Source organism: Eubacterium uniforme (assembly GCF_900167115.1).
Taxonomy (GTDB): domain Bacteria; phylum Bacillota; class Clostridia; order Lachnospirales; family Lachnospiraceae; genus Eubacterium_S; species Eubacterium_S uniforme.
Map to the genome: position 1 here is coordinate 1 of NZ_FUXZ01000011.1, position 57,671 is coordinate 57,671.

A 57,671-nucleotide genomic window follows, 5' to 3' on the forward strand; every position below is an offset into this window, starting at 1 on the left:
GCTGGTTCTTTTGTTATGGGTCGTGACCCTGTTGAGCTCGCGAAGCGTGCGAAATATAAACCACCCGCTATGCGGGTGAGCGATATATGTTATACAAAAAATCACCTTCCCTTTATAATATAGATGTTCAAGCTATCTTATAAAGAAAGGAAGGTGATCAATATGGCCAATAAGGCTCATAATTTGGCTCACACAAAATGGGTATGCAAATACCACATTGTGTTCACTCCAAAGTATAGACGAAAAGTAATATATAATCAATATAAAACGAGCATAAGAGAAATATTAATAACTCTCTGTAAATTCAAGGGAGTGGAAATAATTGAAGGACATTTAATGCCGGATCATGTTCATATGCTGGTAAGCATACCGCCCAAAATAAGCGTTTCAAGTTTTATGGGATATTTAAAAGGAAAGAGTGCGTTGATGATATTTGATAAACACGCAAATCTGAAATATAAATTTGGAAATAGACATTTTTGGGCAGAAGGTTATTACGTAAGTACGGTAGGATTAAATGAGGCAACAATAAAGAAATACATTCAAGAACAAGAAAAGCATGATATTGCGTTAGATAAGTTGAGTGTAAGAGAATACGAAGACCCTTTTAAGGGTAGCCAGTAATACAAAAACCCCTTCTAAGGGGTGGCAAAAGCGGCAAAGGCAAGATGGCTTGAACGAAGTGAAAGCCAGCGTCTTTAGGCGCTGGCCGGTAACAAGGGCTTATAGCCCTAGAGCAAACCACCCTTTGGAAGGGTGGTTATGATTAGTCATTTAATGTCATTGTTATTTCTTTATCTGCTTCTTCTTTAAATTCGTTTACTTTATCCATGTCGATTTGTGGAAGGTTGTCGATTCCTTCTACGCCAAATCTTCTCATAAACTCTTCTGTTGTACCGAAGAGTAATGGACGGCCTGGTGTATCAAGTCTTCCAACTTCACCAACAAGTTCATATTCAACTAACTTGTTAACGGCATGATCGCTTTTTACGCCTCTGATTCGTTCAATTTCGCTCTTTGTAACTGGCTGTTTATAAGCGATGATTGAAAGAGTTTCCATTAAAACATCAGTCATAACCTGTCTCTTAGGCTGTTTTGCTATTTTAATTAATACGTCATACATCTCAGGCTTTGTACAAAGCTGAATACTTCCATCAAGTTCAATAAGTTTAATTCCTCTATCTTCTGCTTCATACTTTTCTTTTAATGATTTAAAAGCATCCTTGAATTGTTTATTTGTAATTTCTAAAGCATTTGTTATTTTGCTAATTTCTACTGAATCACCCATTGTGAAAAGTATAGCTTCAATAGCTGCCTCTATATTTAAATTATCCATATCTAATAATCAGACCTTTCTGTTTTTTAGTCTAAATCAAATTAGGTATATTGTTTCATACACCACATAATACTATATCAAATAATTAAATAATGTCAATTCAAATTAAAACTTAATATGCTTTGGCAAATATCCTTCAACATAGATACCATCATCCCTGTAATCTTCAGTAATAAGTGTTCCATGTTCTCTTATAATATTAACCTTACCAGCATCCTTATAATCAAGCACAGTACTAATAAACTGCTTTGATTCTTTTAAAATATGTGAAAGAATAGAATCAAGTTCATCAAGTCCAATACCCTGCTTAATTGAAGTTTTAATAATATGATTAGCTCTTAAGTCAACCATCTTAACTTCACTAGTTAATTTATCAATCTTATTAAAAATTGTAATGATTGGCTTATCCTTAACACCTAAATCATCCAATGTATCATATACAGCTTCAATATGCTTTTCAAAAACAGGATTAGCAACATCAACCACATGAATAATAATATCTGAATAAAGAGCTTCTTCAAGAGTACTCCTAAAAGCATCAATAAGATGATGTGGTAACTTTCTAATAAAACCAACTGTGTCAGTTAAAAGTAACTGCTGTCCATCAGCTAGTTTATGAACTCTTGTAGTAGGATCAAGTGTAGCAAAAAGCTTATCTTCCTCTAATACTTCAGCATCAGTAATGGTATTTAAAAGAGTTGACTTACCTGCATTTGTGTAACCTACAATTGCACCAACAACCATCCCCTGCTTTTCTCTATTCTTTCTGGTAACTTCACGATGTTCCTTAATCTCATCAACTTCCTTTTTAAGCTGACTAATTCTATCCCTGATAATACGTCTATCAATTTCAAGTTTCTTTTCACCAGGACCTCTTGAGCCTATACCAACTCCACCGCCAACACCGGCTGCAGAACCACCTTGTCTTGATAGATTTCTCATACCTACAAGTCTGGATGAACGATACTTAAGCTGAGCAAGTTCAACCTGAATCTTACCTTCCTTAGTTCTAGCTCTTCCAGCAAATATATCAAGAATAATTAAGGTTCTATCCATAACCTTACAATCAAGAGCATCCTCAAGATTCTTATATTGAGCTGGACTTAATTCATCATCTGCGATAATTCCATCAGCATCATACATAACAAGAAGCTCTTTTAACTCTTCAATCTTACCCTTGCCAATGTATGTTCCAGGATGAATTGACTCTCTAGGCTGGATAACTCGACATATAACCTCACCACCACAGGTGTTAGTTAATTCTTCAAGTTCATCTAAACTATCATCAACATCTTCCTTGCCTAAATCAACAGCAACTAATATGAACTTTTCCTTGTATTCTTCATTTTCATATAACATATAACTAGTCCTTTAATAACGTTTAAAACATATACTTAGTTCCAAAATACTACTAACTACGCATTTACAATCTTACCAGTATATAACTGATAATACTTACCCTTCTTACCGATAAGTTCATCATGTGTACCCTGTTCAATAATATGACCATTATCTAAAACCATAATCACATCACTATTACGTACTGTAGAAAGTCTATGAGCAATAACAAATGTTGTTCTGCCCTTCATAAGTGAATCCATACCCTTCTGAATAAGTTTTTCTGTTCTAGTATCAATTGAACTTGTTGCTTCATCTAAAATCAAAACAGGTGGATCAGCAATTGCTGCTCTTGCAATAGCAAGTAACTGTCTCTGTCCCTGTGATAGACTTGCCCCCTGTCCTGAAAGAACAGTATCATATCCTTGAGGAAGTCTTCTGATGAAGCCGTGAGCATTTGCTAATTTTGCAGCTGCAATAACTTCCTCATCAGTTGCATCTAACTTACCATACTTAATGTTATCTCTAACTGTACCAGTAAAAAGATGTGTATCCTGTAAAACAATACCAAGGGTGCTTCTCAAATCGTTCTTTTTAATCTTGTTAATATTAATTCCGTCGTATCTAATCTTACCATCACTAATATCATAGAATCTATTAATAAGATTTGTGATAGTTGTTTTACCTGCACCAGTTGCACCAACAAATGCAATCTTCTGACCTGGTTTAGCATCTATCTTAATATTGTGTAGAACTGTCTTTCCTTCAACATATCCAAAATCAACATCATCGAAAACAACTGCACCATTCATAGGCTTATATTCAATACTTCCATCAGCCTGATGAGTATGCTTCCAAGCCCATAAACCTGTACGTTCTTCACACTCAACTAACTTACCATCAACTTCCTTTGCATTACAGATTTCAACATAACCATTATCAACTTCAGGTTCAGTATCAAGTAAATCAAAGATACGTTCTGCACCAGCAAGACCCATGATAATCGCATTAAACTGCTGTGAAATCTGACTTACAGGATGACTAAATGACTTATTAAATGTAAGGAATGTAATAAGTTTACCTGTATCAAGTCCCCAGAAGTGATTAATAGCCATAATACCACCAAATACTGCACATAATACATAACTTAAGTTTCCAAGCTGTGCATTAATAGGCATGATGATATTAGCAAATTTATTTGCATTATTTGCACTTTCATATAACTCATCATTTAACTTAGTGAATTCTTCAATAGCCTCATCTTCATGACAGAAAACCTTAACAACCTTCTGTCCACTAATCATTTCTTCAATATAACCATTTACTTTACCAAGATTTTGCTGCTGAGCAATAAAGTTACTTCCACTTTTCATAGCTAAAAACTTAGTAACATTAAATGTTAAAAAGATAATACCAAGTGTAATTGCTGTAAGAGGCAAACTTAAATAAATCATACATCCAAGTGTAGCTACTACAGTTAAAACAGCTGATATAAGCTGTGTAAAACTTTGACTAATAAGCTGACGAAGTGTATCAATGTCGTTAGTGTACATAGACATCACATCACCATGTTCCTTACCATCAAAGTAACTTATTGGAAGTTTTTCCATATGTTCAAACATCTCTATACGAAGTCGCATTAATGTACCCTGTGTAACATAAATCATAATCTTCGACTGAGCATAAGTTGCCAAAACACCAATTCCATAGAATATGGCAATTGTTCTAATTGCAGCAATTAATCCTGAAAGGTCAGTACTATGTGCCTTTAACACTGGCTCAATATAATCATTAAAAAGAGTTTCCATAAACATGGTACCTCTTACACTTGCTGCCGTACTAACAAGCAAACATATTCCAACAATAATCATGTGGAATTTGTAATACTTCAAAACATATTTAATAATTCTAGAAAAAGTACCCTTTTTAACGGTTTTCATAGAGGCTTTTCCCATAGCTAAAGAGTTTCTATTACCTGCCATAACTATCTACCTCCCTCATCAAAATCGCCACTTCCAGCTGTCTGAGATTCAAATACATCCTTGTAAATCTCATTACCTGCTAGCAATTCATCATGTGTTCCAAAACCATTAACCTTACCTTCATCCATAATTATTATCCTATCGCAGTTCATAATACTTGAAACTCTCTGCGCAATAATAATCTTAGTTGTTCCAGGTATACTTTCAGCAAATGCTTTTCTAATCTTTTCATCAGTATTAGTATCAACAGCACTTGTTGAATCATCAAGAATTAACACCTTAGGATTTTTAAGTAAGGCTCTAGCAATACAAAGTCTCTGTCTCTGACCACCTGAAACATTACTACCACCTTGCTCTAGTAAAGTTTCATAGCCATCTTCCATCTTCTCGATAAATTCATCAGCACATGCCATTTTACATGCTTCCTTACATTCATCAAGAGTAGCATCCTTTTTACCCCATCTTAAATTATCAAGAATAGTACCCTTAAATAATACATTCTTCTGTAAAACAACAGATACTTCATTTCTTAAAACTTCTAAATCATAATTTCTAACATCAACTCCACCTAAAGAAACTGAGCCTTCTGTTACATCATATAATCTACTAATAAGGTTAACTAAACTTGTTTTAGCACTACCTGTACTACCTAAAATACCAATAACTTCACCACTATTAATCTTAAGATTAATATCTTCTAATACGTTATCAGTTGCATCTTTATTATATTTAAAACAAACATCTTTAAATTCAATAGAACCATCTTTAACTTCCATAACAGGATTCTCTGGATTAACAATATCAGGTTCTTCATTAAGTATCTCAGCAATTCTTTCAGCACTTGCAAGACTGATTGAAATCATAACAAATACCATTGAAAGAATCATAAGACTAACTAATATATTCATACAATAAGCTAAAAGATTTGCAAGATCACCTTCCGATAAATCCTTAACCACAATCATCTTTGCACCAAAGAATGAAATAAGTAAAATACAAACATATGTAGTTAACTGCATAAGCGGCATATTAAATACAACTATACTTTCTGCCTTTACAAACATCTTATAAACATTCTCTGAAGCCTTAATGAATTTTGATTTTTCATAATCTTCACGTACATATGCCTTAACAACTCTAATTGCAGTAACATTCTCCTGAACTGAATTATTAAGTTCATCATACTTCTTAAAAACCTGTTCAAAATACTTCATTGCTAACTTAGCAATAATAAATAAAATCACCGATAAGAAAATAACTGCAACTAAATAAATACTTGCAAGTTTTGGAGAGATTGTAAAAGAAAATACCATGGCAACAATTAAAACCATAGGTCCTCTCGTACACATTCTAAGAATCATCTGATATGAGTTCTGAATGTTAGTTACATCAGTGGTCATACGTGTAACAATACCTGCTGTTGAGAACTTATCAATATTAGAAAAACTAAATGTCTGAACTTTCCCATACATTGCCTTTCTAACATTTTTAGCAAGACCAGCTGATGCCTTTGCACCAAATACACCACCTAAGCTTCCTCCTGCCAAACTTATTAATGCAAGTATTACCATTAATACTCCCATCATATATATATGTGTCATGTCATCTTTTTTAATTCCATTATCAATTATTGATCCCATACATCTAGGAATAAGCATTTCGGCTATAACTTCAACAATAATTGATACCGGCGTTAATATAGATGCCATCTTATATTCTTTAATTTGTGCCCCTATTGTTTTTAGCATAATCCCTCCTTATTTTTACTATATTAACCCTTCATCTTTTACAACAAGAAATAAAACTCGGAAATTCCGAGTTTTGTTTCTTTAGCCATCAATTCGCGAAATTACATAGTTTTCAACATCCTTCTTTTCAATGTGAAGTGCTATTGCTAATTCACCATATAACTTCTCGCTTGCCATTTTAAAATACTTATCATCGCTGTTTGTAACTTTCTTACCATGTGCCTTTCGATCAAGTTTCACATTATAAAGAGTCTTAATCGTACGCACAATTTCTTTCAAATCGCAACTGTTTAAAGATTTCTTATACTTTTCCTCACAAACCTTATCACTTCGCTCGTTATAAGGCTCAATGTCCTTGATTTCATTAATCAATTCCTCAGCCTCTATGTTCGTGATAATAGGCCTAATAACAACCTTATCATTATCTATTGGTGTATAAATCTTACTACTCATATAAACTGGTGATAATGTGTAGTAGTCTACGTTATTAGGTATTCCAGGAATATCAAGCTTTCCCACAGCTTCCACCTTACATACTCCACTGTTTCCGTAAATAATATAATCTCCAATTTCGAACATACAAAACCTTCTTTCATATCATAAACAGCGATAAAGTTATTATAACATATTAAATTTTAAAATGTCATACCTAAATTTTATTTTTTTAAATAAGGTCTACTTAAAAGACTTACAAGCAATGGATAATCAGTATGAATAGGAACAACTTTTTTAGGTCTTAAACTCTTAAGCATAATTCTAAGTTCCTTTCTTGAAGCATGTCCTGAGGTATGCATAAAATAAGATTTTTTACATACCTTCATAGCTTTATTATAAAAATCAGCTATGTTGCTTTTATAATTTCCCATAAATGGAATTAGATAATCCTGTCTCTCTGAAAAAATAAATACAGGTTTAAACTTCTTAAATTTATAGATTTCATTTAAACAATTATCATTAATTGAAATTAAATAAACAAAACCTTTTCTTAAAACATCCTCAGATAACTTAATGTCATCTTCGCATATTATATCTTCGTAGTTATATCTTTCATCTATTTCCTTACCAAATGGTACATACATAGATACCGGTTCAAAAATCTTTTTATCTACAAAGAAATTCATACCGTACTTTTTAGCTGCATTATAAAAAGCTGATATTGATTCTGGATCTATCTCAGTTACATAAAAAAAAGCAAATTTATTCTTTTTAAAAATCTTTTCAGCCTTAAGTTGCATACCATGTGTTGTAATATCCGGATGTGGATAATCAATAATTCTTGTTCCTTCAGTAATAACCGTGTCAACATTCCCATCACATGCCATTAATATGTCATGTTTCAAATTCTTATATAAAGTTTTAGCCATATATCCGTGAAGTCTGAAATCTCCTGTATGAACAATATTCATATCTGGAGTCTTTACAACATACATAAAACTTCCTAAGGCTGAATGATCAGATAAAAATGGGATAACCTCAATATCCCCAATCTTTATTTTATCCCCCTGATTAATTGTAGTTATAAACTCGTCATACTTTGCTGCTCCATCTGGATTTTTATACTGAATATGACGCTTTGTAACAGGAGCCATGTACATAGGAATTCCCTTAGGTATCAAATGAAATCTTCCTACATGGTCATAATGAAAATGTGTAAAGAAAACAGCATCAATATGATTTCTCTTAAAATCATAATCAACCGAACCTATCTTACTTGAAGAAAAAGCATAACCATAATCAAACATTATACTAGTATTTTCATACGTAATAACTGTTACATTTCCACCAACCTGTTTACATTTATATCTATTAATTATAGTCTTGCTTGCCATATCATCCTCCTGATTTAAAAGGAATTATATTTTACAATATAATTCCTTTCTATAATCATAATTATATATTCTTTAAAAATGGCCACCGCCACCACCGTGGCTAGTACCTGATGACCCCATATGAATTGACGAACCACCACCGCCACCTCTAGAGTCACTATCACGTTCAATTCTCGTTCTTGTAACAGTCTTATTAATAAACTCATCGTTCTTTAAATTTAGATTCAAGCTTCCATCAACAACATATGATGCAGCATTATCAACACTTCTTACAGACTTGTTACCTGAAGCAAATACAAGTAATGTAATTGCGCCTATAATTAAACCTGTTACAAGTGAAACAAGACCAGCCATAGCAACCATACCTTTAGTTACTGGCATATGCCCTGTATCATATGGTTTACCTTTTTCAGCCTGTTTTAAGAACATGTCGCAATTATCTTTAAATTTTACAAAAGCTTTATAATAATCACCGTTCTTTAAACATGGAACAATCTGTTTTTCGCCAATATAATCAATACCAGCATCAGTAAATGCGTCGATACAAGTACCTGTAGTTGAAATCCACCAGCCTCTTGTTTCCATGTCTATTAATAAAAGTACACCATCTTTTTCATAAATATTATAATCATAGAAATCGTCTGCATACTGTGTAATTGTTTTATCATATGTTGAATTAGTAGTTACAACAACTATGTCGCAACCCCATTTATCAGATAATATACTTAAATCTTCTCTTAGAGTTGCAACTTCTTTTGAAGATAAAAGATGTGCATCATCAGTAACATATATTTTTGATTCTTTCCTATTTGCATAAATCTTATTAGTATAAGTTCCTAAAAGCATAAGCGTTAGAAAGAATAAAAATAATCTTTTCATCTTATTCATACTTTCCTCCTATGCTCCTAGCACTATATAATATGCAATTAAAAATACAATCAATGTAGTAAGAATAGAAACGATAGCAAATAACCTAATCGCCTTACCCTTATCTATCGGTAAATCACCAACAAACTTTCCAGTCTGACCATTCATGGCAAATAGAAAATCCTGTCCATTCCATGATGTGTTTAAAATCCAAACTGGAAGCATGGCATACTTAGATTCCTCACTTGCAAATGAAATATTACTACTCTCACAAGTAAGTGATGTATATCCTAAAATAGTATTTCTAAAATAATCCTCTGTACTTTGCTTAATTCTTGTATTTGCAATTGGTACACAAGTCTCTGAATCTTCATCAAATTTATTTGCTAAAAAACCAGATAAGTACGCTGTTTGGAAATCCACCGCATCCTTATAATCGTATGGCTCTATCGACTCCATAAGATCATTAGGCATTTTAGAAGAACCATCAACAGGAACCTTGTCAAATGCTAAGGAACCTGATCTATCAATTCTATAAAAACTTGTTTCTGTTATTCTATAATCACCTGATTCATAGGTGAATACTTTTGTTCCCTTAAATGAAAGATTCGCATCCACTTTAGCATTATATAACCAAAACGGAACATACAAAGCTTTAATTTCATCAATATGATTTTTTTCTTTAAATACATTAGGGAGCAAATACTTTCCCTTATAGTGATTTACAAGCCTTCTTTTAGCTTCTTCCTTATCAAGTTTAAAAGGAATAACTAAATTTGGTTTTAACTCACCTTTAAATGCATCCATGATAACTACTGGGTTTCCACAATATGGGCACTCTGAAGCACCCATTGTTTTATCACCAATAATCTCACCACCGCAGGATTTACAATAGTATACAACCATACCATCGCTCTCATCCCACTGTTCATCAGTATTTGTTTCGTTACTAAAATTGTCATCATCCGTATTAGATTCAACCTGAGTCTGTTCTTCTTTATTAGTTTCTTCCTTAGGTTTTTCATCTAATTCAGTATCATATTCTTTTAAAGCTTCAACATCAAATTCCGAGTCGCAATATGGACACTTCATCTTCTGCAACTTATTATCAAATATCAGACCACCATTACAATTGGGGCATTTATATTCAAATGTATCAGCCATTCATCCTCTCCATTACCCTATAAATTATTTATAAATTATTTATACCTTATAAACTCTGACCGCAGTTTGGACAGAACTTAGCAGGAGTTGCTGTATCAAGCTTAGTTCCACAATTTGGACAGAATGCTACAGCTGCTACCTCTGGTTTCTTACTTCCGCAATTAGTACAGAAGTTACCACTATTTGCTGTTCCACATGAACATGTCCAAGTTGCTCCACCTGCTGCTGCCTGTGGCGCTGCTGGCTGTGCAGGCTGTGCTTGCTGCTGAGCTGCACCCTGAGCGTATAATCCCTGAGCCTGGTTCATCATACCAGCTGTACCTGCTGCCATGCCCATACCCATAAATCCTGTCATAGCACCTGATTCGTTATTAGCAGCTCCAACCATAGCTTCTGCCTGTGCATCAACAAGCTTAGCTGCTGCCATAGTAGGATTCTTATACATACCAGTTCTCTGTGCTTCTCTAAGAAGTTTTTCATCCTCTTCTGATAACTGAATTGGATTAAGACTAACATTCTCTACCCAAAGACCTCTTGTCTCAAGCCATCTATCCTTAAGTTCTACATTAATGCTATCCTTTAATTCATCTAAATGTGCAAGAACTTCATTAGGTCTAATACCCATTGCTGAAAGCTTTGCAACAGCTGGCTGCAATGCATCAGAAAACTCTGTCTTACACTGATGTTCAATTTCTTCAAATTTATATTCATCAGGAACATTACCAGCTAAATTTGTGAATAAAACAATAGGGTCTTTTACTCTAAATGAATAAACACCATTAATTCTTAATTTCATGTCGATATCAAGACCTATGTTATTATCAACAACTCTAAATGAAATTGGTCCATTAGTACCAAATTTATTACCTGTAAGTTCCTTTGTATTTACAAAATAAACTCTCTGATCATTACCTGTGTCCCCACCAAAAGTAAGTCTCTTTCCGAGTTTTTTAAATGTTTCCTTTAATCCTTCACCAAGACCACCTGTAAAAATACTAGGTTCTGATGAAGCATCCCATGTAAATGCACCTGGTTCAGCACAAACTTCAACAACCTTACCCTGATCAGTAATAAGCATACACTGACCTACAGCTACCGAAATAACAGATCCATTAGTAATGATATTATCACTACCTTTTTTATTAGATGATTTAGAAGATGTTTTTTTCTCACCTTTTACTATCAATGTATCATCTGGAATAGATTCACATATGAAATACTCTTTCCATTGATCTGCTAACACTGTTGATGTTGCTGCAAGTGCAGCCTTAATTAATCCCATAATTATTTCTCCTTGTAAACTTAACTTATTATCGGTAACCAACGGTAACCCCCGACTTTATAATTTTATCATTTTACGGTTCTAATTTCAACTTTAATCTACCCTTTCCACTCTTAGATGAAAATTCTCCAATCGCACCATTAATAATTGTAAATTGAGGCCCCTTATGTCCTATGTCCGCATCATAAATTATAGGCTTACCAAGGTCTCCTAATGCATCAAGAATTGCTCTTTTAAAATCAAGCCCAGTAAAACTTTCAAAAAAACATGGTCTTCCAAATACAAATCCATTAGTATATTTAAAAAATCCCATCTGTTTATAACGTAATAAATTAATATATAAATCTTCAGCAGTTAAAGAGAACGTTTCTAAATACCATATATTTCCATCCTTTTTATACTTTTCAAGGAAATTAAGAGTATTATCATAAGGCATTCCAATTATAAAATTTAATACATCCATGCAACCACCAATTAATCTACCTGATATTTTAATTTCATCCTCACCTGTTGCATTCTTCCAACATACCTTTTCATCATTAAAATATCCTTCAAAATTTGGTTTATCATGAACTTTACTTTCAAAGTAATCATAACTTTTTTGCTCTTTAATGTTACCCTTTAATATATCAAAATCGTTATTTACAGACTTTCCCCATCCGGACATACCATAATCACTATAATTTGCTCCATACATGCTTGCAACATCACATAAAGTTGGAAGTATGTATGTAAGGAATGTATTATCAGAATATCCCTTAAACCACTTAGGTTTCTTTTTAACCTCTTCAAAGTCAACATATTCAAGCATTTCAATTAAGTAATCTCCACCTGCTGCTGAAACAATAACTGAAACCTTATCATCTTTAAGTAATTTCATAAACTCATCAGCTCTATTTTTACCAGTAGAACTCGCGCCTCTGTCATCACTTGTAAAAACATGATCAGTAAATACTGTATTAACTCCGCGCTTTTCTAAATTCTTCTGACCATTCTTAAATCTTTTTATCTTTTCTTCATCTGTTATTCCACATGATGGAGCAAATACTCCTATCGTCCCACCAGCCTGAAGAAACTTTGGATATATCATTATGCTTCCTCCTCTTATGCAAAAACTATTATCCGTTTTCATATTTTAAATTTCTATACTATCACCGAGATAAGTTGAATATATGAAACTTTCAACATTATCATTCTGTAAAATTTGCGCAACTGCACGCTTATATATCTGTAACTGAACCTCATATTTTTTCTTAAGTTCTTTCATATCTGAAACATTATCTGATTTATAATCAATGATAGTTACTTTACCATCCTTTTCATAAAAGGCATCTATAATACCCTGAATAAGTATTGGATCATCATCCTTATATTCTTTTGATATAGAACTAGCCTTAGTCGTAAATATAAACTTCTGCTCACGTCTAAGAGTTTTATTTATATGAGCCTCCCTTAATTTTTCATACATAGGACTTAATATGAATCTAGCATATACCGTCAAAGGAATCTCCTCATACTCATCGCCATTAATAAGTCCTCTATCAGCAAATGCATCAATCATGTTCTTAATCTGACTATAATCACCACTCTTAATTAATTTCTCATCAAATTCAATGTCATAATCAAACAATTCAAATATTCTATGATACATTGTACCAATTCTTGCACCACTTTTTTCTTCTTCATTTGAAATGAATTTTGGTTTTACAGGATAGACCTTTTCCGTAAAGACAACTTCATCTTCACTTTCTTTTTTAAGTTCTTCATAATACGCTCTTTTAATTTCTGAAATACTAACCTTAGTACGTCTCTTAGTCTGATAATCATATGGATAAACATATGAGAAATTATCTTTTATCTTCTTGACTTTTTCTTCAAATCCAGAAACATCTACTGAATCTAGATTATCAAACGTAACGACATCCTCTTGTAAATCCTTATCAGAACTTTCAGGAGCATCAAGTCTTTCTAGTAAACCATCAGTAGTATGTGCATTTATGGTACCATCTTCATCTGTTTCATAAATCACACAATCAAAAGAAACATCCACATCTCTACTTTGCATATATAAATCATTCGTTGTTTTAAATTCATATCCCTCTATCTTACCTAAAAGACATCTATGTCTACTTAATGCAAGTCCAATAATATCAAGATATGACTTCGCTCCTTCAATTAACGATGTAGGCATGTTTTCAAATGTATTGTCACTTCCATTAGAAAATATATTATCTATCTTTTCTTCTTTTTGCACACTACCCGTTATAATTAGTTTTTCCTCAGCTCTTGTAAGAGCAACATATAATAATCTTAACTCTTCACCCTTCATGTCTGAGTTTAATTTTTTCTTAATACGTTTTTTATTTAAAGTATCAGCCTTAATCCTTAATTCCTTATCATTAAATGTTAAACCTATACCAAGCTGTCTATCTAAAACAACATTATTATTTTCATCACGAGTATTATATTCCTTACCCGTAGCAAATAAAAATACAATAGGGAACTGTAAACCCTTACTTTTATGTATAGTCATAATTCTTACTGCATCGTCATTCTCATTAACATCAATAGAACCCGATACGTCAATCTCATAATCCTTTTGTTTATTAATGAATCTGATAAAGTTGAATAATCCCTTATATGATGATTGTTCAAAGGTTAGAGCCATCTCTTTCAACATTTCAATGTTCTTAACCCTTACTCTACCTGCAGGCATGGATTTAACCAAATACATAAAACCTGTTTTATCTAAAATCAAATCAATAAGTTCATAGATTCCCATATAATTTGTTTGTTCTCTAAAGTAATTCATTTGATTTACAAAGAATTCTGTTTTCTTTTTTAAAATATCATCATTTCCTTTATCAATGTATGCTAAAAGGTTATTATAGAAATTTCTCTTATTAGCATTTATCTTCATAAGTGATAAATCCGAATCCGTAAAATCATATAATTTAGATTTCATAACAGTTAAAAGCTTTACATCATTATATGGATTATCAATTATATCTAGTATAGAAAGCAAAAGTGTAATTTCCTCTGAAGAAAAATACCCAGTTGATTTCTGACTATAACTTTCAATACCATATTCAGATAATACATTCATAATTTTATTATCATACATACCTGTTCTACAAAGAATAGCTATATCAGATAATCTTGCATTTCTATAATCTCCCAATCCTCTATCATAAACTTTATATGGATGTTCTGGATTTATAAGATTTAAAATCCTTTGAGCAACAACAGTAGCCTCTGCAATTATTCTAGTTTCAGAATCTTCTTTATCAGAAATCATAATAATTTCTGTTGCATTTGCTCCATCAGTAAAGCTTTCTGGAAAATCTGCTCCAAAAACAAGATGATTTTTCTTATCATAAGTAACATCACCTATATCTTTAACCATAACCTGTTTAAAGACATAATTTACAAAATCAAGAATTTCTTTTCGACTTCTAAAATTCTGATCAAGAAAAATTCTTCTTTCTTTTGCATCTTTATCATCACTATAGCTTTCATATTTTTGCATAAAGATTTTAGGATTAGAATTTCTAAAGCCATAAATACTCTGCTTTACATCACCAACCATAAATCTATTAGGTTCACCTTTTCGATGAGATACAGCATTGAGTATAGTTTCTTGAACCTCATTACTATCCTGATATTCATCAATAAATGTGTACTTAAATTCATTACTAATGTCAATTGCAACATCAGTCTTTTCATATTCACCAGTTTTCTCATTAAACTTTACAAGAATGTCTAATGCTCTATGACTTATATCATCAAAGTCCGCAATATTATTACGTCTCTTATACTCAGAGTATCTCTTATCTAACTCCCTACATAAATAAATGATAACTTCAGCGTCCTTACTAGCCTTACAAATATCATCAAAATAATCAGACAATGATTGTTCAAAATAATTGCCTCTTATCATTTCAATGACATCATATGCATTATCCCTTATTGATTTAACAACATTCCAAGCTTCTTCTGTACCCTTAGGAGCTCTTTTGTTATCCTTAAATTTTAATGTTTTAATAATTTCGTAAATTTCTTCATACGAATCCGAATTAATTATGGATTCAACAGAATTTAAATAACCCTTATAAATATCTCCATATCTTTCATTAATGAGTGATTCACTTTCGATAACTTCCACTCCATTAAGCATATTATCGTATTCAATTTTAAGTAAATCTTTTGTTATCTTTATAATATCCTTAATAAGTTTTGATTTTTTAAATTCTTCGAACGAATCATACTTATAACTATTAACACATTCATCAAACCACTTATCAGGTTCAACATATGCCTTTGAATATCCTAAAAGCTTTATAACTACTTTCTCAAGTTCATCACTTTTCTTCGCAGATGTATAATAATTTAAAACATTATATAAATCATCTTCATTTATATCTCCTGGATTTTCAACAATATCCCTTATAAGTTCAGCAAATGCATCCGATAACAATAACTTTGATTCAGTCTCATCTGCAACTCTAAACATAGGATCTAAGTCTGTTAAATTATAATACCTTTTAACAACCCAAGCACAAAAACTATCTATGGTCGTAATCTTACTGTTTTGTACATAGCATATTTGTTTATAGATATATTCATCATCTGGATTTTCTTCGAGGATTTCGCCTAATTTCTTTGTAAGTCGTTCTTTCATTTCAGCAGCAGCAGCCTTGGTAAATGTAACAGCTAGTATATTATCAATATCTGTTCTTCTTTCTTTAACAAGGCGCAATACTTTTTCAACCATAACGGCTGTTTTACCTGAACCAGCTGCAGCAGCAACTAAAACATCCTGATCTATAGCTTCAAGTACTTCTTTTTGTTTTGGGGTCCAATCCATAGCATTAATCCTCCTTTCTTAATATATCTAAAACATCATTCTTATTCATTTTAATCTCGTTGTACTGATCATTCTTATTAAATGTTGGATTAAAATTACATATTGAAGTATATGCACAGTATTTACAACTTGTAGAACCACTATAGCAATATGGATGTCTTTCATTCTTACCTGATAACATATCATTCTTCATCTCATCCATACTATCTTCAATATAATCTCTTAATTTCTTAAATTCACCATCAGAAAGAACTTCACTATTAGTCGTAAGAGTACAATCTTTTTTATATGTTATATTAACAACTTTTGAAGACCTATCCTTATAGTCAAGCGAATCATCCATTAAAGCTTCATCAGTAATTAAAAAGCAGTTTTCATCATTAACCGTATTACCCGAAAGTTTATTACCTACAAGCCTTATGTTAAATGCCAAGTCATCATCATACTTACCATCCGGACAAGCTTCATTCTTAGTTAAATACTTATCCTCATCAACATGATAATAATATCCCCCAACTGGAATTATTTCCTTTTCTCTATATACATCTGAAATCTTCTTATAAGTATCATTAATATATGCAAGCAACTGAAGCTGTAACTTGTTATAAACCTTTACAATATCAAATACATTACTACCAGATTTATAATCAACAACACGAAAGTAAACTCTTCCGTCTTCCTCATACACATCTACTCTGTCAACTCTTCCTCTATTTACCTTATATTCAAAATATTTAGGCGTAAACTTCGAAACTTCTATCTGTTTTCTAATCATTCTAATGACATTAACTGTTGCATCAATAATACGAGCTAATCTAAACTTAGAATATGAATCTTCAGCAAATACCTGCATGCTTTCATTCTTCTTGCTTACAATCTCAGCTGAACTATCCACGAATTCAGTTATCTGCTCATCAGTTAACTCTTTCCAGCTAACATTCTTTTCATTCATAATTAAGCAGAACTGTTCCAGGCAATCATGATACATATTACCAATATCCATACTCGAAATCTGATATACTTCTCTTTCTCTTATTCCAAGTGCAATCTCTAAGAACTGACTATATGGACACTTAGCATATTTTTCATAACCTGTAATTCCAATCATGCTTCTAAGCGCATATAATTCTTCTGCAATTTCCTTAGTAAGAGTATTATCATGTTCATAAAATCTCTTACCATTTTCAATCATTCTAAAACTCTTTTTATCATTACTATCCTTAAGAGATAAACGAATGACATCAAATAAGATTTTAGTTTCATCATCCAAATTCTTATTTTTCATTCCACTTAATGAAGCTAAAATATCAAATGCTATTTTTTCATTAACAATATAATCTAAATCATTAATGTCTACTATCTTTTCCTTACTTAGTCGCGCAATGCTACTAACTCTTATATTTGGAAAAATCTTTCTAATATCTGCAACCACTGATGAAGGTAAAATTCCATCACCTGTTGTTGTTACATTGCTCCATGATATAGATAAATTATCCGATGGTAATGCTAATAATGTATAAAGATAGAATCTATTAATAAAGCATCTGCTTCTATCATCAGGTGCCAATGTAAAATCTTTTTCTTTTAAGAATCTTCTATCAGTTTCACTAATAATTGAATTATCACTACTTGATGCTAAAACTTTACCATCATTAAATCCGCAAACATATAAACTCTTAATATCACTAACTCTGCTTCGCTCTATATCACCAACCATAACCTGGTCATGTACATTTGGAATAAGACCAACCTTAATTGTAGATAAACCTTCACTAAAAATCTCATTAAACTTTCTAGCTCCGCATTTTTCATCTCCTAAAAGGCCAACCATACTATCAAAAAGATCCATTACAATCTTATAAACCTGCTCATATTCTTTTGATAACATGGCATCAGTTTTATCAAACTCAACTTTCTTTTTATATAATTTTCCCTGAAAATCCATATATACACAATATTTATATAAAGCCTTTGTAATATCTTTAATAGTTGAAGACTTATCAGTAACAACATCATATACTTCCATAACAGGTTTAATAAACCTTCTTCTAATATCATTTAACTTTCTAAGTTCATCATCAAAGTCGCCTTTTTTCTTATAAAATTCATTAGTCCATGCTTTCTTACCCTTAATTCCATTAGCAATGCAATAGTTTTCAAGAAGGAAAACTTCCTCAACTTTAATGTCTGTCATATTTCTCTTTAAATAATGAAAAACACTATCAAAAGAAAAACCTGTTTCAATAATATCTAAAAGGGCACTTATGGTATCAACAAAAGGATTATCTAAAATTTCTTTTTTATTATCAATGAATGCAGGTATGTCATACTTATAAAAATATTCTGTTAAATATCTGCTATAACCTTCTAAGTCTGAACAAACTACCGCAATATCCTTATATCTTAAATTATTATTTCTAACCTGCTTGACTATATCTCTTGCAATAAATTCACACTCTTCCTTAGGATTATCACATTCAAAAAGTTTAATGTCTTCTCCCTCTTTCTCATATTCCTTAGGTTTTCCTCTAAAAAATATGTTTTCTTCTAAGTATGAAATCATGCTGTTATCCTTATATCTTTTTTTATCATCAAGAATAACACTATTAATTAATTCATCCTCACTTAAACCTTCTGTATTGATTTCTCTAGCAATTTTTGAAAGCATAATAATAGTTTCCTTACTAAGCGAGAATAAATCATTAGAATTATATGAATTTACAGGATAATCATCCTCTTTTAATGTAACAGCATATGTACAACTTTTAGCCACTTTCATAATGCTTTCTATTAACTCATACTGAATTGGAGTAAAACCAGTAAATCCGTCAAAATAAAAATGTGAATTTTTAATTATTTCAGAATCTGCAATAACTTCTGATAACTTATGAATAATATCATCATTAGTTATGTACTTTCCATCTATCTCCTTTTTATAAGCATTTACAATCATTGCTATATCAGCAAGTTTCGAATTAAGCAAAGGTGTACTAGATGTTTCATTTAACATAGAATCAAATTTTTCACCATCAATATTATATTGTGAAAATTCAGAAATAATAGACTTGATTTGATTAGCAAATCCAATCATATCTGCCTTTTCTTTATAAACCATTAAATTATTCTTATTTTCATAAACAACTTTTCTAAGAACAATGCTTTTACCTGTTTCATCAAGTTTCGTTCCAATCTCTATTCCTAGTTCCATAAAAACAGAGTATGCAAGTCTATCAAAACTTAAAACATCAATATTAAAACTACCATGTCCGCCACTAAACTCACACACTTTATGCTGTGCACTAAGAGTGTACTGCTCTGGTACAATTAAAATATGATTTTCATTAAAATCCTTAGCACTCTCTATAATTTTATCGTATATATATTTTGATTTACCGCTCCCCGGTCTACCTATAACAAAAGTTAATTTCATATTTTACCTCTTCAATTCAATAAAAAAAGCGATAGTTTTCCTCAGGGATAAATCCCTGAGGCGTCACGACTAAAATTCGTTCTTTCGTGACAAAACCATCGCAATTCCGGCGCCAACAACATAAGCTATTATAAGCTTAACATCAAAGCGATCTCCTATGACTGCCTTCAAATGAGGAATCTTATGTAATTTGGCCTTGTAGAATAAATCGAAAAATTTCAAAACTTCTAAACAAATAGCCATAATACATATGATTGCAGGAAAGATATTAAGACCTTCTGGAATCAAAATTCTAAATAGCATGCATGCAAACAATACTACAATTGCAGCAAATACATACTTATTTACAAATTCATCTCTGCTGATCTTACGTGAATAGTATCCTACCCCCACTAGCACCACTGATGCAATCAAATACTTTACTCTGTCCATCCTAGATCCTTCCTCGTAAAAATATAATTTAGTTTCCGATTTGTATCTAGTTAAGATTTTATCACAAATATTTTTTTATTTAAAGTACTTTTTTCGTTATTATATTATCAATATGTTGTAGTTTAAAAACATCTCCTACAATACATTTAGTATTTAATCATCAAAATCACCATCATAATAATCAACTCCATCGAGTTTTACACCCTGTTCTAATCTTTCAAGTTCATCAAGGTGAGATTTTGCCGTATCATCAATGGCTTCTTCATGACCTGTAAGTGCCGCAAATGGAGCGAACTGCGCAGCTCTGTTTTTAATATCCATATGAGGATGTTTCTTTGAGACATGATGCTCTAAATTAATGATATCATCATATTTTTTTGTTTTCTTTAACTTCATATCCATATCTCCCTAAAAGCATGACTAACTACGCCTTATGACCACCTATCTGTTTATTTCTATCTCTTGCTGTAGCCCCCTCTCTAAAGTTCGTTCCTCTAAGTATTGCATTCTTTCCATACTTTTCTTTTATTGAAAGCATAGCTTCCTGAATTCTTTCTTCATCTTCCTTAGTTTTTACAAATCCATTATAATCATCACCATGTACATTTTTTTGTACATCATCATTCTCACTTAAAGGAAAATTTGGAACACTACTGCTAATATTTATATCTTTATTATTATCTTCACTTAATTGATCAAATAAACTTAACTGCTCATACTCACGCTTTTTAGCATCAATCTCTTTTGCCTTACTGTCGGTTACAACTCTATTTACGCAAACATTCATACGTCTAATAAATAAATTTTCATCAACTTCTCTATCGAATACTGATAATACCCCTTTTATAATATCTGACGTTACTCTAGTATAATTATCAAAATTATAAGTACCATGTGCATGCTTTGGAATTAATCTTCCATATACATCCTTCTTAACTTCACCACCATAAGCCTTACTTGTACTATAACCATTTAAATTATTAATATCATAACCAACAGTAATTGTAAGTTGATTTGATTTTAATTTTTTAGATGTTAAATCAAGAGCCATGTGTTCTGCCATCTCGCTTATTACTACACGTGCCTCTTCAAAACTATAAGGTCTGGTTAAAACCTGTCCAACAGATAAACTATTAGTTTCTGGTTTATAATCTTTTACATCTTTTATGTTTACAGGTTCCCATCCCCAAGCATGATCAATTAATAATTCTGCATTAACACCAAATGCCTTATAAAGCATGTCTTCATTATAAAAATCATTTTCACTTCCTAATGAACATCTTGCAATATCCCCCATAGTATAAAGGCCCATACTATGAAGTTTTTTTACATATCCTCTACCAACTCTCCAAAAATCAGAGAGTGGTTTGTGGTCCCATAATAGTTCCCTATATGTTCGTTCATTAAGTTCAGCAATTCTAACACCATTCTTATCAGCCTTCATGTGTTTTGCAACAATGTCCATCGCTATCTTACAAAGATACATGTTAGTTCCTATACCTGCTGTGGCAGTAATTCCTGTTTCTTTTAAAACCTCTCTTATTATCTTAATAGTTAAATCATGAGCATTCATCTTATAAGTACTAAGATAATGAGTAACATCCATAAATACTTCATCGACAGAATATATATGCATATCTTCAGGTGAAACATATCTAAGATAAATATCAAAAATTCTTGTTGAATAATCCATATATAAAGCCATTCGAGGTGGAGCAACAATGTAATCAACTGCTAACTCTTTATTAATTTCTAATTCTTCATCTTTATATGATGTTCCCTTAAATTCTTTAATATTATTTTCAGTTCTTCTTAAGGCATTAATCTGCTTAACCTTATCAACAACTTCAAATAACCTAACTCTTCCAGGAATACCATACTTTTTTAAAGAAGGAGAAACCGCTAGACAGATTGTTTTTTCAGTTCTACTTTTATCAGCCACAACTAAATTCGTCTTTAATGGATCAAGATCTCTTTCAACACATTCAACTGATGCATAAAATGACTTTAAATCAATAGCAATAAATGTTCTATTATCTTCCATAATCTCCTCCTTTCAATCATTTTTCCATATAAACATATTTTTAATAATCGCGCATAATTCGAACAACCGTTCGTATTATAATAATACCATATTTTATTTATAACTTCAATAATTAATTAAGCCTCTAAAAATACTCAGAATACCTTGAATTTTTCATATATTCTGTTATAATTCAAAGCGAAGTTTATATTTTTTGGAGGAACAATTATGTATATTACATGTTTAGATTTAGAAGGTGTATTAGTACCTGAAATTTGGATTGCATTTGCTGAAGCAACAGGTATTCCTGAGCTTAAGAAGACTACAAGAGATGAGCCAGATTACGATAAGCTTATGAACTATCGTTTAAATATTTTAAAAGAGCACGGCTTAGGACTTAAGGAAATTCAGGATGTTATCGCTACTATCGATCCACTTCCAGGTGCAAAAGAATTCTTAGATGATCTTCGTTCATTTACACAGGTAATTATCATTAGTGATACATTTACACAGTTTGCTATGCCACTTATGAAAAAGCTTGGCTATCCAACTCTTTTCTGTAATGAACTTATTGTTGCTGATAACGGTGAGGTTACAGGATTTAAGATGAGAGTTGAAAAATCAAAATATGCTACAGTTAAAGCTCTTCAGTCAGTTGGTTTTGAAACAATCGCAAGCGGTGATAGTTTCAACGACCTTGGTATGATTGAAGCTAGTAAAGCTGGTTTCTTATTTAGAAGTACTGAGGCTATCAAAAAAGATTACCCACAGTACCCAGCATTTGAAGAATATGATGATTTAAAAGCTGCAATTAAAAATGTTATTAATAACTAATATAAATACAAAAAGGGACTGAAAAGTCCCTTTTTTGTATATCTATCTATTTTTTTAGGCAATTCTTTACTTTAAAATCATCATAAACTTCTTTTTCAATTATTGACACTTGACACTCTTTTAATGTTATTATAATATAGACATACGGGTGCTACCCTAAACGGTAGGCGATTAGTTCCTTCTTTACTAAAGGATGTTCTCCCTTAGGTTATTTAGATTCAATTAGTTATTACTGATGAAAATACAATAACGAAAGGAGGAATGCGTATGATTACTATCAATGATTTAATTGGTATCTTAAGTTTTACGCTTACATGCATAAGCTTTGGTATCATCATAGCCGAAAAAAGCGCAAAAAAATAATCGCCCCCGTTCCAACAGCGCGATTATTTTTATCAAACAATAGGAACTAACCGTCTATCGGTAGCACCTCTATAAAAGTATAATATCAAATGCAACACTTAGTGTCAACCTGATATTATACAACTAGAGTAAGCAGTTTACTTGCTTACTCTAGTCGTGAAAATATCTATTCTTACATAATCATCTATTATATCCACATCTTCTACTTCATTCTAATTTTCTTCTTAACCCATTTGCTCTTAGTTTTACCACTAATAGCTCTAACTCTCACATAATAAACTTTATTACGCTTCAACTTCTTAATAGTCTTCGTAGGCTTCATAACCGTATACTTCAAAGCCTTCTTAAACTTCTTATTCGTTGCGACCTGAATCTGATATTTAGTAGCATTTGGCATTGCAGCAAATACCACCTTAATCTTTACCTTCTTCGCAACAAGTTTCATATTAGAAACCTTCTTACCAGCAACAGAAACATTTACCACATCCTTATTATCTGTATTAGTTGTTGTATTTGTTTTACTTGTAGTAGTACTATTATTACTTGACTTTGCTGGTGTAACATTAAGCTTCTGCTCTGTATATTTATCATATGCAGTCTTATCAACCTTAACATTAACAGTCATGGCCTGCATAAATGGATTCTCAAGTTCGTCATTAAGAAGTTCAAGACATTTGATGAAATCGTCTAGACGTTCTGATTTGGTTGTGTATCTATAGACATTTTCATTTATTGTATACTGGTTAATGCATTCACCTGTATTATTATATAATGTACTCCAAATATATGTTGCACTTGCCTGTTTATATAAATTAGTGTTTTGAAATCTGCGATTCAATAAAAAATTAACTTCCCAAAGCCACATATAATTATCTAATGTATTATAATTATCAGATAGTGTTTTTCCTCTTTGTATAATATCATTAAGAGAATAATTAGTTTTTCCCTGAATATATTCTTCTAAAAACATCAGTTGTGAATATAGTCTGTTATAACTATTATTTGAATAATATCTCTCTTCATAATCATCTATTTTATCATAATAGTTTAATATACTCTGACCACCTATGAATTCACCTAAATCATTACAAAATTCATACATAGATTTGCTATTAATAAATATATTCTTCTTCGCATTTTCAAGTCTCTTAGCCCACAAATACGAATCACTCAACTCTTTACCAATAACCTCATCATTAAAACTCTCATCCCCCAACTCTTCCATTTCTTGGATAAACCCATCAATAATAGCAATCGCCTTCTCATTATCGGTAGGCTCATCTTCAGCTCTAGCAAAGCTAACATTACCAAAGCACAAAATAATCACTAACAAACCACTTAATAGTTTTTTCATGATACACACCTCCATATATTATTTATAATGAATATGCTTCACTCAAGAAATCCCAAATATAATCTCCGAAATTTTCATGTGGAAAATAATAATCCTCATCATATCTTGGCATTTCATCCTCTATACATGATTGTAATATATTCATTTCAACATATATTTTGCCCCATACTTTCTTAACTCTTTTATATTTTTTCCCTTGAAGTCTTTTCATAAAAGTATTATACTTTTTCTTTTGTTTTAAAGCCTTTTTCACGTTTTTAACTGTTTTTCTAATATTCATCCTACCGCCTACTGAATTGGTTCCTGATTCAACATAATGATAAATATCACAAAATCCATCATTCCATATATCTCCACATGTCCATGAATATATATCAATAACCTTGTATGATATATCATCTTTCGACATTACTTCAACCTTACACTTATATGTCTTTTTAGCAATTAAAGCTTGAACAGTAGCTTTACCAATATTTACTGCTTGAACAGTTCCATTATCACTTACAGTTACAACCTTTGTATTACTACTACTCCATGAAGCTTTTTTATTCGTTCCTTTTACCTTTAATTTATACTTACTACCTTTAGCTAAAAGAATACTTTTATTACTTAACTTTACATTAGATGAAGCATATGATGTTACCGATATGCCCATAATAAAAACAAACAACAAACATGCTAATAATATAATTTTCTTTTTCATCTTTCTATCTCCTTACTTCCTACAACTTAACACAATTTCCTCATTAAGGATTCTTCTTTCTGCCACAACCTTACCAAGTAACATAAACAAGGCCTTAAGCTTATTCTTTCTATCATCCTCATTATAATAAAAAATATTCACCTTATTTGCCTTTTCAATAATTTGAAGCAAAACATCTCTATCACTTATATGCAAAGAATGTCCATAAAAATATACAACTGTCTCATCCGTTATCTCATCAAGCACCTGCCCAATGCGATCTGTCCCATTATTTAAACGCTGAAGGTACTTCTCAAACCCTAAATCAAGTCCAATATCATCATGCCAATCCGAGCAATACCCAAGCACAATATTTTTATCCTTAAGCCGTCCATGAACATAATATATCTCTTTTCTGTCAATCGGATAAAGTTCCTCATATGTATCCGTATAATTAAAACAAATTACCTTATCTGCACCTAGTTTTTCAAAGCAGTCCTTCTTCTCAATTGAATCACTTCTCCTTGAAGGTTCAATTTCTCTAAAGTAATAAGCCACCAGCTTCTTTAATTCATCAAGTTCCTTCTCAAATTTATTCATAACCCTCTCGATGTCAAGTACACCCCAAGGATTAATAAACTTATCCTTAATATTAAAATAACTGTACCCATCTGTCTCAAAAACAGACTTCGCCGTCCTCAAAATTACACGCTCATTCTCAGCAAATACATTCGGATTTCCAGTATAAATCTTTCCATTTCTTTCAGCATCCTGCTTTTGGTTATTAATAGCCATAACCGTATCCACAGTCTGTCTAACATAATTACTAATTTCAATCTCCATATCAGTCCAATTCTTCTTAATCTTATTATTTGTATTATAAAACTTCAAATAATTAATAAGCGAAGATTCCTTGTAGCTAATACGCTTCTCTTTAAGATCATCATAAACATTCTCCTCAAGTCTCTCCTCAAATAAATCCTCCAAGAAACCTAAAAAGTCACTATACCTAGTGCACTTACCATGTGCTAAATCAAAACCATTCCCAATAACTAAAAGTTTATTCATAACTCCACCTCTCAATCTCCCAAAGATATGTTAGTATCGTTTTGATACTAACTGTCAATCACCTCATCCACACCTCATACCCCTGCCTTCTTGCAAAATCGTACACTGGTTGCATATTCTTACTTAATATATTTATAAACTCCTCTTTTGAATTACCCTTGCGATATAATTGTGATTTATATGTTTTAAGTTCTGACTCATGTTCTTTGATAGCGTTCTTAATTTCTACTTTTGATGCATTTGCTGCCAAATTACTTATTTCCGATAGTTTAAGTATCGCTCTTTCTAGTCCATCACGAACTTCTCCATCTGCCTGCATACCACTTAGATGTATATGAAACTCTCGTACCGAATACCAAGCATTCGCTATCATCTCATCTATTACATCATTAAATGTTGTTTCACTTACACCTTCATCAATTTTGTGTACTATCGCTTCTAGCCAATAGAACTTATAACAATACGAAGGATCCTTTAACATATGCGAAAAACCTTCTATGTCTAATGTGTTGTAATAATCCCCTGTTATGGTTAAATCATAATCTTCACCAACAAAAATTTGACTATTCACTTTATCACTCCAATAATCTAAAAACTAATAATCTACCTTCTGTTTTCGTCCCAAAATCATATAAATATTATACCACTTCCCCCCTATATTTTCACTCCTCCACACAAAAAATCCACTATAATTTGGCACTTAAATTATAGTGGATTTTATCTTTTTTATTTCTTGTGTATGTACACTAATTATTCTTATAAAAGTTTACTTTTATATCATATATTTGGCTCTTTGTAAAACTATTCATCGTAGAATAAAAAAGATACTCTAAAGGACAATTAGCCGATTTATTATTTTTAATAATAACATCGTATTTGTATTTATCATAAAAAAGTCTTATTTCATAATTACCATTTCTATCTGTAGTTACTTTGTTATAGCCATTATGTTCAATTATATTATGTTCAATTTGAAACATCACTGGAATATTCGAAAATGCTCTTCCTAATGGATCTGTTACCCTACCTTTAATAGTAATGCCTTCAACAAGCGTAAGCTTATATGACATAGTAATTTTCTTATCCTTAGGTGTTAATGCACTAACGGTAATATTATACACTCCCGGTTTAACATCTTTTGTTTTATCAACAACCGTAATTCCACCATGTGAATTTATTTGAGTATTATCAGGAAGACCAACTGCTTTATAATCCTTCAAATCAAAATAATAAAGTTTTCTATCTCCACCAGCTATTATAACAGAAGGACTGTAATCATCTGTATTATTCATATTAACACCATCATTTCTCTCATCATATTTATAAGCTAGAGTTTTAAAATCAAATGTTTTTTCAACAATTGTGTCCTTATCTCCTACTAGCATATGAATATTTATATAAACCTTTCTTCCCTTAGCATCTTCAACAGAAACCTTTACAATATGGTCATTTAATATGCTCTCGCATCTTCCTTTCAAGTTGTAATCATCTACCATAATTCCTTTTGGTAAATTTGAATAATTAATTTTTATTGGATAAGTTAATGGAAAACAATTCACATAATCTCTTATATCGACATAAAAACTATGTCCTACCATATTAGTCAAATATTCATCTATCGAATCATCTTCAAAAAAGGACTGATTGTAATGTGTATCAATATATATTTCTTTATTATTTAATCCCTTAATTTTACATATTTCAATCTTCACATATGAATTAAATTTAACCAAGTCTTTTATAACAACTTCATAATGAATATTATCGTTTGTATTAACACCAAGAATTTCATTACTAACTACAGTTTTGCTATTGGGTAAGAATTTATAAGTAACTATAAAATCTTTGTAATCAAGCGCACACTTATCACTTAATTCTACGTTAAATGCATTTAAACTACGCACACTTATTTTTTTAATTGAAACTTTAGGTTCATTAACTGAAACCATACATTTAGCTTGTTTATTACTTCCATCTGTTGACTCAACTGTAATAATAGTACTACCAGTTCCACATGCTTTTATCTTTCCATTTTCGCTTACAGTAGCCACACTTTTATCACTTGATGTATATTTAAGTACTTTACTAACATTTTTAGAAGGCTTAATGCTTGCTTTTAATAAAAATCGTTTTCCTTTTTTTAGACTAACTTTATTTCTATTTAATTTGATTTTATTAACGGCCTTTTTATAAACAACAACATTTATCGTAGTCTTAATCTTCGGATTGCTTTTTAAAGATACTGTAATTTTTGTCTTACCACTCTTTATTCCTTTAACCGTAGCATTTGCTGATACTTTTGCAATCTTCGGATTATTAGATTTAAATTTAACCTTTTTATTTTTATGTTTCCTAACAACTGTTTTTAATTTAACTTTCTTGCCTTTAGCCACCCTAACTATCCTACCAGATGGTGCACTTATCTTTATATCATTAACCTTAGCCTCCGCTTTTATGGACATTGCACATGTTATGATAAGAGTTGCAACGCATACACCACATACTTGTACTAATTTCTTATTAATCTTCATGCTATACTCCTTAAAACCTATGAGTCTTTTCTATAAAATCTATTTTTTAAATTACATATTTGATCCTTTTCAAATACATTTTGATATGATACATACGAATGCTCAAATGAACTTTCATATATATCATAATTACCTGGTTTTAATCTAACCATATACTCGCCGTTACTATTAGTATATATACCCACATTTGCATATGAAGAATTATTATACTCATAATTCTTATTAAAATATATTTCGCTATCAGCGCATGGACTTCCATCAGCGTAGGTATACTTACCCTTAACTATAATACCATCTGTTAATGTTAATCTATATGGTATCTCAAGCTTTTTATTATTTTTCGTTGTAAAGCTAATTGTTATATTATAAACGCCTGCTTTAACTTCCTTATCATAATCTTCAACTATTATTTCTCCATCGTCAGTCATAATAACATTTTCTGGAAGTCCCGTTGCTTTATAGTCTGAAGCTTCTAAATAATTATAAGATAAAATGCTATATGAATATACTCTTCCACTTACAATAACAATTGGTGTATAATTCACTTCACCATTTAATCCATGTTCAAAACTATCTTTATGCGGTTTATATGTAAGACATGTTTTATTTATCGCTTTACCATAATCATTAGATGAATCTGAAATATAAAAATATACATTTATCTGCAAAGTTCTTCCAATAGCATCCTTTCCAGTAATAACCATCTTATGACCATTAAGTCCTTTTATACATTTACCTTTAATAACTACAAATGGAGCATCAGCACCATATGATCTATCTTCTGAATTTAATAAAGAATTAACCACTCTAACACTTAATCCTTCAGGAACATTATATGTTGATATTTCTAATGGAGCCGAGTATGAAAGTGGGATAAAATAACCCTTTGAGTCATCACCAAATGCTATCGATTTATCAATCTCCGATCCTACTTCTCCCATAATATATCTATCAACCATTGTATCATTAATACAAGAATTAAACGCATAATCAGAATCGATTCTAATCACCTTTTCCTTAACTCCAGAAAGTCCATTAATTTTAACCTTAACCATTGAATTATAATCAAGGAAATTATATGCATCAAACTTAAAGTACGAATTGTATTCCATATTAGCTAGAGCAATCTCATAATGTATATTATCAACTGTATTAATACTCTCAATATACAATCTTTGTGTAATCTTTCCATCTTCTATATAATATTTAAAAACTTCGAAATCATCATAATCAAGTTTTTTTGCACAAGTAAGTTCAACATCTAGAGCATATTTACATCTCACTTTTACATTCTTAATTCCAATAAGTTTATTAGAATTCTCTATGTTTTTCTTTGTAACTGTAACCTTACAGACAGCCTTCTTGTTGCTTCCATCCGTTGTCTTAACTGTTATCTTTGCACTTCCAGCAGCAACTGCCTTAATAACACCTTTCTTTGTTACTATAGCAACATTTTTATTACTTGATGTATATTTTAAAACCTTACTAACATTTTTATTTGGCGTAATCTTAGCCTTTAATTTACACTGTCCACCTGCACTTAGATTTATTTTTTTCTTATTAAGTTTAATATTCTTAACTGCATTTTTATATACAACAACTTTAATTGTATTTTTTATCTTAGGATTATTCTTTGATTTTACAGTGATTTTTGTCTTTCCATTCTTAATCCCACTCACAACACCTTTTACATTAACCTTTGCAATCTTAGGATTACCAGACTTAAATGAAACCTTTTTATTCTTTAACTTTTTAACAATTGTTTTTAGCTTAACCTTCTTACCCTTAGCAACCTTAACTGTTTTACCAGAAGGCGCCATAAGCTTTATATTGTTAAGTGACTTAGCCTCAGCCTTCATAGATATGACACCCGTTATTGCAAGTGCCATCGCAAGTGTAGTAATTACTCTCCCTAAATTCTTTTTTCTTTTCATAATTCCTCCAATTTCTTTTAAACAATGATTATATATTTCTTATTTTCCTTATGAAATTATAACATATATACCTATATATTACAAAAAACGCCAGCCCTAAAAGGCTGGCGTTAAAATTAATATTATTTTATCTTAGTTATATAAATCTTTTCTCTTAGAGAAATAAACAAAATTAAGAGCAACCATAATAATACCAATAATAATTGTTGTAGTATACTGTGATTTTAATGGTGATAAATCAACAAGAGATGAAACTTTTTCAGTAGCTTTTGTAACAGCACTTAAATAATACATAGCTGAAATAGCATTAACAGCATAAAGTGCAATAACTCCAATTGGTCCAAGCTTCTTGAACTTAATTAAGGATACTGCAGCAATAATAGCTATAACTGCCATAACTAAGCATAATACTGCATATGTTCCATCAGCTGTTTTCATAGATGGAAACATATCATATACATCATCCTTAACATTACCATACTGCGCTCCTGACTTTAACATTGCATAAGAACCAAAATTCAAGATTGCTGATAACCATAGCATAAAGTAAGCTAAAAACTTATGCCATTTCATTTTTCCTTCAAAATTTCCCATTATTTTACGACATATCTTTCAGATATGCTCTCCTTTCTTATTGTGAGTATTTTTAAACTCCACAAAAGATAATATCATATAAGAAACGAATTTACAATATGAAAATTTTTATCAAATAATTACAATAAGGGTATATCAAAAGATATACCCTTATAAACATATATAACTAAATATCTATTTTTTCAAGTCTATCAAGCCATTCCTTAGCAACAGCATCACTAGGCATTCTTAAATCTCCTCTTGGAGAAACTGCTACCGAACCAACCTTAGGTCCATCTGGAAGACAACTTCTCTTAAACTGCTGTGCAAAGAATCTCCTGTAAAATACTTTAAGCCATTTTAGAATAACTTCTTTATCATAAGCCTCAGAACCTTTTACTTCATTAGGTTTAGCAAATGCATGACATGCAAGGAAGTAAACTTTTTCAGGACTAAATCCAAATCTTAATGCATAATACAAGAAGAAATCATGAAGTTCATATGGTCCAACTAAATCTTCTGTTTTCTGTGAAATCTTACCATCTTCTGGTGGTAATAATTCTGGACTAACCGGAGTATCTAAAACATCTTTTAATACATCTGATAAACCTTTATCGTCGCATGTATCTGCATAGAATCTAACAAGATGTCTAATTAAAGTTTTAGGAATTCCACCATTAACACCATACATTGACATATGATCTCCATTATAAGTTGCCCATCCAAGAGCAAGTTCAGATAAATCGCCTGTACCAATAACTAAACCATTATACTTATTAGCAAGATCCATTAAAAGTAATGTTCTGTATCTAGCCTGACCATTTTCATATGTAACATCATGGTTATCTAAATCATGATTAATATCCTTAAAATGCTGTGTAACACCATCTACAATACTGATTTCCTTGAATGTTGCACCAATACTATTAATAAGTGAAACTGCATTTGTATAAGTTCTATCAGTAGTTCCAAATCCCGGCATTGTAACAGCTATAATGTTCTTTCTATCAAGACCAAGTCTGTCAAATGCGTTAGCTGTTGCTAAAAGTGCAAGAGTTGAATCAAGACCTCCTGATATACCAACAACAGCACACTTACAATTTGTATGCTCCATTCTCTTTTTTAATCCCATGGCCTGAATTGTGATAATCTCTTCGCATCTATCATCTCTATCCTTACCACTCTTAGGAACAAATGGCATACTATCAATCTTTCTGTCAAATCCAGTAATGTTACTTACATCAATATCAAATTCAATAGTTGTATATTTGTCTTGATCCTTTGTAGCAAACGACTTAATTCTACGTCTCTCATTAGCTATCTTTTGTAAATCAAGATACGAAACAATCATTCCTTTTTCAAATCTCTTAGACTCAGCAATAATTCGACCATTTTCTGCAATCAAATTATGTCCTGGGAAAACAACATCCGTTGTTGATTCACCTTCACCTGCATTTGCGTATATGTATCCACATAAACACTTAGCTGACTGCATTGATACTAGTTTTTTTCTATAATCCATCTTTCCAGTAGTTTCATTACTTGCTGAAAGATTTGCAATTACAGTTGCACCAGCAAGAGCAAGTCTTATACTTGGTGACATAGGTGCCCATAAATCCTCACAGATTTCAACACCAAAAACAAACTCAGGCATGCTTGTACATTTAAATAACATATTAGTACTAAACCAAGCCTCCTGTTCATCACCAGGATCACCAGGATCAACATATCCATAAATATCTACACCTGATGTAAAATGTCTGCTTTCATAAAATTCAGAATAATTTGGAATGATACTCTTTGGTACAAAACCAAGAATCTCTCCCTTACAAACAACAGCAGCAACATTATATAATACGCCATTAAATACAAGAGGAAGACCAACTATACTAACCATTTCCATGTCTTCTGTTTCTTTTACGATTTTAAGAAGAGCCTTCTTAGCCATATCCAATAATGAATCCTGCAAGAATAAATCTTCACAAGTATATCCTGTAATACTTAATTCAGGAAAAACAATCATGGAAACTTTCTGATCATTAGCCTCTTTAATTAGTTTAATAATCTCATCTGCATTATACATGCAGTTACCAACCTGAATCTTAGGTGTAGCTGCTGCTACTTTTAAAAAGCCATAATTCATAAAATAACTCCTTCCCCCATTTTAATCTAAATCGAGGACGTCACTCATATCATACATACCCGGCTTTTGATCCTTAAGGAAATGAGCTGCTGCAATACTCCCCTTAGCAAATACAGCCTTTGAATAAGCAGTATGCTTAATTTCAATCACTTCATCAGTACCAGCATAGAAAATCTCATGTTCTCCAACTATAGTACCGCCTCTCATTGCACTAATACCGAGTTCTTTCTTATCACGTTTTTGTCTTCTATCATGTCTGTCATAAATATAGTCATATCTATTATCAGCAGCATCATTGATACAATCTGCAAGTGCAAGAGCTGTACCACTTGGTGCATCAAGTTTTAAGTTATGATGTTTTTCAATAATTTCAATATCATAACCTTCATCAGCTAAAAGCTTAGTTGCAAGATTTAAAATCTTCATTAAAGCATTAATACCAATTGACATATTAGCAGATCTAAGAATTGGTATTTGCTTTGATGCTTCATTAACTTTAGCTAACTGTTCATCTGAAAGACCTGTTGTACAAAGTACTACTGGAAGTTTTTTCTCAACAGCAGCTTCAATCATACCATCAACTGCAGAAGCATTTGAAAAATCAATAATAACATCTGCATCAACATTACAATCTTTCATAGTTTTATATACTGTATAACTATTAGCCTTATTATTAAAAACATCGACACCTGCAACTATTGTTGCGTTCTCATCTTTTTCTACTAAGTCGGATATTACTCTGCCCATATGACCATTACAGCCATGCATAATAATCCTTGTCATCTAACGCACCTCTTTTCTCAAATTTCTATAAAATACCATAATCTTTCATTGCTTTTGTAAGTCTTTCCTTGTTAGCATCCTCCATCTCTGTAAGAGGTCTTCTAACAGGACCTGACTCCCAACCTAAAATATTCATAGCAGCTTTAACTGGAATTGGATTAACTTCACAGAAAAGTGCATTAATTAATTCTATTGATTCAAGCTGCATATCACATGCTTTTTTAACATCACCATCAAGATATGCTCTAACCATATCATGTGTCTGTGTTGGAGCAACATTAGATAATACAGAAATAACACCCTTTCCACCAAGTGAAAGTAATGGGATAATCTGATCATCATTACCTGAATAAATATCAATGCAACCATCAGCAATTGAAGCAAGTTTTGCAACCTGTGAAATGTTACCTGATGCTTCTTTTATTGCAACTACATTTTTAACTTCTTTTGCAATTCTTACAGCTGTTTCTGGTAAGATATTACAACCTGTTCTACTTGGAACATTATACATAATAATTGGAATATTAACTGCATCAGAAATATCTTTGTAGTACTGATATAAACCGTTCTGTGTGCATTTGTTGTAATAAGGTGTAACACATAAAAGTCCGTCAGCACCTGCTTCTTCTGCAGCTTTACTAATATGAATAGCTTCAGCTGTACTATTTGAACCTGAACCAGCTACTACAGGAACTCTACCCTTTGTTACTTCAACTGCATATTTGATACATTCAATATGCTCTTCATGAGACATAGTTGATGACTCACCTGTTGTACCACAGATAATAATAGCATCTGTTCCTTTTTCAATCTGATCATTAATAATTGCACCTAATTTTTCAAAGTTAATTGAAAAATCGTCGTTCATTGGTGTAATAATAGCTACACCTGCTCCTTCAAAAATTGCCATAATAAATGGACCTCCTAATATTATATTATTTAGTACATTTATAGAGGATTTCATATCTTTATTAGGAGATTAGAAACTTCCGACCATGTCGGTATTCTAATCAACAAAAGGCTTACCGCATAATGGGTAAGCCTTGTAATAACATCATAATTAAAGATACTACTGTAGCGCCCCATCAATTGCTTGATGACAGTCATAAGATTATTCACCTTATGCCCAAGAAAATGCTTCCGGTACATTCCTTTCGGCGTTGTTTCCTTTCACTTATCTTCACCTGCGTCCGGCGCATCTAATAAGTTACTAATAAATAACGCAACCTCTACTTAATACTGTATAAAACTATAACACTCTAAAAGCCATATGTCAATAGACTTTACGACTCAAATAATATGTTTTTCTATTTTATTAAATTATTTCTATTCACCAAATAATGGTGTTGAAAAATATCTTTCTGCTGTATCTGGAAGAACTGTTACAACTGTCTTTCCTTTTCCAAGTTTTTCCGCAAGTTTAAGTGCTGCTGCTACATTAGTTCCACTAGAAATACCAACCATAAGACCTTCTTCACGAGCAAGTCTTTTTGCAACATCAAGTGCTTCTTCATCTGTTACAACATATATGTCATCATAAATATTTCTATTTAATATTTCAGGAATAATTCCATCGCCAATTCCCATCTGAATATGTGTACCAATTGTACCACCAGCTAAGATAGCAGCATTCTCCGGTTCAACAGCCCAAATCTCAATGTTCGGATTCTTTTCCTTTAATACTTCACCAATACCTGTTATGGTTCCACCAGTTCCAATACCTGAGCAGAAACCATCAATAGGCTTTTCAACCTGATCTATAATTTCAAGTGCCGTACCATTAATGTGAGCCTTTGTATTATTTTCATTTTCAAACTGCTGTGGAACAAATACCTTTGGATTTTTTTCCTTCAACCTAAGGGCCATTTGAACACACTCCTCAATACATGCTCCAATATCACCAGCATCATGAATAAGTTTAACCTCTGCACCATAATGTCTTACAAGTTTTCTACGCTCTTCACTAACAGAGTCAGGCATAATAATTATTGTTCTAAATCCCATAACTGCACCAACAAGTGCTAGACCTATCCCTTGATTACCACTTGTAGGTTCAACAATAATACTATCCTTATCTATGTCACCACTAGCTAATGCCTGCTTTATCATATTATAAGCTGTTCTTGTCTTTATGGAACCCCCTACATTCAGCCCTTCCATTTTTACATAAACATCTGCACTACCTTCTTTAGGTAATTTATTAAGTCTAATCATCGGCGTATTGCCAATAGCCTCAAGTATATTATCGTATATCATAATTTCTCCATTCAGGCTTTAAATATTCATATCTTAACAGCCTTTACTATTATACATTTATTAAAATGAATTGACAACATAAAACGTAACTTTACTAACATTGATAAAACCTTTATTTTATGCTAAAATGTAGAAATGTGAGCGCATTTTTACGTTCATATTAAGAAATGCTAAATTACAAGGAGTCTAACATATAATGAAACGAGTTAAAAGTGTAGATATATTCAAAGCTATAGGAATTATTTTCATGCTTTTTTCACACACTGCGTTGTGTGATCAAATACTGGTCAGATACTTTAATTGCTTTTATATGCCAATGTTTTTCTGTATATCAGGCTATTTTTACCATGATAATTCTTTCTTGAAAGTTACAATAAAGAAAGCTAAAGCTCTATTAATACCATATTTAGGAATTGGTTTATTAGGAATCTTCATTGATTGTGTTGTGGTAAATCCTGGCGGTATCAAGATTTCATATGCTTTAGATGCGTTATTTATACATTCATATAACATACCAGTTGTTGGCGCTATTTGGTTTTTAATTGCTCTCTTTTGGGCAGAAGAAATATTTACAATATTAAAAAGAACGAATAACAAAATTATTTTCCATGTTGGATGTATTGCCATAGCCATGACAGGTTGTTCTTTAAGAAGAATCTTTTTTGCAATGCATACTGATTATGTAAGACCTATTTGGAATATTGACTCTGCAATGACAGCAGTTGGATTTATGTACATAGGTTATTTAGCATTTATGTTCAAGGATACAAAAATTGTAAAATGTGCTTTAAACCTTCCAAAGTATATTATTTTACCAATGCTCATAGTTAACATTTATTTAGCTTCTATTACTTATATTACTATGTGGGCAAATGATTATAAGAATATTCCATTGTTATGGATAAACGGTATTATGGGTTCAATCATTTGGTACAGTATCTCCAAATTGATTGACAATTCTAAGATTCTTGAAATTCAATCCTTAGGAAATCTGTTAGCGTATATTGGAAAAAACTCCATAATATTTTTATGTTGGAATCAATTAGTTTTATATGTATTCAAAAAAATACTAAGAAACAACGCAATGTGGCCTAAAACAGAAACTGAAACAAGAATATGGTTTGTTGTATTCTTTGTATTCACACTTCTTGCCTTACTTGCAATATCACATATAAACATTAGAAGAAAAGAACTTACAAAAAGATTTAAACAATACATAACAAAAAAATACGCGAGGGAAAACTAATGAAAAAAGTTGAAAATCTATTAAATTACATTGTATTTGCTGTATTAAATGTATTTTTATTCTGTATTTTATTTTCATTATTGTTTATTGATAAGAAAATAGAATACGCATGTAAAAATGATATCATAATCAGTAATATCACTCTCCTTTCATTTGGCATAGTGATTATATGGCTGATGTATTGTATATATAAAACATACATTAGAAAGCTTTTATATAAAATAAGTGATAAGAATTTTAAGATTATTACTTATGTAGCATTTGCTATTTTATTCTTAGTTCAGCTAGTAGTTGCATATTACATTTATTTCCCAACAAGATGGGATGTTGAAATATTAAGAAATTCCTCTGATATTCTTGCTACTGGCGCTAAGATGGACAGTAAATTCCCATATCAATATTATTATCTTTCATATAATAATAATGTATTTTTAGTTGTTGTTTTTACAATTATAAAATCTATATTTAATAACATAAGTTTTCTTTCTGGTGACAAGATGGTTATTTTCTTTAGCGTACTAAGTGTTAATGTTTCAGGCATTTTAACAATAAATACGGTAAACAGACTATTCAAGAAACGCGGATTAACAGTTACAGCATTTATGACATACGCTATGCTAGTTGGTTTATCACCTTGGATTATAGTAGCCTACTCTGATACATATGTTATTTTATTTACTACAGCTATCATTCATCTATATTGTGTTATTAAAACATCTAAAAGTACTGAAATTAAAAACTTGCTTCGCTGGACATTGATTTTCTTCTTAAGCGGAATTGGTTATTACATTAAACCTACTTGCTTAATTGTTTTAATGGCAATATGTATTAAAGAAATTTGGACTTTCTTATTTGCTTCATTAGAAAGTAAGAAAAAGTGCTTAAAAGTTATACCTCTTGCAATAATATCAATTCTTGCTGCAGTTTTAATTAACAAAGTAGCATGCAAATATATCGGATTCGAAAAGATTGATGATCGTACAGTTCCTTTCACACATTATGCCATGATGGGACTTAATGATGTTACTTATGGAACTTACTATAGAGATGATGTTACTTATACTACAAGTTTTAAAACTCATAATGAAAAAGTTCAGGGCAATATCAAACGTATTAAGGAAAGACTTAAAGATTTTGGTGCTATAGGTTATGCAAAACAACTTGATAGAAAGCTTTTAACAAACTATAATGACGGAACTTTTGCCTGGGGTATCGGTGGTAGTTTCTTTGAGAAGAAAGGTACTCCAAAGAATAAATTTGCTGAAAGACTTCGTTCGCTTTATTACAATGGCGAAAGAAACTTTATGAAATTCGCTTGTACTGAACATACAATTTGGCTTACAATTTTATTCTTTATCATTTTTGTAAACCTTATAAAATGGACCAAGATAAGCGATACAGAACTTGTATGTTTAATGGCTATCATCGGTATCACAATGTTCACACTTCTCTTTGAAGCTAGAGCAAGATACTTATTCCTATATAGCCCATACTATATTATTATGGCGTTAGCAGGAATGAAAGCTTTACAAGAAAAAACTAACAAATCAAAATAAATATTTTATATAACAAAACTGGCTATGATCATAATTGACCATAGCCAGTTTTATTATATCTTTAGTATATATTATTCTGTTCTAAGTGCTGTAACTGGATCTTTCTTAGCTGCCTTCTTAGCAGGAATGAATCCACCAAGTAATGTTAAAATTACACTTAAGATAATAAGTATAATTGCCCCTGATACTGGAAGGATTGCATTAACTCTAGTATTATCAGCTACTGCATGTATAATCTTATTAATTGGAATCAACAACAATAATGTAATTCCTATACCAATAAGACCTGAGCCTAAACCTATGATAAAGGTTTCTGCGTTAAATACCTGTGAGATATTCTTCTTTGAAGCACCGATAGCTCTTAAAATACCAATTTCCTTTGTTCTTTCAAGTACTGAAATGTATGTAATAATACCAATCATAATTGATGATACTACAAGTGATACTGCAACAAATGCAATAAGTACATATGAAATAACATTAATAATTGTTGTAATTGAGCTTAATAATAAACCAATAAAGTCTGTGTAAACAATCTTATCATCTTCTTTTGCTTTATCATTATAATGTTCAATTGCTTTTGAAACACCATCTTTATCTTCAAAACTATCAACATAAATATCAATCTGTGATGGAGCATCAAGACTAATTACACCAAGTTTCTTTAAGTTTTTATCAAATGAACCTGATGAAATATTATTATCATATACCCATAAGAAGAACTCATCTTCTGCTTGTTTGATATATTTATCCATAGCCTTAGCCATGTCTTTTTCATCTGTCACATCCATCTTATCCATACCCTGTGGCATCTGTGATGCATCAACACCTTCTGGAAGTTTTGAAGCATCAACACCTTCTGGTAACTTCATATCAGTTGCTTCTGGAGTTTGTGCTGCATTTGCTGAAGTTTTACCCTGCTTTGCATCTTTAGCATCTCCACCCATATTCTGATACTGTGATAAATCTACACCAAGACTTGTCATATATCTTGTAAGAAGATCTGACTTTTCTGTGATACCAAGATTATTAATATACTTCTTAGCATCTTCAATCTTAATCTTGTTATCATCTGGTTCAAATGTCATACCATTAAGAATGTTAACACCTTCTGATGCTCTCTGTTCTTTAACTACTTCTGAAGCATCTGTATATTCAATAATTTTATTTGTAAGCGCCTGTGTATATGCAATTGGTTTAGAAAGAACCTGATTATCATCACTATCCTTTTCTTTAATTACACCACTTACTTTAACTTTAATTGCTTTATCAAGAACTTTTTTAATCTGATCAACATCTTTTCTAATGTTATCGTAAGTTCCCTTATCGTTCTTCTGATAATAATCACAGAATGGAACAATATAGAATTCTCTACCAATAATCTGATCGTATTCAATCTTTTGGCTCTTAAGTTCTAACTTTTCACCAGCATCAAGTTTCTTTGTAAGTTCTTTATACTCACTTGATGGTAAGATACCAAGTCTATATAAAACAGAAAGTGCGATCTCATTATTATCATTTATAACAACTACAACATCTTCTGCTGACTGTGGTAAGTTACCACTTACTACTTTATAATTATCTTCAATAACTTTTGAATATAATTTACCTTTTTTACCAGGAAGCATCATGCCAAAGTAGTTTTCTCCTGGAGCATCTTCATCCATACCACCAAATGATACGCTCATTCCACTTTTACCAGTTAAGGCATTACCCATACTTCCTTCTTCATTAATAGTACTACCATCTGCATTTACAAGATTACCATCTTTATCATATGAGAATACATCAAATCTTGTGTCGTAACTATAAACTACACCGTTATCACCAATGTATTTATTAATTTCACTCTTCTTATCATCAATGTATTTCTTAAATGCAGTAAGGTTATTCTGTGAAATACTACTACTTACTGATGATAAATGATTAAACTCAGTTGGATTTCCATAAACAGCATCTGATTTATGTTTAACAGCATCCCTTTCAGCATCATCTGAGTTTTCCTTAATCATAGATGTTAAGTCAAACGCAGTTTCTGAAATACTTATAGGATAAGATGTCATTGTATCTCTCTGAATATCATTAATATATGTGTTAACACCATTCGATAATGAAAGAATAAGTGCAATACCTATAATACCGATTGATCCAGCAAATGATGTAAGAATTGTTCTACCTTTCTTAGTTCTTAAGTTATTAAAACTTAAACCAAGAGCAGTTCTTCTAGTCATCTTTGTTCTAGACATCTTCTTATGCTCTGCTTCCTTAGCATCTTTTACTTCAAATGGATTTGTATCACCTGTAATCTTTCCATCTTTAAGTTTTACAATTCTAGTAGCATATTCTTCTGCAAGTTCAGGGTTATGTGTAACCATAATAACAAGTCTGTCTTTAGCTACTTCATTAAGAAGATTCATAACCTGAATACTTGTTTCTGAATCAAGAGCACCTGTAGGTTCATCTGCAAGCAAGATATCAGGATCATTAACTAACGCTCTTGCAATTGCAACTCGCTGCATCTGACCACCTGATAACTGATTTGGTCTCTTATGAATATGTTCCTTAAGACCTACCTTTTCAAGTGCATCTTTTGCTCTCTGTTTACGTTCCTTTCCTGATACACCAGAAATAGTAAGAGCTAACTCAACATTTGCTAATACTGACTGATGTGGAATAAGATTATAACTTTGGAATACAAAACCAATTGTATGGTTTCTATATGCATCCCAATCCTTATCTTTGTATTTCTTTGTAGAAATTCCATTGATTACGAGATCACCACTATCGTATCTGTCAAGACCACCAACAACATTAAGAAGTGTTGTCTTACCTGAACCAGATGGACCTAAGATTGCAACAAATTCATTATCTCTGAAATTAACAGAAACATTATCAAGTGCAACCTGGGTAAGCTCGCCTGTTACATACTTTTTACAAATATTCTTTACTTGTAACATACTTCCCTCCATATTTTTTGTTCAAAAATGTCCCATTGGACTATTACATAAATAATTTCCTTAAATGTATATTAATTGTTAAAAAATATACATTCTCAAGTTAGGATTATACTATACCCTTTATTCCTTTGCAATATATTTAATCTTACATTTGTGTAAGATTAAGAAAAGCATACCATAAACGGTATGCTTTATACTTATATTTTATTTGTCTTTATTGTGATTTTAAACATAAAAAAGCTGCATTGCATTGCAATACAGCTTTCTATTACTTATTTAACTTTTACTTCTTTTACCATGAAATCATATGAATAAGTTTTTAACTGATTTCCATCAATATCTTTAACATATGTGTAAACCTTAACATATAATTTCTTTTTATTTTTAAATTTCTTTAAGTTTACTTTAACCAATGGTTTTTTTGATTTAAAAGTAACAGGTTTAATATCATTTAAAGCATTTATCTCAGTTGAATAAACTTTCACTGCATAACCTTTTACTTTCTTAACTTTCTTTAATGTAATATTTAATGTGTTTCCATTTTTCTTTGTTTTCTTAATCTTTGTTGCCTTTGGATAATCTTTCCATAAACGTATTTTCTTTACTAATTTTGTAGCCTTTACTTCTGGGAAAGACTTTAACAATCCAATGCATAACTTATTATTCTTAGTGAATGAAAAATAACCATTTCCTAAATATTCTCTTACCTTAATTTCATCATTATTTTTAAATACATTATTTCCATCTAAATCGTAAAATCCGGCAACTTCATATTCATATTCACCCGAATCTGCATAACTGAAAGTAACACTAAACACATTTAAATCTTCATAAAATCTAATATCTCTACTATTAAACTTACTATTTTTGCTCTTAATATTCATTTCCTTTGTTTTGCCTGATTCTAAATCAACAATATAAATAGTACCACTACCATATTCACTACTAATCAACGCACGTTTTCCATCTGTATCTGAAAAAACAATACAAGATTCTTCTCCCATATCAAAATTCCAGTCAAAAGATTTAATCATTGTTCCAGTTGCATTATACAATTCAAATTTATTAGATGCACTATTTACAGCATAACAATTATTATAAAAATGAATATTATCTTTACTAGTAGCTATTTCTTTTCCATCTTTGTTACTTATTGTTCCATTTGCTGCATTTTGAACCAAATTAAATTTCACTAAATTATTTTTAAAATTTTCTTCTTTAAAATCTGTTTCATCTATTCCTTCATCGAAATAATAATTAAATAATTTATATTCCTTAATTACAGAAATTAAATCAGATCTATTTTTAATCTTTTTTACTACCTTACCTTTACTATCAAAAATACGATAATCATATTTCTTTTTTAATCTAGCTAAAATATAATTATCATCTATATTATATACCCTTGTTACCTTTGTATTTGCTAGTTTCATACTATTTGAATATAAGTAATTTCTAGCAAATACACATCCATTACTTAAAACTTCTATATCTTCACTTGTATAATCTACAATCTTTTTTCCATCAATTCTAAATAATGCCTGTTTTTCATGACCTGTAACGTTTTTATCTTTTCTTCTTTCAACAGTATACTTATCGTTTTTCAAAACAATATTTGCATATTTATCATTAAAATTAAAAACTTTTATTATCTTAAATCCATCAAGTATTCCTTTCCCATTTTCTGTAACATTTGCTGTTTGAATAGTCTGTGCAGCCTGTGTATCTGCATTTACACTAACATAATTATCACATCCGCATCCAAGACCTGCCAACATAGCTGTTGATAAAACTAATGCTGCCGCTTTATTCATTTTTTTCATTTCTTTACCTCCTAGTTTATATGAAAATTTTTCCTTTCATACTAAACACAATCCAAAACAAAAAAAAGTCACAGTTCGCAAAATTATTTTTTACATTCTGTCTATCAATATGGTATTTAGAACTATATTATTATAGCCGCTTACACGCCGTCAACACATAAAAAGGCTCTGAATACCATAAAGGTAGACAGAGCCCTGAAATGAAATGTATAAAAATATATTTTTGATTGATATACGGATTGCTACATTGCTATCGCAATTTTCGCAATCCTAGAACCATTCGAAATCCGCTATTTTACTGCGTAAAATGCTACTTTCTCATGGTTCGGCGTGTCATAAAGTCAAAATGCTTCTTATGCAAGCATAAATGCATTTTGACCTTTGACACTTATATCATTTTATTCGTATTCTACTACGTTAACCCATTTATGTAAGAAATCTCTTTCTTCCTGACGACCCTTAACTGACTGTGAAGCAGCTACGATTGGAAGCCATTTCTGAACATACTGTTTAGCTGTATCGCTCTTCTTACAGAAGATATCAAGATACTTATTAGCCATTTCTTCACTATGATTTAATGAGAATAATAAGTATGATCTAGCAACATCAGCTGATGCATTACCCTGAGTAGCATGTGCCCAGTCGATAACATAAGCTGTACCATCTTTTGTGATGATTACGTTACTTGGTCTAAAGTCACCGTGACAAACCTTGTTGTGCTTTGGCATACCTTCAAGTCTTGTATGAAGGTCATAACGTGTTGTAGCATCAAAGTCTGTCTCGCTAATCTTTCTATACATCTTATCCTTAAGTTTTCCTAAAAGAGGAGACTTCTTGCTGTGAATTTCAAGCTGAATATCTACGAATAAGTTAAGATATTCGTCAATCTTATCTGGATTTTCATCCATGAGCTGACTAAGTGTCTTACCTTCGATAAAGTCAGTAACGATAGCCCACTTGCCATCAATTGATGTTACCTGTCTAATCTTAGGAATGTTAAGACCTGTTTCTTCAACTCTTGCTGTATTCAATGCTTCATTTAAAATGTCAGCTTTTGAATAACTTTCATCAAATACTTTAATTGCAGCATCGCCATCGCGATATACTTTTTTCTGTGCTCTAACAGCAACTACATTACTTAAATCCATAACTTACCCCCTTCTACTTGCCGTAATAAGCCTTAAGATACATATCCTTGATTTCCTTCATAAGTGGATATCTTGGGTTTGCACCAGTACACTGGTCATCAAATGCATCTTCTACCATCTGATCAAGAGTAGCAAGGAATTCCTTCTCATCTACGCCATAATCCTTGATTGTCTTCTTGATACCAATCTGCTTCTTAAGTTTTTCGATGCCCTTAATGAAGTTTTCAAATACTTCCTTGTCATCCTTACCTGTAAATCCGCAGAATCTACCACATTCAGCATATCTAGCTAATGTGTGTGGATACTGATACTGTGAGAATGTACCCATCTTTGTAGGTGTTTCTGATGCATTAAATCTCATAACATCTGTAATTAAAAGTGCGTTAGCTATACCATGTGGAAGGTGATGATATGCACCAAGTTTATGTGCCATAGAGTGACATACACCTAAGAATGCATTAGCAAATGCCATACCAGCAAGTGTAGATGCATCTGCCATCTTGCTACGAGCTTCAACGTTAGTTCCGTCTTCATATGCTGTAGGAAGATATTCAAAGATATTCTTCATACTCTTAAGTGCAAGACCATCTGTGTAGTCTGTTGCCATAATTGAAGCGTATGCTTCAAGGTCATGTGTTAATGCATCAATACCTGATGCAGATGTTAAGCCCTTAGGCTGAGTCATCATGTTATCAGTATCAATAATTGCCATATTTGGCATAAGTTCGTAATCAGCGAGTGGGTATTTGCTGCCAGTCTTTTCATCTGTAATAACAGCAAATGGTGTAACTTCTGAACCTGTACCTGAAGATGTTGGAATAGCTACAAAGTAAGCCTTCTCACCCATCTTAGGGAATGTATAGATTCTCTTTCTAATATCACAGAATCTCATAGCCATATCCATGAAGTCTGCTTCTGGATGTTCATATAATACCCACATAATCTTAGCAGCATCCATTGCTGAACCACCACCAAGTGCGATGATTGTATCTGGTTCAAAGCTTCTCATCTGTTCAACACCTTCTAAAGCATTTGCTAAAGTTGGATCTGGCTGAACATTGTAGAATGTTGTATGAACGATACCCATTTCATCAAGTTTATCTGTAATAGCTTTTGAATTTCCATTCTTATATAAGAAAGTATCTGTAACAATAAATGCTCTCTTCTTACCCATAACGTTTTTAAGTTCATCAAGGGCAACTGGCATACATCCTTTTTTGAAGTATACCTTTTCAGGTGTTCTGAACCATAACATATTCTCTCTCCTTTCAGCAACTGTCTTAATATTAAGTAAGTGCTTAACTCCAACATTCTCTGATATTGAGTTACCACCCCATGAACCACAACCAAGTGTAAGTGATGGTGTAAGATCAAAGTTGTAAAGATCACCGATACCACCGTGTGATGTAGGAGTATTTACGAGAATACGACATGTCTTCATTGCTGCCGCATGCTTAGCAAGTTTTTCAGTTTCATTTACGTTTGCGTAAATAGCACCTGTATGTCCGTAACCGCCATCTGCTACAAGCTGTTTAGCTTTTGCAAGTGCGTCATCGAAATCTTTTGCCTTGTACATAGCAAGAACAGGTGATAATTTTTCATGAGCAAATTCCTCAGAAATATCAACTGATTCAACCTCACCGATAAGAATCTTTGTTTCTTCTGGAACCTTAACTCCTGCAAGTTTTGCAATTGTAAATGCGCTCTGACCAACGATTTTAGCATTAAGCGCACCATTTATAATAATTGTCTTTCTAACTTTATCTAGTTCAGCTGGTTTAAGGAAATAACATCCTCTATTCTTAAACTCATCTTTAATTTCTTTATAAATTTTTGAAAGAACGATTACTGACTGTTCTGAAGCACAAATCATACCATTATCAAATGTCTTTGAATGAATGATTGAGTTAACAGCGAGTAATACATCTGCTGAATCATCAATAACAACTGGAGTGTTACCTGCACCAACGCCGAGTGCTGGCTTACCTGATGAATAAGCAGCCTTAACCATACCAGGACCACCTGTAGCAAGGATTGTATCTGCTTCTTTCATAATAAGGTTTGTCAATTCAAGCGATGGCACATCAATCCAATCGATGATTCCTTCTGGAGCTCCTGCCTCAACAGCAGCTTCTAATACAACCTTTGCAGCAGCAATTGTAGATTCCTTAGCTCTTGGATGTGGGCTAATGATAATACCATTTCTTGTTTTAAGAGAAATAAGTGTTTTAAAAATTGCTGTTGATGTTGGGTTAGTTGTTGGAATAACAGCTGCGATAAGACCAATAGGTTCAGCTATTCTCTTTGTACCATATGCCTTATTCTCTTCAATAACCCCGCAAGTCTTTGTATCTCTATATTTATTGTAAATGTACTCGGATGCAAAATGGTTTTTAATAACCTTATCTTCCACGATACCCATGCCTGTTTCTTCTACAGCCATCTTTGCAAGTGGAATTCTCTGTTTGTTAGCTGCTATAGCAGCTGCGAGGAAAATCTTATCAACCTGCTCCTGTGTATATGTAGCAAATTCTTCCTGTGCTTTCTTTACACGGGCAATGGCTGCTTCAAGTTTCTCTACGCTATCAACGATTTCATACTCTTTCTTTTTCGCCATTCCTACGGCCTCCTTATTATTTTTTATTTTCTTCTCTGAATTAAATCAGCGAATCATCTTAAATACATTAAATAAAACCAATAAATAGAATTGTTATTTTTCTTTTATGTTTTTATTTGTTAAAAGTTTAACATTCTTATTCTTCCTTGTCAACCCTTTTTTAGAAATTTTGTTAAGAAATTATCAATTTCATTTATATATATCAAATATAGTTTCTATTATATCTCTTTATTGTAATAATTTATATATAATTATGAGAATTTTTATAATTAAAGTTTTGGCTTTATATTTTTATCGCTTTTTTTGTGATATCAAATCATAAAAAAGAAGAGTATCCTCTTCTTTAAGATTGAGAATACTCTTCTTATAAATTTATAATTTTATATACCTTAACTCTTTCTAAATCCAGCTCTCTTACGAAGTGTAGGATCAAGAATCTTCTTTCTAATTCTTAAATTCTCTGGTGTTACTTCAAGTAACTCATCTGTATCGATAAACTCAAGGCACTGTTCAAGACTTAATATTCTCTTTGGTACAAGTTTAAGCGCATCATCAGCACCTGAAGATCTTGTATTTGTAAGATGCTTTGTCTTACATACATTTACTTCGATGTCATCTGTCTTACCATTCTGACCGATAACCATACCTGAATATACTTTTTCACCAGGTCCGATAAATAATGTACCACGTTCCTGAGCATTGAATAAACCGTATGTTACAGCTTCACCTGCTTCAAATGCAATAAGTGAACCCTGCTTTCTATATTCAATGTCACCCTTGTATGGACCATATCCATCGAAAACTGTATTAATGATACCATTACCCTTTGTATCTGTCATAAACTCGCCACGGTATCCAATAAGACCACGTGATGGAATATTAAATTCAAGTCTTGTATATCCGCCATTACCCTGAGACATATTCTGAAGTTCGCCCTTTCTCTGACTTAACTTCTCAATTACTGATCCAGCAAATTCTTCTGGAACATCAATAACGGCAATCTCCATAGGCTCAAGCTTCTTACCATTCTCATCTTCTTTATATAAAACTTCTGCCTTACTTACAGCAAATTCATATCCTTCACGTCTCATGTTTTCAATTAAAACAGATAAATGAAGTTCACCACGTCCTGACACCTTAAAGCTATCCATATTATCTGTTTCTTCAACACGAAGTGATACGTCTGTATTAAGTTCTCTAAATAATCTTTCTCTAATATGTCTAGAAGTTACAAACTTACCTTCCTGACCTGCAAGCGGACTATCATTTACCATGAACTGCATAGCAATTGTAGGTTCTGAAATCTTCTGGAATGGAATTGCAACTGGATTTTCAGGTGAGCAAATAGTATCACCAATATGAATATCTGCGATACCAGAAATTGCTACGATTGAACCAATCTTAGCTTCATTAACTTCTACCTTATCAAGACCATCAAATTCGTATAACTTACTAATCTTAACTTTCATAAATTTATCAGGTTCATGTGCATTAACAACAACTGCATCCTGATTAACTTTTATAACACCATTATCTACCTTACCAACACCGATACGACCAACATATTCATTGTAATCAATTGTACTAATAAGTACCTGTGTATCAGCATCAGGATCACCTTCTGGTGCAGGTATGTAATTTACGATTGTTTCAAAAAGTGGAATCATATTTTCTGGTGAATCATCTAGTTCTAAAACTGCATGACCCGCTTTAGCTGATGCATATACGAACGGACAATCAAGCTGTTCATCATTAGCATCAAGTTCAATAAAGAGTTCTAATACTTCATCAATAACCTCTGTAGGTCTAGCTTCTGGTCTGTCAATCTTATTGATACATACAATAACTGGAAGTTCAAGTTCTAAAGCTTTTCTTAAAACGAACTTTGTCTGTGGCATTGCTCCCTCATAAGCATCAACTACAAGTACAACACCGTCTACCATCTTAAGTACACGCTCAACTTCTCCACCAAAATCAGCATGACCTGGAGTGTCGATAATGTTAATCTTAATTCCGTTGTAATATACAGCTGTATTCTTTGAAAGAATAGTAATTCCTCTTTCTCTTTCAATATCATTAGAGTCCATTACTCTTTCTACAACTTCCTGATTTTCTCTAAATACACCACTCTGTTTTAATAATTCATCAACAAGTGTTGTTTTACCATGATCTACATGGGCAATAATTGCGATGTTTCTCACATCTTCTCTTTTAGTTTTCATACGATTCCTTTCAATTCTCCGCTAAAATATTTTTTCAGCAAATATCTTCTTCGGATTTTCTTAATCCTTCTTATATATAAACCCAAACGACTATGATTTTATCATATCTGTATTATTTTTCAAGTATTTGTTATGGATATTTTCAAATATAAGCGGATATATATATGTAGCAAATAATATTACAATAAAATATCTAATAACATCTATTAATAATGTTTCTCCAAAAATATGTTTAATTCCAGATTTAATTAATAACATTATTACCAAACCAACTATTAATATGATAGCTTTTTCTTTTATGCTTTTGTTATCAGTTTTAAAATCAAGTTTTGTACTTTCTAAATACCAACCAATTGAAAGTCCATATGAAATCCCAATCATTTTAAAGAAATCATATGCATTTTCTGTATCAATATAATTTGTTTGTACGCATATAACACCAAATGCTGTTAAACATAAACTCACAAATAAGAGTAAAAATAACAATGCTTCTTGTCTTGCTTTATATATAATTCCTCTATCTAACAAATCGTTAAATGCATAGGTTGCAACTATTGAAATCAAAAATCCCATACTAACATCAAGTGGTGTATGCACACCTAAGTACATTCTTGAAAATGCCACACCTATAATAAGTAAAATCAATAATATCTTAGTTATATTTTTCCTAGCCACATAAGCAAATGTTCCATAAAATGAAGATGCACTTTGTGTATGTCCACTTGGGAATGAATATCCTGTTGCATCACTAAGCGCTGATTTTACTGGCTTAATATTCTTGCTTCTAACCCAAGGTCTAGGTACTCTACAAATTATTTTTATACTCCATACCAATATCGCCGATATATAAAATCCAAATATCAATCTATATCCTAATTTTTTATCAACGCACCATACAAGTACACAAACTGCAACTATAACAATTATTTCAGATGCAGCATATGATAAAAGTCTAAACAAAAATGTTAAAAAAGGATTTCTAATATCCTGAAAGAATTCTAATACTTCCATTTATAATTCTCCGTTTCATTTATTTCCTATTAAAAATCATATTTTTAAGTTTTCCAATAATAATATTTATACTTATAATTCCCATATATATTCATCTCCACATATACCATAAGTAATATCTTCCTTGCTAATAAATCTAGCCTGTGCAGATGTTATTTCCGTAACTTTGTCTTCTAATGCCTTTTCATCAGTTTTATCTACAATCAAGTCGATTATAACATTCTCTCCATAAGTTGTTTCAACTTCATGACCACCATTTTGTCTAAGATAATATGAAATCTTACCTGCAGATGTATAATCTACTTCTATATTAAATCTTACTCCATCGCTAACTTCACATATCTTTGCATTCTTAACGGCTTCTACTGATGCTTCTGTATAAGCTCTAACCAGACCACCAGTTCCAAGAAGCACTCCACCAAAATATCTGGTGACAACTATTACAGCATTCTTAATATTTTGTCTTTCTAAAACATCAAGTATAGGCTTTCCTGCTGTGCCCTGTGGTTCACCATCATCACTAAACCTTTTAATCTCCTGGTCTCCTTCGATGACATATGCCATACAGTTATGTCTTGCATCCCAGTATTTTTTCTTCATGGCATTTATAAACTCAATGGCTTCATCTTCAGTTTTTACTTTCTTTATAAACCCAAGGAATCGAGATTTAGTTATTACAACTTCACTCTCGCCATCCTCGATTACATATTTTACTTTATCCATATTTATCCTTACATTTAATAATATAATTATTTTCCATAATATTAATAATAAATCATTTCATATATCTATATAAAAATATATTATATATATTACATAAACATATGTATGAATCAACATCATCGCATATTATACTATATTAAGATTAAAACTTCTAGGATTTTGTATTTATTAAGGAAATGTTAAATATTTGGTACTTTTATTTATATATCATATTTGATATAATATGAAAGTTAGGAGGAAGAGAATCTATGAACTTTACGTATAAGAAGACGGTTGAAAAGCAACGTGAATTAGTTTCACTACAAAGCAAGTTTTCAACCAAATCGTTGATTACAATATTAAAATTAGGTTTATTTTGCTCATTATTTATAGTAGCATTTTTAACATCATTTGGTATAGGAACAATTAAGGGCATTATTGATAATGCGCCTGATCTTAAATCAGTAAATATTGCTCCTAATTCATATCAGTCAAAAGCATATAACACAGATGGTAAAGAGATTGTTACTCTTATCACTGCTGGTTCAAACCGTATTTATGCTAAAATTGATGAAATACCAGATAACTTAAAGAATGCATTTGTTGATATCGAAGATGAACGTTTCTACGAGCATAATGGTATAGATATTCAAGGTATCGGTCGTGCCGCTGTTCAAGTTTTTAAAACAAAGAGTTTATCACAGGGTGCTTCTACTATTACACAGCAGGTTATAAAGAACAATGTATTTGCTGGTCTTTGGGAAGGCAACCAGACATACGGCTCTTTGATTAGGCGTAAGATTCAGGAACAGTATTTGGCTGTTAAACTTGAAAAAGAACTAAAAAAAGAAGAAATTCTTGAAAGTTATTTAAATACAATAAACTTAGGTTCTAATACACTTGGTGTACAGGCTGCCGCTCATCGTTACTTTAACAAGGATGTTAAGGATTTAAATTTAGCTGAATGTACAGTTATTGCTGCTATCACTCAGAATCCGGCTTACTTAGAACCTATTCATCATAGTGATGAAAACAATGTTAGAAGAACTACTATTTTACAGTACATGCTTAAAAATGGTCATATAACTCAAGAAGAATACGACGAAGCTATAAACTTTGATTATTCAAAGAATATCTTAGAAGAAGATCCTAACAGAAAGTCATATTCAGAATATACATACTTTGTCGACCAGTTAATTTCAGATATTCTTAATGATTTACAGGTTCAAAAAGGATATACATATACTCAGGCATATCAGTTGCTTTATAGTGGCGGATTAAAAATCTATTCAACTCAAGATTCGAAAATTCAGGAGATTTGTGATAAAGAGCTTTCTAATGATGCTAATTATCCAGCCACAATTAAATATTCATTTAACTGGGCTTTCTCAGTTAAAAATTTAAAAGATGGTACTATTGAGAATTATTCAGAGAATTCAATTAAGTATTATCACAGAGTTACTCTTGAAGAACAAAACTTCAAACTAATCTTCTCTTCTAAGAAAGAATGCAGAGATTGTGTTAAGAAATATAAAAAATATTTATTTCCAAAAGGAATCCCTACGGATTCTAAAGACTATAGAGTTCTTGGTGAAACAATTAGTTACACTAAACAGCCACAGGCTTCATTCACAGTAATTGACCAATCCACAGGTTATGTAAAAGCCATTGTGGGTGGACGTGGTAAAAAATCTGGTAACATGACACTTAACCGTGCCACTCAAAGTAAACGTCAGCCAGGCTCTACTTTCAAGGTTGTTGGTGTTTATGCACCAGCCATTGATGAAATGGGATATACTTTAAAAACTAAGATGGACAATAGTCGTTATAGTTATGCTAACGGACGAGCTGTTTCTAACTGGGATGGTCACTATGGTGGTTCATACTCAATTAAACAAGCCATTGCTCAGTCTATGAATATCATCGCCGTTAGAACACTTACAGACATTGGTGTTGAAAAAGGTTTTGATAAATTAAAAGAATTTGGTATTACTACTCTTGTTGAAGACAGAGTATTGCAGGATGGTACAGTTCTTTCTGATAAGAACCAGGCTCTTGCCCTTGGTGGTATTACAGACGGTGTTACAAATTTAGAGCTTACTGCTGCTTATGCTGCAATTGCTAATAACGGTGTTTATAATAAACCAGTTTTATATACTCAGGTTGTTGATAGTTCAGGACTTATTATCCTCGATAATACAACACCTAAATCACATAAGGTTATAAAGGCCGGTACTGCTGCTCAGCTTACAGAAGCTATGGAAGAAGTTGTTAATGGACATGGTACTGCTGGTAATCATATTCATGCAAAAGATTTACATGTAGCTGGTAAGACAGGTACAACATCAAGTCAGTACGACTTATGGTTTGTTGGTTTCACTCCATATCTAACAGCTGGTGTTTGGTTTGGATATGATGAAAACTCCGATTTAGGTAATGGAACAATATTCTACCACGAAGACTTGTGGAGCAAGATAATGGACCAGGTTACTGATGAATTTAAATATAAAGATAAACCATTTGAATTTGACTTATCAGGTGATGATGATGTAGTTGGAATTGAGGTATGTAAGGAATCTGGACTTCTTCCAAATGGAGATGCTTGTAAAGAAACAGAGATTAAATACTTCCCTAATGACGATGTTCCAACTAAGAAGTGTAATAAACATGGCGTACAACGCAGGTCATATAGTTCAGAGAATAATTTCTCTAATAGCACTACTGATGAATCTAGAAATAATAATAACAATGGTAATAACAGTAACAACAGCAATAATAGTAATCAGAGAAATAACAATTCAAATGATGAATAATTAAAGATAATAAGAAAGTCGCTAGTATAAACTAGCGACTTTCCCTTTTTTGAATAAATTTAAGGAATGATCAAAATCTAGATTAAATACCTTTAATCTTATAAATGAACTTAACCTGTGATTTTTGATTATCTGTTTTACCTGCAAAACTCTGATAGTTTTGTCCAGCCTTAACTGTTTCTACTAATCTTTCGTATGCACCATCAGAACCTTTTAATGCATCAGTTAATTTCTGTATTCCTTCCTCATCAAATTTAATCATACCATTATCTAAGCTTGTTGTTCCTTCATGTAATTGTGATACTGCATCCTTAATCTTCTCTGCTGCGTTATCAATCTGTCTTGCTCCACTATTTAATTTCTTGTTATTATCACTAATAGTTCCAAGTCCTTCATCAACTGCTTCAATTCCTGAAACGAATTTTCCAAGACCATTATTAAAACTATATGTTCCTTTATAAAGATCCTGTGTTCCACTATAAAGTGTACCTACACCACTATCTACTTGTGCTGTTCCTGATTCAAGTTCAACCAATCCATCATATAATGATTTTGTTCCGTTTTTAAGTGTTTTCGAACCTGTATATGCACCAGTAACCCCCTTATCTAGTTCATCGATACCATCAACAATCTTTGTCATACCATCATTAAGTTCTAATGCACCTTTACTTAAACTTTCTACTCCGCCAACATAATTTTTCAAACTACTATCAAATCCTACATTTATGTATTCACCTTTTTCGTTTTTCATGAAGTTGCCTTCTGCATCCTTAACACCGTTATATCCCATTTCTACCTTTGATGCCACATTATCAAGTCCATCAACAACATTTGTAAGACCTGGGTTAGTTTCAGTTCCATCGCCATATAATGCTCCATACAAATTAAGAATTGAAGCTGCCTGTTCAGTCATTCCTGCCTGACTAAGTTGCGAATAGAGACTAAGTAAACTTTCCTTATTCTGCTTTATTGCATCACTATATTTTTTAGCTCCATCAGCATACTGTTTAATTCCTGATATTCCCTGACTAATAGATGCACTTCCATCTATTAAATTCTTATCATTTGCTGTTAGTGTAGCAAATCCTCCATCTAATTTATCAATACCTGCATCAATCAATCCGATACCACTCTTTAATGCACCTGATCCTGTACTTAGTTTCTTAAGTCCATCTCTTAAATCCTTAGCTCCATCATCTAATTTCTTAGAACCATTTTTAGCTGATTTAGCTCCTGTATTTAAATCAGATGTTCCCTTCTTTAAAGTTTTAACACCGTTCTTTAACTTCTTTGATCCTTTATTAATCTTCTTAGATGCTTTTGATAACGTCTTTCCACCTTTAACAATTTTATTGGCTCCTTTTTTTGCTTTTTTAACACCACCAGTATAATCTTTTATACCCTTCTTTAAATCAGATGTTCCATCAGCAAATTCTTCCATCTTTCCATCAAGTTCACTAACACCATCATCAAGTTTTCCAGTTCCTTCAACAAGTTTTTCACTTGATTCTGAAAGTTTACCTGATGCTTCATCAAGATCATTTATAAGATCTTTAACATCCCCATTTTCAAGATTTATATCATCAAAAAGCGATGTTGTAATTAAAGACATTGAATCACCTAATTCAAAATCCTTTACATTTGCTTTAATCTCAATATAATCTGGAATGTCCAATTCAACCTTTTTATCCTTAATATTTTCAAGCTTTAAATTATCACTTAAATTAGGAATAGCATAACCAATAACAATATTATGTGTTCCATCAGATACTAATTTGCCATTTGTCACTTCAATATCACTGAATTTATCGGTATCAACTAATAGTCCTGTAAGTACAACAAATGGAGTATATATTTCCTCTTTCTTACCTTCGATTTCAACTTCATTCTTTAGATTATTTGTATAATCATATCTTATTACAACTTCACCACTCTTACCTTTTAAATCTTTTGCAGAAATTTCCTTTCCATCTAATGTATACTTTGGTGTAATTGTAACTGGAACTTCTTTCTTAGCATTACCTCTATAATAAATATCTTTTCCATTGCTTTTCCAGGTTATGTTGCCGTCATCTCCCACTTTTACGTTTTCATCCCCCTTAACATTTTCCAAATCATCAAGGTTTGCCACATCTTTAATGTCGCCAACATAACCATTGGTCTTTAACCATTCACTAACGACGGTTTCATCTATCTTTCCATTACTATCTGCAATTACATAAACTGTCTCTTCTTTATCTGTATCCTTATCTTCAGTATTAGCCTGTGCTGTAACTGCACTAAGCAAAACACCATTCTCCTCTATGGACGCTTTAGAATTTGTATTATTAACGCTCACATTTTTATTACTACATCCACAAAGAAGTGATGCTATAAGTGATAATGAAACTAAAGCTGTACTTACTTTATATACATATTTTTTCCTCATTGTTGTATCCTCCTTAAATTTATTCTATTTTTTTTTCAAATTCATTTTTCACCCTGAATTTATGCTTATCTAATCAATATACATTCTACTTAAATCCAATACTTGTTTTTCTTATCAATCCATCAAATATCATAAACATGGCTGGTAAGAATAATAGTACACAGAACATACTAATAATCGCACCTCTTGAAATCATTAAACAAAGTGAACTAATCATGTCAATCTTTGAGTAAATTGCAACCCCAATCGTTGCTGCACAGAAACTAAGACCGCTTACCACTATTGATTTTGCACTACTTGATGAAGCTATTCTTACTGCTTCTTTTTTA

40 protein-coding genes and 1 riboswitch (1 of these 41 running past the window's edge) are annotated in these 57,671 nt (G+C 31.7%); of the genes, 5 read left to right on the top strand and 35 right to left on the bottom strand.

All coding sequences use genetic code 11. The features are described 5' to 3' along the window. Nucleotides 1-162 precede the first annotated feature (162 nt). Entirely contained in the window at nucleotides 163-624 is a 462-nt protein-coding gene (gene tnpA, locus B5D16_RS09060; protein ID WP_078766669.1) for an IS200/IS605 family transposase, read from the top strand. A 142-nt stretch (nucleotides 625-766) separates the two neighbouring features. Here the strand turns inward: tnpA and scpB are convergent, their stop codons facing one another. The 15 genes from scpB to B5D16_RS09135 form a co-directional block, all read right to left on the bottom strand. Beyond that, entirely contained in the window at nucleotides 767-1,336 is a 570-nt protein-coding gene (gene scpB / locus B5D16_RS09065) for an SMC-Scp complex subunit ScpB (protein ID WP_078766670.1), read from the bottom strand. Nucleotides 1,337-1,441: 105 nt separating this feature from the next. Continuing rightward, the gene (hflX, locus tag B5D16_RS09070) at nucleotides 1,442-2,695 is read right to left on the bottom strand and encodes a GTPase HflX (protein WP_078766671.1); all 1,254 of its coding nucleotides are present in this window, start codon (nucleotides 2,693-2,695) and stop codon (nucleotides 1,442-1,444) included. Between the two features lie 56 nt (nucleotides 2,696-2,751). After that, on the bottom strand, nucleotides 2,752-4,656 hold the full coding sequence (locus tag B5D16_RS09075) for an ABC transporter ATP-binding protein (RefSeq protein ID WP_078766672.1): 1,905 nt from the start codon (nucleotides 4,654-4,656) through the stop codon (nucleotides 2,752-2,754). Nucleotides 4,657-4,658: 2 nt separating this feature from the next. Beyond that, nucleotides 4,659-6,404, bottom strand: coding sequence for an ABC transporter ATP-binding protein (locus B5D16_RS09080; protein ID WP_078766673.1), 1,746 nt, complete (start codon nucleotides 6,402-6,404; stop codon nucleotides 4,659-4,661). Between the two features lie 81 nt (nucleotides 6,405-6,485). After that, nucleotides 6,486-6,983 carry a CarD family transcriptional regulator gene (locus B5D16_RS09085; protein WP_078766674.1) on the bottom strand — a complete coding sequence of 166 codons (498 nt, stop codon included), beginning with the start codon at nucleotides 6,981-6,983 and terminating at the stop codon, nucleotides 6,486-6,488. Nucleotides 6,984-7,060: 77 nt separating this feature from the next. Next, the gene (locus B5D16_RS09090; RefSeq protein WP_078766675.1) at nucleotides 7,061-8,233 is read right to left on the bottom strand and encodes an MBL fold metallo-hydrolase; all 1,173 of its coding nucleotides are present in this window, start codon (nucleotides 8,231-8,233) and stop codon (nucleotides 7,061-7,063) included. Between the two features lie 72 nt (nucleotides 8,234-8,305). Continuing rightward, nucleotides 8,306-9,121, bottom strand: a complete 816-nt coding sequence (locus B5D16_RS09095) for a TPM domain-containing protein (protein ID WP_078766676.1) — start codon at nucleotides 9,119-9,121, stop codon at nucleotides 8,306-8,308. A gap of 9 nt (nucleotides 9,122-9,130) precedes the next feature. Continuing rightward, nucleotides 9,131-10,264: a TFIIB-type zinc ribbon-containing protein gene (locus B5D16_RS09100; protein ID WP_078766677.1), complete on the bottom strand. Its 1,134-nt coding sequence runs from the start codon at nucleotides 10,262-10,264 to the stop codon at nucleotides 9,131-9,133. Nucleotides 10,265-10,310: 46 nt separating this feature from the next. Beyond that, nucleotides 10,311-11,546 (bottom strand): SPFH domain-containing protein, encoded by a 1,236-nt coding sequence (locus B5D16_RS09105; RefSeq protein WP_078766678.1) that lies wholly within the window; start codon nucleotides 11,544-11,546, stop codon nucleotides 10,311-10,313. Between the two features lie 73 nt (nucleotides 11,547-11,619). Further along, a complete protein-coding gene (locus B5D16_RS09110; protein ID WP_159444357.1) occupies nucleotides 11,620-12,636 on the bottom strand; it encodes a S66 family peptidase in 1,017 nt (338 codons plus the stop codon). Between the two features lie 45 nt (nucleotides 12,637-12,681). Then, complete coding sequence (gene addA / locus B5D16_RS09115) at nucleotides 12,682-16,413, bottom strand: helicase-exonuclease AddAB subunit AddA (RefSeq protein ID WP_078766680.1); 3,732 nt, start codon at nucleotides 16,411-16,413, stop codon at nucleotides 12,682-12,684. Nucleotides 16,414-16,417: 4 nt separating this feature from the next. Further along, nucleotides 16,418-19,843 carry a PD-(D/E)XK nuclease family protein gene (locus B5D16_RS09120; protein WP_078766681.1) on the bottom strand — a complete coding sequence of 1,142 codons (3,426 nt, stop codon included), beginning with the start codon at nucleotides 19,841-19,843 and terminating at the stop codon, nucleotides 16,418-16,420. 69 nt (nucleotides 19,844-19,912) lie between these two features. Then, nucleotides 19,913-20,275, bottom strand: a complete 363-nt coding sequence (locus B5D16_RS09125) for a DUF2809 domain-containing protein (protein ID WP_078766682.1) — start codon at nucleotides 20,273-20,275, stop codon at nucleotides 19,913-19,915. Between the two features lie 153 nt (nucleotides 20,276-20,428). Beyond that, nucleotides 20,429-20,671, bottom strand: a complete 243-nt coding sequence (locus tag B5D16_RS09130; RefSeq protein ID WP_078766683.1) for a hypothetical protein — start codon at nucleotides 20,669-20,671, stop codon at nucleotides 20,429-20,431. A 28-nt stretch (nucleotides 20,672-20,699) separates the two neighbouring features. Beyond that, on the bottom strand, nucleotides 20,700-22,319 hold the full coding sequence (locus B5D16_RS09135; protein WP_078766684.1) for a Y-family DNA polymerase: 1,620 nt from the start codon (nucleotides 22,317-22,319) through the stop codon (nucleotides 20,700-20,702). 207 nt (nucleotides 22,320-22,526) lie between these two features. Here B5D16_RS09135 and thrH point away from each other — a divergent pair, with 207 nt between their 5' ends. Continuing rightward, entirely contained in the window at nucleotides 22,527-23,132 is a 606-nt protein-coding gene (gene thrH, locus B5D16_RS09140) for a bifunctional phosphoserine phosphatase/homoserine phosphotransferase ThrH (protein ID WP_078766685.1), read from the top strand. A 565-nt stretch (nucleotides 23,133-23,697) separates the two neighbouring features. On the opposite strand, the gene B5D16_RS09145 is transcribed toward thrH, so the two are convergent. The 11 genes from B5D16_RS09145 to cysK form a co-directional block, all read right to left on the bottom strand. After that, nucleotides 23,698-24,849, bottom strand: coding sequence for a hypothetical protein (locus B5D16_RS09145; RefSeq protein ID WP_078766686.1), 1,152 nt, complete (start codon nucleotides 24,847-24,849; stop codon nucleotides 23,698-23,700). 22 nt (nucleotides 24,850-24,871) lie between these two features. After that, nucleotides 24,872-25,552 carry an Ig-like domain-containing protein gene (locus B5D16_RS09150; protein ID WP_078766687.1) on the bottom strand — a complete coding sequence of 227 codons (681 nt, stop codon included), beginning with the start codon at nucleotides 25,550-25,552 and terminating at the stop codon, nucleotides 24,872-24,874. A gap of 12 nt (nucleotides 25,553-25,564) precedes the next feature. Continuing rightward, the gene (locus B5D16_RS09155) at nucleotides 25,565-26,599 is read right to left on the bottom strand and encodes an AbiH family protein (RefSeq protein ID WP_078766688.1); all 1,035 of its coding nucleotides are present in this window, start codon (nucleotides 26,597-26,599) and stop codon (nucleotides 25,565-25,567) included. Between the two features lie 58 nt (nucleotides 26,600-26,657). Further along, nucleotides 26,658-27,170, bottom strand: coding sequence for a hypothetical protein (locus B5D16_RS12685; RefSeq protein WP_078766689.1), 513 nt, complete (start codon nucleotides 27,168-27,170; stop codon nucleotides 26,658-26,660). A 175-nt stretch (nucleotides 27,171-27,345) separates the two neighbouring features. Next, complete coding sequence (locus tag B5D16_RS09165) at nucleotides 27,346-29,130, bottom strand: Ig-like domain-containing protein (RefSeq protein ID WP_078766690.1); 1,785 nt, start codon at nucleotides 29,128-29,130, stop codon at nucleotides 27,346-27,348. A gap of 17 nt (nucleotides 29,131-29,147) precedes the next feature. Beyond that, nucleotides 29,148-31,064, bottom strand: a complete 1,917-nt coding sequence (locus B5D16_RS09170; RefSeq protein ID WP_078766691.1) for an Ig-like domain-containing protein — start codon at nucleotides 31,062-31,064, stop codon at nucleotides 29,148-29,150. Between the two features lie 132 nt (nucleotides 31,065-31,196). Next, nucleotides 31,197-31,658 (bottom strand): hypothetical protein, encoded by a 462-nt coding sequence (locus tag B5D16_RS09175; protein WP_078766692.1) that lies wholly within the window; start codon nucleotides 31,656-31,658, stop codon nucleotides 31,197-31,199. 166 nt (nucleotides 31,659-31,824) lie between these two features. Beyond that, the gene (locus B5D16_RS09180; protein WP_078766693.1) at nucleotides 31,825-33,780 is read right to left on the bottom strand and encodes an NAD(+) synthase; all 1,956 of its coding nucleotides are present in this window, start codon (nucleotides 33,778-33,780) and stop codon (nucleotides 31,825-31,827) included. 21 nt (nucleotides 33,781-33,801) lie between these two features. Beyond that, complete coding sequence (gene dapB, locus B5D16_RS09185) at nucleotides 33,802-34,563, bottom strand: 4-hydroxy-tetrahydrodipicolinate reductase (protein WP_078766694.1); 762 nt, start codon at nucleotides 34,561-34,563, stop codon at nucleotides 33,802-33,804. Between the two features lie 25 nt (nucleotides 34,564-34,588). Continuing rightward, nucleotides 34,589-35,473, bottom strand: coding sequence for a 4-hydroxy-tetrahydrodipicolinate synthase (gene dapA, locus B5D16_RS09190; RefSeq protein ID WP_078766695.1), 885 nt, complete (start codon nucleotides 35,471-35,473; stop codon nucleotides 34,589-34,591). A 157-nt stretch (nucleotides 35,474-35,630) separates the two neighbouring features. After that, nucleotides 35,631-35,803, bottom strand: a riboswitch (Lysine riboswitch). 86 nt (nucleotides 35,804-35,889) lie between these two features. After that, the gene (gene cysK, locus B5D16_RS09195) at nucleotides 35,890-36,819 is read right to left on the bottom strand and encodes a cysteine synthase A (protein ID WP_078766696.1); all 930 of its coding nucleotides are present in this window, start codon (nucleotides 36,817-36,819) and stop codon (nucleotides 35,890-35,892) included. A gap of 196 nt (nucleotides 36,820-37,015) precedes the next feature. Between cysK and B5D16_RS09200 the strand changes: the two genes are divergently transcribed. Together B5D16_RS09200 and B5D16_RS09205 are read left to right on the top strand one after the other, a co-directional pair. Beyond that, nucleotides 37,016-38,065, top strand: a complete 1,050-nt coding sequence (locus tag B5D16_RS09200) for an acyltransferase family protein (protein ID WP_078766697.1) — start codon at nucleotides 37,016-37,018, stop codon at nucleotides 38,063-38,065. Next, entirely contained in the window at nucleotides 38,065-39,621 is a 1,557-nt protein-coding gene (locus B5D16_RS09205) for a glycosyltransferase family protein (RefSeq protein WP_078766698.1), read from the top strand. Before B5D16_RS09200 ends, B5D16_RS09205 begins: the two co-directional genes overlap by 1 nt. Before the next feature lie 71 nt (nucleotides 39,622-39,692). Here B5D16_RS09205 and B5D16_RS09210 read toward each other — a convergent pair whose 3' ends face one another. The 7 genes from B5D16_RS09210 to B5D16_RS09240 all read right to left on the bottom strand — a co-directional run bounded on the left by B5D16_RS09210 (nucleotide 39,693) and on the right by B5D16_RS09240 (nucleotide 52,122). Next, nucleotides 39,693-42,578 carry an ABC transporter ATP-binding protein/permease gene (locus B5D16_RS09210; protein WP_078766699.1) on the bottom strand — a complete coding sequence of 962 codons (2,886 nt, stop codon included), beginning with the start codon at nucleotides 42,576-42,578 and terminating at the stop codon, nucleotides 39,693-39,695. 272 nt (nucleotides 42,579-42,850) lie between these two features. Continuing rightward, nucleotides 42,851-44,401: a hypothetical protein gene (locus tag B5D16_RS09215; protein WP_078766700.1), complete on the bottom strand. Its 1,551-nt coding sequence runs from the start codon at nucleotides 44,399-44,401 to the stop codon at nucleotides 42,851-42,853. A 398-nt stretch (nucleotides 44,402-44,799) separates the two neighbouring features. After that, a complete protein-coding gene (locus B5D16_RS09220; RefSeq protein ID WP_078766701.1) occupies nucleotides 44,800-45,549 on the bottom strand; it encodes a phosphotransferase family protein in 750 nt (249 codons plus the stop codon). A 13-nt stretch (nucleotides 45,550-45,562) separates the two neighbouring features. Next, on the bottom strand, nucleotides 45,563-48,166 hold the full coding sequence (gene adhE / locus B5D16_RS09225) for a bifunctional acetaldehyde-CoA/alcohol dehydrogenase (protein WP_078766702.1): 2,604 nt from the start codon (nucleotides 48,164-48,166) through the stop codon (nucleotides 45,563-45,565). Between the two features lie 389 nt (nucleotides 48,167-48,555). Further along, nucleotides 48,556-50,388, bottom strand: a complete 1,833-nt coding sequence (typA, locus tag B5D16_RS09230; protein WP_078766703.1) for a translational GTPase TypA — start codon at nucleotides 50,386-50,388, stop codon at nucleotides 48,556-48,558. A 90-nt stretch (nucleotides 50,389-50,478) separates the two neighbouring features. Further along, nucleotides 50,479-51,399 carry a phosphatase PAP2 family protein gene (locus B5D16_RS09235; protein WP_078766704.1) on the bottom strand — a complete coding sequence of 307 codons (921 nt, stop codon included), beginning with the start codon at nucleotides 51,397-51,399 and terminating at the stop codon, nucleotides 50,479-50,481. A 72-nt stretch (nucleotides 51,400-51,471) separates the two neighbouring features. Continuing rightward, nucleotides 51,472-52,122: a YigZ family protein gene (locus B5D16_RS09240; RefSeq protein ID WP_078766705.1), complete on the bottom strand. Its 651-nt coding sequence runs from the start codon at nucleotides 52,120-52,122 to the stop codon at nucleotides 51,472-51,474. A gap of 248 nt (nucleotides 52,123-52,370) precedes the next feature. Here B5D16_RS09240 and B5D16_RS09245 point away from each other — a divergent pair, with 248 nt between their 5' ends. Further along, entirely contained in the window at nucleotides 52,371-54,914 is a 2,544-nt protein-coding gene (locus B5D16_RS09245) for a transglycosylase domain-containing protein (RefSeq protein ID WP_078766706.1), read from the top strand. 82 nt (nucleotides 54,915-54,996) lie between these two features. On the opposite strand, the gene B5D16_RS09250 is transcribed toward B5D16_RS09245, so the two are convergent. Together B5D16_RS09250 and B5D16_RS09255 are read right to left on the bottom strand one after the other, a co-directional pair. Then, nucleotides 54,997-57,342 (bottom strand): YhgE/Pip domain-containing protein, encoded by a 2,346-nt coding sequence (locus B5D16_RS09250; RefSeq protein ID WP_078766707.1) that lies wholly within the window; start codon nucleotides 57,340-57,342, stop codon nucleotides 54,997-54,999. 85 nt (nucleotides 57,343-57,427) lie between these two features. Continuing rightward, nucleotides 57,428-57,671 carry the 3' portion of an efflux RND transporter permease subunit gene (locus B5D16_RS09255; protein WP_078766708.1) on the bottom strand. 1,820 nt of this gene lie beyond the right edge of the window, so the window shows 244 of its 2,064 coding nt (coding positions 1,821-2,064); its start codon lies beyond the right edge, outside the window; its stop codon occupies nucleotides 57,428-57,430.

Coding starts and splice junctions, on each gene's coding strand:
- tnpA (WP_078766669.1), top strand. CDS start 163: ATGGCCAATAAGGCTCATAATTTGGCTCACACAAAATGGGTATGCAAA.
- scpB (WP_078766670.1), bottom strand. CDS start 1,336: ATGGATAATTTAAATATAGAGGCAGCTATTGAAGCTATACTTTTCACA.
- hflX (WP_078766671.1), bottom strand. CDS start 2,695: ATGTTATATGAAAATGAAGAATACAAGGAAAAGTTCATATTAGTTGCT.
- B5D16_RS09075 (WP_078766672.1), bottom strand. CDS start 4,656: ATGGCAGGTAATAGAAACTCTTTAGCTATGGGAAAAGCCTCTATGAAA.
- B5D16_RS09080 (WP_078766673.1), bottom strand. CDS start 6,404: ATGCTAAAAACAATAGGGGCACAAATTAAAGAATATAAGATGGCATCT.
- B5D16_RS09085 (WP_078766674.1), bottom strand. CDS start 6,983: ATGTTCGAAATTGGAGATTATATTATTTACGGAAACAGTGGAGTATGT.
- B5D16_RS09090 (WP_078766675.1), bottom strand. CDS start 8,233: ATGGCAAGCAAGACTATAATTAATAGATATAAATGTAAACAGGTTGGT.
- B5D16_RS09095 (WP_078766676.1), bottom strand. CDS start 9,121: ATGAATAAGATGAAAAGATTATTTTTATTCTTTCTAACGCTTATGCTT.
- B5D16_RS09100 (WP_078766677.1), bottom strand. CDS start 10,264: ATGGCTGATACATTTGAATATAAATGCCCCAATTGTAATGGTGGTCTG.
- B5D16_RS09105 (WP_078766678.1), bottom strand. CDS start 11,546: ATGGGATTAATTAAGGCTGCACTTGCAGCAACATCAACAGTGTTAGCA.
- B5D16_RS09110 (WP_159444357.1), bottom strand. CDS start 12,636: ATGATATATCCAAAGTTTCTTCAGGCTGGTGGGACGATAGGAGTATTT.
- addA (WP_078766680.1), bottom strand. CDS start 16,413: ATGGATTGGACCCCAAAACAAAAAGAAGTACTTGAAGCTATAGATCAG.
- B5D16_RS09120 (WP_078766681.1), bottom strand. CDS start 19,843: ATGAAATTAACTTTTGTTATAGGTAGACCGGGGAGCGGTAAATCAAAA.
- B5D16_RS09125 (WP_078766682.1), bottom strand. CDS start 20,275: ATGGACAGAGTAAAGTATTTGATTGCATCAGTGGTGCTAGTGGGGGTA.
- B5D16_RS09130 (WP_078766683.1), bottom strand. CDS start 20,671: ATGAAGTTAAAGAAAACAAAAAAATATGATGATATCATTAATTTAGAG.
- B5D16_RS09135 (WP_078766684.1), bottom strand. CDS start 22,319: ATGGAAGATAATAGAACATTTATTGCTATTGATTTAAAGTCATTTTAT.
- thrH (WP_078766685.1), top strand. CDS start 22,527: ATGTATATTACATGTTTAGATTTAGAAGGTGTATTAGTACCTGAAATT.
- B5D16_RS09145 (WP_078766686.1), bottom strand. CDS start 24,849: ATGAAAAAACTATTAAGTGGTTTGTTAGTGATTATTTTGTGCTTTGGT.
- B5D16_RS09150 (WP_078766687.1), bottom strand. CDS start 25,552: ATGAAAAAGAAAATTATATTATTAGCATGTTTGTTGTTTGTTTTTATT.
- B5D16_RS09155 (WP_078766688.1), bottom strand. CDS start 26,599: ATGAATAAACTTTTAGTTATTGGGAATGGTTTTGATTTAGCACATGGT.
- B5D16_RS09165 (WP_078766690.1), bottom strand. CDS start 29,130: ATGAAGATTAATAAGAAATTAGTACAAGTATGTGGTGTATGCGTTGCA.
- B5D16_RS09170 (WP_078766691.1), bottom strand. CDS start 31,064: ATGAAAAGAAAAAAGAATTTAGGGAGAGTAATTACTACACTTGCGATG.
- B5D16_RS09175 (WP_078766692.1), bottom strand. CDS start 31,658: ATGGGAAATTTTGAAGGAAAAATGAAATGGCATAAGTTTTTAGCTTAC.
- B5D16_RS09180 (WP_078766693.1), bottom strand. CDS start 33,780: ATGAATTATGGCTTTTTAAAAGTAGCAGCAGCTACACCTAAGATTCAG.
- dapB (WP_078766694.1), bottom strand. CDS start 34,563: ATGACAAGGATTATTATGCATGGCTGTAATGGTCATATGGGCAGAGTA.
- dapA (WP_078766695.1), bottom strand. CDS start 35,473: ATGGCAATTTTTGAAGGAGCAGGTGTAGCTATTATTACACCAATGAAC.
- cysK (WP_078766696.1), bottom strand. CDS start 36,819: ATGATATACGATAATATACTTGAGGCTATTGGCAATACGCCGATGATT.
- B5D16_RS09200 (WP_078766697.1), top strand. CDS start 37,016: ATGAAACGAGTTAAAAGTGTAGATATATTCAAAGCTATAGGAATTATT.
- B5D16_RS09205 (WP_078766698.1), top strand. CDS start 38,065: ATGAAAAAAGTTGAAAATCTATTAAATTACATTGTATTTGCTGTATTA.
- B5D16_RS09210 (WP_078766699.1), bottom strand. CDS start 42,578: ATGTTACAAGTAAAGAATATTTGTAAAAAGTATGTAACAGGCGAGCTT.
- B5D16_RS09215 (WP_078766700.1), bottom strand. CDS start 44,401: ATGAAAAAAATGAATAAAGCGGCAGCATTAGTTTTATCAACAGCTATG.
- B5D16_RS09220 (WP_078766701.1), bottom strand. CDS start 45,549: ATGGATTTAAGTAATGTAGTTGCTGTTAGAGCACAGAAAAAAGTATAT.
- adhE (WP_078766702.1), bottom strand. CDS start 48,166: ATGGCGAAAAAGAAAGAGTATGAAATCGTTGATAGCGTAGAGAAACTT.
- typA (WP_078766703.1), bottom strand. CDS start 50,388: ATGAAAACTAAAAGAGAAGATGTGAGAAACATCGCAATTATTGCCCAT.
- B5D16_RS09235 (WP_078766704.1), bottom strand. CDS start 51,399: ATGGAAGTATTAGAATTCTTTCAGGATATTAGAAATCCTTTTTTAACA.
- B5D16_RS09240 (WP_078766705.1), bottom strand. CDS start 52,122: ATGGATAAAGTAAAATATGTAATCGAGGATGGCGAGAGTGAAGTTGTA.
- B5D16_RS09245 (WP_078766706.1), top strand. CDS start 52,371: ATGAACTTTACGTATAAGAAGACGGTTGAAAAGCAACGTGAATTAGTT.
- B5D16_RS09250 (WP_078766707.1), bottom strand. CDS start 57,342: ATGAGGAAAAAATATGTATATAAAGTAAGTACAGCTTTAGTTTCATTA.